53 protein-coding genes (1 of these 53 only partly in view) are annotated in these 56,692 nt (G+C 61.4%); 29 read left to right on the forward strand and 24 right to left on the reverse strand.

Features of this window, described 5'->3' with window-relative positions:
- Window positions 1-5: 5 nt before the first annotated feature.
- The 10 genes from M1D99_RS17125 to M1D99_RS17170 all read right to left on the reverse strand — a co-directional run bounded on the left by M1D99_RS17125 (window position 6) and on the right by M1D99_RS17170 (window position 14,026).
- On the reverse strand, window positions 6-1,697 hold the full coding sequence (locus M1D99_RS17125; RefSeq protein WP_458130487.1) for a putative porin: 1,692 nt from the start codon (window positions 1,695-1,697) through the stop codon (window positions 6-8).
- Window positions 1,698-1,738: 41 nt separating this feature from the next.
- Window positions 1,739-2,446 (reverse strand): TonB family protein, encoded by a 708-nt coding sequence (locus M1D99_RS17130; protein WP_458130488.1) that lies wholly within the window; start codon window positions 2,444-2,446, stop codon window positions 1,739-1,741.
- 2 nt (window positions 2,447-2,448) lie between these two features.
- Window positions 2,449-2,874 (reverse strand): ExbD/TolR family protein, encoded by a 426-nt coding sequence (locus tag M1D99_RS17135; RefSeq protein WP_003201710.1) that lies wholly within the window; start codon window positions 2,872-2,874, stop codon window positions 2,449-2,451.
- Between the two features lie 10 nt (window positions 2,875-2,884).
- Window positions 2,885-4,684, reverse strand: a complete 1,800-nt coding sequence (locus M1D99_RS17140) for a DUF2341 domain-containing protein (RefSeq protein ID WP_458130489.1) — start codon at window positions 4,682-4,684, stop codon at window positions 2,885-2,887.
- Between the two features lie 17 nt (window positions 4,685-4,701).
- Window positions 4,702-6,264 (reverse strand): ShlB/FhaC/HecB family hemolysin secretion/activation protein, encoded by a 1,563-nt coding sequence (locus M1D99_RS17145; RefSeq protein WP_434576521.1) that lies wholly within the window; start codon window positions 6,262-6,264, stop codon window positions 4,702-4,704.
- 68 nt (window positions 6,265-6,332) lie between these two features.
- Window positions 6,333-6,935: a transposase gene (locus tag M1D99_RS17150; RefSeq protein ID WP_411384592.1), complete on the reverse strand. Its 603-nt coding sequence runs from the start codon at window positions 6,933-6,935 to the stop codon at window positions 6,333-6,335.
- A gap of 1,952 nt (window positions 6,936-8,887) precedes the next feature.
- A complete protein-coding gene (locus M1D99_RS17155; protein ID WP_434570610.1) occupies window positions 8,888-9,685 on the reverse strand; it encodes a transglutaminase family protein in 798 nt (265 codons plus the stop codon).
- Complete coding sequence (locus M1D99_RS17160) at window positions 9,682-10,632, reverse strand: alpha-E domain-containing protein (RefSeq protein WP_003201699.1); 951 nt, start codon at window positions 10,630-10,632, stop codon at window positions 9,682-9,684. Before M1D99_RS17160 ends, M1D99_RS17155 begins: the two co-directional genes overlap by 4 nt.
- A gap of 3 nt (window positions 10,633-10,635) precedes the next feature.
- Window positions 10,636-12,045 (reverse strand): circularly permuted type 2 ATP-grasp protein, encoded by a 1,410-nt coding sequence (locus M1D99_RS17165; protein WP_186710447.1) that lies wholly within the window; start codon window positions 12,043-12,045, stop codon window positions 10,636-10,638.
- A gap of 493 nt (window positions 12,046-12,538) precedes the next feature.
- A complete protein-coding gene (locus tag M1D99_RS17170) occupies window positions 12,539-14,026 on the reverse strand; it encodes a hypothetical protein (RefSeq protein ID WP_458130490.1) in 1,488 nt (495 codons plus the stop codon).
- Window positions 14,027-14,228: 202 nt separating this feature from the next.
- On the opposite strand from M1D99_RS17170, the gene M1D99_RS17175 reads away from it, so the two are divergent.
- From M1D99_RS17175 to M1D99_RS17205, 7 genes are all read left to right on the forward strand, one after another.
- Window positions 14,229-14,819 carry an amino acid synthesis family protein gene (locus M1D99_RS17175; protein WP_434570613.1) on the forward strand — a complete coding sequence of 197 codons (591 nt, stop codon included), beginning with the start codon at window positions 14,229-14,231 and terminating at the stop codon, window positions 14,817-14,819.
- 45 nt (window positions 14,820-14,864) lie between these two features.
- Window positions 14,865-15,698: an alpha/beta fold hydrolase gene (locus M1D99_RS17180; protein WP_186710451.1), complete on the forward strand. Its 834-nt coding sequence runs from the start codon at window positions 14,865-14,867 to the stop codon at window positions 15,696-15,698.
- Window positions 15,695-17,176, forward strand: coding sequence for an aldehyde dehydrogenase (locus tag M1D99_RS17185; protein WP_411384589.1), 1,482 nt, complete (start codon window positions 15,695-15,697; stop codon window positions 17,174-17,176). The genes M1D99_RS17180 and M1D99_RS17185 overlap by 4 nt, the downstream gene beginning before the upstream one ends.
- 12 nt (window positions 17,177-17,188) lie before the next feature.
- On the forward strand, window positions 17,189-17,674 hold the full coding sequence (locus tag M1D99_RS17190; protein ID WP_186710455.1) for a flavin reductase family protein: 486 nt from the start codon (window positions 17,189-17,191) through the stop codon (window positions 17,672-17,674).
- A 136-nt stretch (window positions 17,675-17,810) separates the two neighbouring features.
- Window positions 17,811-18,215 carry a carboxymuconolactone decarboxylase family protein gene (locus tag M1D99_RS17195; protein WP_434570618.1) on the forward strand — a complete coding sequence of 135 codons (405 nt, stop codon included), beginning with the start codon at window positions 17,811-17,813 and terminating at the stop codon, window positions 18,213-18,215.
- 60 nt (window positions 18,216-18,275) lie between these two features.
- On the forward strand, window positions 18,276-19,028 hold the full coding sequence (locus tag M1D99_RS17200) for a GntR family transcriptional regulator (protein WP_458130491.1): 753 nt from the start codon (window positions 18,276-18,278) through the stop codon (window positions 19,026-19,028).
- Window positions 19,029-19,030: 2 nt separating this feature from the next.
- On the forward strand, window positions 19,031-19,594 hold the full coding sequence (locus M1D99_RS17205) for an NUDIX hydrolase (protein ID WP_053125541.1): 564 nt from the start codon (window positions 19,031-19,033) through the stop codon (window positions 19,592-19,594).
- A gap of 6 nt (window positions 19,595-19,600) precedes the next feature.
- On the opposite strand, the gene M1D99_RS17210 is transcribed toward M1D99_RS17205, so the two are convergent.
- Window positions 19,601-19,894 carry a DUF1330 domain-containing protein gene (locus tag M1D99_RS17210; RefSeq protein WP_434570620.1) on the reverse strand — a complete coding sequence of 98 codons (294 nt, stop codon included), beginning with the start codon at window positions 19,892-19,894 and terminating at the stop codon, window positions 19,601-19,603.
- Window positions 19,895-19,974: 80 nt separating this feature from the next.
- Between M1D99_RS17210 and ribBA the strand changes: the two genes are divergently transcribed.
- From ribBA to M1D99_RS17245, 7 genes are all read left to right on the forward strand, one after another.
- A complete protein-coding gene (gene ribBA / locus M1D99_RS17215) occupies window positions 19,975-21,084 on the forward strand; it encodes a bifunctional 3,4-dihydroxy-2-butanone-4-phosphate synthase/GTP cyclohydrolase II (protein ID WP_186710461.1) in 1,110 nt (369 codons plus the stop codon).
- A 229-nt stretch (window positions 21,085-21,313) separates the two neighbouring features.
- Window positions 21,314-22,339 carry an ABC transporter substrate-binding protein gene (locus M1D99_RS17220; RefSeq protein WP_434570622.1) on the forward strand — a complete coding sequence of 342 codons (1,026 nt, stop codon included), beginning with the start codon at window positions 21,314-21,316 and terminating at the stop codon, window positions 22,337-22,339.
- A gap of 2 nt (window positions 22,340-22,341) precedes the next feature.
- On the forward strand, window positions 22,342-23,268 hold the full coding sequence (locus tag M1D99_RS17225; RefSeq protein ID WP_189656379.1) for an ABC transporter permease: 927 nt from the start codon (window positions 22,342-22,344) through the stop codon (window positions 23,266-23,268).
- Between the two features lie 6 nt (window positions 23,269-23,274).
- Window positions 23,275-24,084, forward strand: coding sequence for an ABC transporter permease (locus M1D99_RS17230; RefSeq protein ID WP_053125546.1), 810 nt, complete (start codon window positions 23,275-23,277; stop codon window positions 24,082-24,084).
- Window positions 24,085-24,101: 17 nt separating this feature from the next.
- Complete coding sequence (locus M1D99_RS17235) at window positions 24,102-25,253, forward strand: ABC transporter ATP-binding protein (protein ID WP_434570625.1); 1,152 nt, start codon at window positions 24,102-24,104, stop codon at window positions 25,251-25,253.
- Between the two features lie 44 nt (window positions 25,254-25,297).
- Complete coding sequence (locus M1D99_RS17240) at window positions 25,298-25,783, forward strand: flavin reductase family protein (RefSeq protein WP_186710474.1); 486 nt, start codon at window positions 25,298-25,300, stop codon at window positions 25,781-25,783.
- Between the two features lie 30 nt (window positions 25,784-25,813).
- Window positions 25,814-26,857: an LLM class flavin-dependent oxidoreductase gene (locus M1D99_RS17245; protein ID WP_458130492.1), complete on the forward strand. Its 1,044-nt coding sequence runs from the start codon at window positions 25,814-25,816 to the stop codon at window positions 26,855-26,857.
- A gap of 180 nt (window positions 26,858-27,037) precedes the next feature.
- Here the strand turns inward: M1D99_RS17245 and M1D99_RS17250 are convergent, their stop codons facing one another.
- The 3 genes from M1D99_RS17250 to M1D99_RS17260 form a co-directional block, all read right to left on the reverse strand.
- Window positions 27,038-29,074 (reverse strand): TonB-dependent siderophore receptor, encoded by a 2,037-nt coding sequence (locus tag M1D99_RS17250; protein WP_458130493.1) that lies wholly within the window; start codon window positions 29,072-29,074, stop codon window positions 27,038-27,040.
- Between the two features lie 243 nt (window positions 29,075-29,317).
- Window positions 29,318-31,087, reverse strand: a complete 1,770-nt coding sequence (locus M1D99_RS17255; RefSeq protein WP_458130494.1) for a sodium:solute symporter family protein — start codon at window positions 31,085-31,087, stop codon at window positions 29,318-29,320.
- A gap of 11 nt (window positions 31,088-31,098) precedes the next feature.
- Entirely contained in the window at window positions 31,099-31,365 is a 267-nt protein-coding gene (locus M1D99_RS17260; protein WP_186710468.1) for a DUF4212 domain-containing protein, read from the reverse strand.
- Window positions 31,366-31,606: 241 nt separating this feature from the next.
- Here M1D99_RS17260 and M1D99_RS17265 point away from each other — a divergent pair, with 241 nt between their 5' ends.
- Together M1D99_RS17265 and M1D99_RS17270 are read left to right on the forward strand one after the other, a co-directional pair.
- Window positions 31,607-33,403, forward strand: coding sequence for a methyl-accepting chemotaxis protein (locus tag M1D99_RS17265; RefSeq protein ID WP_458130495.1), 1,797 nt, complete (start codon window positions 31,607-31,609; stop codon window positions 33,401-33,403).
- A 350-nt stretch (window positions 33,404-33,753) separates the two neighbouring features.
- Entirely contained in the window at window positions 33,754-34,947 is a 1,194-nt protein-coding gene (locus M1D99_RS17270) for an MFS transporter (RefSeq protein ID WP_458130496.1), read from the forward strand.
- A gap of 603 nt (window positions 34,948-35,550) precedes the next feature.
- Here M1D99_RS17270 and M1D99_RS17275 read toward each other — a convergent pair.
- The 3 genes from M1D99_RS17275 to M1D99_RS17285 form a co-directional block, all read right to left on the reverse strand.
- Window positions 35,551-35,715 carry a nucleoid-structuring protein H-NS gene (locus tag M1D99_RS17275; RefSeq protein ID WP_186729880.1) on the reverse strand — a complete coding sequence of 55 codons (165 nt, stop codon included), beginning with the start codon at window positions 35,713-35,715 and terminating at the stop codon, window positions 35,551-35,553.
- Between the two features lie 194 nt (window positions 35,716-35,909).
- A complete protein-coding gene (locus tag M1D99_RS17280) occupies window positions 35,910-36,947 on the reverse strand; it encodes an alpha/beta hydrolase family protein (RefSeq protein WP_186729863.1) in 1,038 nt (345 codons plus the stop codon).
- Between the two features lie 183 nt (window positions 36,948-37,130).
- A complete protein-coding gene (locus tag M1D99_RS17285; RefSeq protein WP_458130497.1) occupies window positions 37,131-37,739 on the reverse strand; it encodes an FMN-dependent NADH-azoreductase in 609 nt (202 codons plus the stop codon).
- A gap of 129 nt (window positions 37,740-37,868) precedes the next feature.
- Here M1D99_RS17285 and M1D99_RS17290 point away from each other — a divergent pair, with 129 nt between their 5' ends.
- Window positions 37,869-38,777: a LysR substrate-binding domain-containing protein gene (locus tag M1D99_RS17290; RefSeq protein WP_458130498.1), complete on the forward strand. Its 909-nt coding sequence runs from the start codon at window positions 37,869-37,871 to the stop codon at window positions 38,775-38,777.
- The gene (locus M1D99_RS17295; protein WP_186707667.1) at window positions 38,774-39,124 is read left to right on the forward strand and encodes an MmcQ/YjbR family DNA-binding protein; all 351 of its coding nucleotides are present in this window, start codon (window positions 38,774-38,776) and stop codon (window positions 39,122-39,124) included. The genes M1D99_RS17290 and M1D99_RS17295 overlap by 4 nt, the downstream gene beginning before the upstream one ends.
- A 4-nt stretch (window positions 39,125-39,128) precedes the next feature.
- Here M1D99_RS17295 and M1D99_RS17300 read toward each other — a convergent pair whose 3' ends face one another.
- Both M1D99_RS17300 and M1D99_RS17305 read right to left on the reverse strand, forming a co-directional pair.
- On the reverse strand, window positions 39,129-39,548 hold the full coding sequence (locus M1D99_RS17300; RefSeq protein WP_434570640.1) for a DUF1294 domain-containing protein: 420 nt from the start codon (window positions 39,546-39,548) through the stop codon (window positions 39,129-39,131).
- Complete coding sequence (locus M1D99_RS17305) at window positions 39,545-40,375, reverse strand: undecaprenyl-diphosphate phosphatase (protein ID WP_186729860.1); 831 nt, start codon at window positions 40,373-40,375, stop codon at window positions 39,545-39,547. The genes M1D99_RS17300 and M1D99_RS17305 overlap by 4 nt, the downstream gene beginning before the upstream one ends.
- Window positions 40,376-40,649: 274 nt before the next feature.
- Here M1D99_RS17305 and M1D99_RS17310 point away from each other — a divergent pair, with 274 nt between their 5' ends.
- The 9 genes from M1D99_RS17310 to M1D99_RS17350 all read left to right on the forward strand — a co-directional run bounded on the left by M1D99_RS17310 (window position 40,650) and on the right by M1D99_RS17350 (window position 49,069).
- Entirely contained in the window at window positions 40,650-42,284 is a 1,635-nt protein-coding gene (locus M1D99_RS17310; protein ID WP_434570644.1) for a methyl-accepting chemotaxis protein, read from the forward strand.
- 260 nt (window positions 42,285-42,544) lie between these two features.
- Window positions 42,545-43,108, forward strand: a complete 564-nt coding sequence (pnuC, locus tag M1D99_RS17315) for a nicotinamide riboside transporter PnuC (protein ID WP_458130499.1) — start codon at window positions 42,545-42,547, stop codon at window positions 43,106-43,108.
- Entirely contained in the window at window positions 43,105-43,629 is a 525-nt protein-coding gene (locus M1D99_RS17320; protein ID WP_458132148.1) for an AAA family ATPase, read from the forward strand. Before pnuC ends, M1D99_RS17320 begins: the two co-directional genes overlap by 4 nt.
- 310 nt (window positions 43,630-43,939) lie before the next feature.
- Window positions 43,940-44,386, forward strand: coding sequence for a hypothetical protein (locus tag M1D99_RS17325; protein WP_186707662.1), 447 nt, complete (start codon window positions 43,940-43,942; stop codon window positions 44,384-44,386).
- 1 nt (window position 44,387) lies between these two features.
- The gene (locus M1D99_RS17330; RefSeq protein ID WP_186707661.1) at window positions 44,388-44,981 is read left to right on the forward strand and encodes an adhesin; all 594 of its coding nucleotides are present in this window, start codon (window positions 44,388-44,390) and stop codon (window positions 44,979-44,981) included.
- A gap of 62 nt (window positions 44,982-45,043) precedes the next feature.
- Entirely contained in the window at window positions 45,044-46,021 is a 978-nt protein-coding gene (locus tag M1D99_RS17335; protein ID WP_207966555.1) for a heme utilization protein, read from the forward strand.
- A gap of 235 nt (window positions 46,022-46,256) precedes the next feature.
- Window positions 46,257-46,937: a C39 family peptidase gene (locus tag M1D99_RS17340; RefSeq protein WP_186707659.1), complete on the forward strand. Its 681-nt coding sequence runs from the start codon at window positions 46,257-46,259 to the stop codon at window positions 46,935-46,937.
- 58 nt (window positions 46,938-46,995) lie between these two features.
- Entirely contained in the window at window positions 46,996-47,742 is a 747-nt protein-coding gene (locus tag M1D99_RS17345) for a hypothetical protein (RefSeq protein ID WP_411384779.1), read from the forward strand.
- Window positions 47,743-47,788: 46 nt separating this feature from the next.
- Window positions 47,789-49,069 (forward strand): hypothetical protein, encoded by a 1,281-nt coding sequence (locus M1D99_RS17350; RefSeq protein WP_434570648.1) that lies wholly within the window; start codon window positions 47,789-47,791, stop codon window positions 49,067-49,069.
- 161 nt (window positions 49,070-49,230) lie between these two features.
- Here the strand turns inward: M1D99_RS17350 and M1D99_RS17355 are convergent, their stop codons facing one another.
- The gene (locus M1D99_RS17355) at window positions 49,231-50,556 is read right to left on the reverse strand and encodes a sigma-54 dependent transcriptional regulator (RefSeq protein WP_186707656.1); all 1,326 of its coding nucleotides are present in this window, start codon (window positions 50,554-50,556) and stop codon (window positions 49,231-49,233) included.
- 341 nt (window positions 50,557-50,897) lie between these two features.
- Between M1D99_RS17355 and M1D99_RS17360 the strand changes: the two genes are divergently transcribed.
- Together M1D99_RS17360 and M1D99_RS17365 are read left to right on the forward strand one after the other, a co-directional pair.
- Window positions 50,898-51,164 (forward strand): hypothetical protein, encoded by a 267-nt coding sequence (locus tag M1D99_RS17360; protein ID WP_013693488.1) that lies wholly within the window; start codon window positions 50,898-50,900, stop codon window positions 51,162-51,164.
- Window positions 51,165-51,347: 183 nt separating this feature from the next.
- Window positions 51,348-52,637 carry a hypothetical protein gene (locus M1D99_RS17365; protein ID WP_458130500.1) on the forward strand — a complete coding sequence of 430 codons (1,290 nt, stop codon included), beginning with the start codon at window positions 51,348-51,350 and terminating at the stop codon, window positions 52,635-52,637.
- A gap of 89 nt (window positions 52,638-52,726) precedes the next feature.
- Here M1D99_RS17365 and nhaA read toward each other — a convergent pair whose 3' ends face one another.
- The 4 genes from nhaA to gnd form a co-directional block, all read right to left on the reverse strand.
- A complete protein-coding gene (gene nhaA / locus M1D99_RS17370) occupies window positions 52,727-53,902 on the reverse strand; it encodes a Na+/H+ antiporter NhaA (RefSeq protein ID WP_458132149.1) in 1,176 nt (391 codons plus the stop codon).
- 169 nt (window positions 53,903-54,071) lie between these two features.
- Entirely contained in the window at window positions 54,072-54,893 is an 822-nt protein-coding gene (locus M1D99_RS17375; protein WP_458130501.1) for an HAD family hydrolase, read from the reverse strand.
- Window positions 54,890-56,410 carry a glucose-6-phosphate dehydrogenase gene (zwf, locus tag M1D99_RS17380; RefSeq protein WP_186707652.1) on the reverse strand — a complete coding sequence of 507 codons (1,521 nt, stop codon included), beginning with the start codon at window positions 56,408-56,410 and terminating at the stop codon, window positions 54,890-54,892. Before zwf ends, M1D99_RS17375 begins: the two co-directional genes overlap by 4 nt.
- Window positions 56,407-56,692, reverse strand: the end of a protein-coding gene (gnd, locus tag M1D99_RS17385) for a phosphogluconate dehydrogenase (NAD(+)-dependent, decarboxylating) (RefSeq protein WP_446533917.1). The gene runs 719 nt beyond the window's last position; the window shows 286 of its 1,005 coding nt (coding positions 720-1,005); its start codon lies off the right edge, out of view; it ends in the stop codon at window positions 56,407-56,409. Before gnd ends, zwf begins: the two co-directional genes overlap by 4 nt.

The raw sequence follows: 56,692 nt of genomic DNA on the forward strand, positions 1-56,692 counted from the left end.
AGCGCTTAGAAGCGCGTGTTGATTTCAAGCTGCAAGACATCGATGTCGTACGGCGCGCCGTACACCGCTTCGGAACTCAACCAGCGGCCGGTGGCAAAGACGTTGCTTGCCAGGCCATAGTTGCCGCCCAGGAAATACCCCTTGGCATTGGTGCCCCCCAGATGGAATGACGAATCGTTGAAGCCGTCCGGCAAGGCGTCCGGCTGGATGTACTTGTAGCCGGCGAACAGGTTCCAGTCGCCCTCGCGCTTGAGTTCCAGGGAGTTGCCAAGGGTGAACTGGAGCATCCAGGCGTTGGCGCCGCTTTCCACCTCGCCGTTTTCGTCCAGGTTGTTGGCGAACTGCCCTTCGGAGCGCTTGCGCATCTCGCCTTCGTCGTAGCCGAGGTTGTGGACGTAGTGGGCCTGGCTGCGCAGCTTGAGGTCTTCAGGCAAATCGGTGTCCCAGGCGACGTTCAGGTCCAGCAGGTTGAACTCCGAGGCAAGGCCGACGTATTGCGGCTGCGGCGTGGCAGACGGGTTGAGCGGATTGGGCGTGATGTCGCGTAGCAGGAACACGGTGTTGCCCTTCTGCATGAACGCCACCCGCGAACCGTCGCTGTCGCAGCCTGGATCACCGGCCCAGGGCTCGCACGGCGAGGAACGCTGGCCTTCGATGTCGTCGAAGCGGTAATAGGCCATGGCCCCCTTGATCCGGTTGCTGTCGTTGATGGCCCAGTTGGCCCCCAGTTGCGCACCGTACAGCCACTTGTTGTCGCTCTCTTCCTTGTCGCTGCCATTGCTGGTGCTGGTGTCGTTGGTGTACTCCACCGGGAACGCGCCGACAGTACCGAACACACCCCAATCCTGATTGAGCTTGTGGTTGAAATTCGCCGCCACGCCATCGAAGTTCAGGTCACCGGAATACAGCAGGTCGGTGGAGAAAAACGGGTTGGCGAAACGCCCGCCGGTCAGGGTCAGTTCGTCCGACGGTTTCCAGTTCAGGTAGCCCTGGTCGAGCCAGATGTCTTTTTTGCCAAAGCCGCCGCCCAGGGTCTGGGTGGTGGACACCGGGTTGTTGTCCGAGCCGGTGCCGATGCGGATGCCCGCCGTCCATTGCGGGGCAATCACGGCCTTCATGCCCAGGCGGGCGCGCAGGCGGAACAGGTTTTCCCGGTCTTCGCGGGTGTTGAGCAACGGCGGCAGGCTGGAGCTGCTGTTGGGATTGACGTCGTAAGGCCCTCTATCATTGAGTCGGGCGAAGTCGACGATCTCGTTGCTGTTGGTGCCCGAGTAATAGCGCGACTCATCCCGCAGGCGAATGTCGCCATCGAAACTGATGCGCGAGACCCAATCCGGGAAGGTGTTGGGCTGAGCCCAGTTTTCCTGCTTGGCGGTGGCCATGACTTCAGCCTTGACCTGATCGCGGATCTGCTCGCGGACGATGTTCGGCACGTATTGCACCCGCACGTCCCCCGGCGCACCGGCCGGCGCAGCGGCTACTGCCGTAGCCGCCTGGCGGGCCTGCACGGCTTCCCGTTCGGCCTGGGCGATCAAGCCATCGGCCTGGTCCTGCTTCAGCACGCCCTGCTGCACCAGCAGGCGGATCAGATTGATCGTGGCGTTTTCCGACGGCGGCGGGGCGGCGGCCGCGTGTCCGGCCAGGCTCAAGACCACCAGGCCGATCGCCCACGACAATCGATTCACATTGGAAATCATCTGCACACAACTCCTGTTGGCGAACTTTTCTGGATATTCGATTAGCCCGGACGCTTTCCTTTAAATGTCATGCGTACAGGTATTTTCAGGGAGGCCGGTGGCCGTTCATTCAAGTGCCGCGAAGCACGCAGCGAAGCGATGACTTTCTCGTCGGTCTGTGGGTTTCCGCTGGACTTCGCCAGTTCCACTCGAGTGATTTCACCCGAGGCACTGACCCAGACATCGGCCTGCAATGTGAACTCCAGCTTGCGAAGCTCTGGGTCATCGCGCAGCAGGCGCTGAAAGGCAACCGCCATCATCTGGCCGTAAGTGGCATTCCCCAGCCCGCCGCCACCGCCGGTACCAGACATGCCCCCTCCCTTACCCGCGCCAATGTTGAAAGCGTCGTTGCCGGACTGGGCATCACCGTCCATCTGCATTGGGTTCGCCAGGTCATCGACCGGCGACGGCGGCGCTTCTTCTTCGGGCTTGACCTCTTCGGGTTCCGGGGTCGGTTCGGGCTCGACCACCTTCTCCTCGACCTGGGGCTCCGGTTCCTTGGGTTTTTCCGGCGGCGGCGGTGGCGGCGGTGGCAGCGGGATGATGGTCGGCACCTTCGGTGCTTCGCGCCGCACGCCACTCATGTCGTTGGCCCACTGCCACAGCAGCCAGGCCGCCACGGCGCCCAACAGCAGGCCGGCGGCCCACTTGAGCAGGCGCAACGGCGCGGTCTTCACCGGGGGCGGATCGATGGGAAGTCTGGCGGTCATGATCAGCCCTGGCTCGGTTTGCCGGTCACGAGACCGACCTGGGACAGTTCCAGGCGCCGCAACAGGTCCAGTACTTCAATGACTTTCTGGTACTGCACCGTCGCGTCGCCGCGCACGATCACCGGGAAGTCCGGGCTCTGGGCTTTTTCGATGCGCAGGCGCTCTTCCAGCTCGGCCAGGGTCACCGGATAGGCATCGAGGAACACCTGGCCGCCATCGTTCACCGAAATCGCCTTGGTCTTGGCTTCGGACAACGACACCGAGGCGCTGGCCTTGGGCAGGTTGATCTGGATACCCGACACCTGGGCCGTGGCCGTAAGGATGAACATCACCAGCACCACCATGAGCACATCCACCAACGGTGTGATGTTGATGCTGTCGACGGCCGCATCATCGTCGTCATCGTGTGAAGCGTTTACGCTAGCCATGGCGATTTCCTCAGGCCGGTACGGACGATTGGACGTGATGGCCGCGGCGATGCGCCGCTTCACCCGACTGGCCTTCGCCGTGCATCTCCGCCAGGCGGGTGATGAACTCGTCGACGAAGACCCGCATGTCGGCGCTGACTTCCTTGTTGCGGGTGATCAGGCGGTTGTAGCCAAACAGAGCAGGGATCGCGACGAACAGGCCCATGGCGGTGGCGAGCAAGGCCGCAGCCATGCCCGGGGCGATGGCGTTGATGTTCACGTCACCGGCCATGGCCGTGCCGAGGAACACCACCATGATCCCCAGCACAGTGCCGAGCAGGCCAATGTACGGACCGCCGGCGATGGCGTTGGACAGGGTCGAGAGTTTCGAACTCAGCGCCTGGTTCTCCCGGGTGCGCACGCCGTCCATGGAGCAGCGGATCGCTTCGATGGTGGCCGCCGACACTGACGAGGTGTCAGCGCCCTGCTCGCGGCGGGTGCGGATTTCCTTGACCGCCACCAGGTACAAGCGCCACAGCGAAGAGTGTTGCAGGCGCTGGGCAAGGTCCTGGTCGTCGGCAAACATCTCCAGGCGTGTGCCGATCCGGGCGAACTGCTCGCGGAAGGCTTCGTTGGCGGCGCTGAGGCGGCTGACCATGCGATTCTTGCGGATCATGATGATCCACGACTGGAACATCATCAGCACCAGCACGCCGATGATCACCCACGCATCCAGCGGCACGGCGTTGAGCAGGAAACCCAGGCTGCCGAAACCGAAGCCGGACTGTTCCTCATCGACGCCGTAGGCCACCAGTTTCGACTCGGCGCCCTGGGCATTGGCGTCGGCCAACAGCAGCGGTGCCGGGCGGGCGACCTTGGACAGCCGCGCTTCGTCCATGGCACCGCTGAAAGGCGCGAAGGTGCCGGCGGAAACGTCAGCGCCCAAGGCCATCGGCGAATTCAATGCCGGCATCGCCACGGCGAGGCTCGCGGTTTCGCGCCCATTGACGTACAGCACGACGCGGTCGCCCGAGGCGGTCAACGCCAGGTGCTGCCACTGGCCGGGGTTCAGTGGTTGGGTCGAGACCGCGCGCTGGTCGTTGACCGCTACGAACGGCACACCCTGGTTGACACCCACCAATAGACTGGTGGCGGCTTCACGACGGGCCAGGATGATTTGCTCGCCACTGGCCTGGTCCTGGCGCAGCCAGGTGCTGAAGGTGAATGCCGCACCGGCGCTGTGTTGCAACGATGGGCTGGCGGGCAACAGCAACGGCTGGCCGTTGAACTGCAAGGCACGCCCGATCACCCCGTCGATGCTGACGCCAGCCGCGCCCTGGGCGTTGTTGCCGTAGGCCGTGGTATCCCGGGGCGGTACGCCAGTGGCGCCGTCGAAGTGGTACAGCGCGGTGTAGTCCGGGTCGAAAGTCAACTGGCCGCTGCCCGTGGCCGGCGCCTTCTGGTTGCCGTAGTACATCCACAGGTCCTGGCGTTGGCCACCCTCCACATTCGGCACGTCGACCCAGATCAGTGCCATGCCCATCAGCGGGTCGAAGCTTTCGATCTGGTGATTGAGCACGGTCTTGTCATCGGCGCTGACGAAACGCAGGTCCGAACCGTCGTCCTTGACGCCGTCGAAGGTGAAGTTGCCGGTGTGCAGGCGCACCAGCAACGCCGTGCGGCCCAAGGCCTGGGCGATGGCGGCGCCCTGGGGCGTGGTGTCCACGGAAATCTGTTTGCGATAGTGCCAATCGTCCTGCCACCAGGCATTGGCGGTCGCCGGAAGCACCAGCCCCAGGCAGATCAACAGGGATAACAATAAGCGTTGCATGGACATGACTCCTGGGTTCAAAACGTCGCTTGCAGGTTGAAGTGCAGGCGCGATTCCTGTTTCGAGGTGTTCGGCCCGTCGAGCAGCGGATAGCCCCAGTCGAGGCTGCCGGACAGCCATTTGCTCAGGCTCGCGCGGGTGCCGAGGCCGACGCTGGCGAGGCTGTAGTCGGCTTCCTGGTCGGGCAGTTCGTCGCGTAGATACAGCTGCGCGCCTTCGGCGAAGGCATAGAAGCGCCACTCCTGGACATAACTGCCGAGGAACTTGGCCAGGGACGGCGTGCGCAGCTCCTGGGACAGCAGGTAGCCGTCATCGCCGGTGCGCTCGGCGGCCAGGTAGCCGCGCACCGAGGTGGCGCCACCGGCGGAAAATTGTTCGTTGGAAACCAACGGCCCGGAGGCCAGTTGGAAGGCGGCCTTGGAGGCGGTCTGCCAGTCGTTGCCGAAGGTAAAGGTGTAATTGCCGTCGCCCTTGAGCACGGCGAAGCTGGGGCTGGCGCGATAGCGCTTGTAGTCGAACTCTTCGTCGGAACTGCCATAGCCCAGCAGGCTGCGGGTACCCGCCACCAGGCTCAAGCCGAGGCCCAACTGGCTGTGCTCGGTGTAGCGAAAGCCGTTGTAGGCGAAGGTGAACGGCGCGTACTTGAGCGGCGCCTTGTCGCTGGCGCCGCCGAGGTTGAGTTCCTCCTCGAAGTCCTTGAAATCCACCCCGACTGAAAAGCTGTTGGCCCATGCCCCCGTGGATGGCAGGCTGTAGATCGCCGACACCCCATAGGAATGGCCTTTGCCCAATACGTTGCTGCCGCCGACGGTGGCCACGTTGCTGTCGGATTGGTAACCGGAGAATTGCACACTCCAGCGTTCGCTCAGCGGCGCGGTGTAGGAACCCGACCAGACCTTGGCGTTTTCGGTGTCCTGGGGCGCGGTGAAGAACGTCAGGGAAACGCTGTGGCCCAGTTGCCAGAGGTTGTTGTAGCCCAGGCTCGCGACAGTGCGCAGCTTTTCGGTGTCGGCGCTGTAGTCGTTGTTCAGGCCCAGGCTGGCTTGCCAGGGGTTCTGGTCTTCGACCTGCAAATCCACGTCCATGGTGCCGGGGCGCTGGCCTTCGCGCACCAGCGGCATGACCTGGCGTCCCGGGGTTTTGTTCAACTGCGCCAGTTCGGTCTGAACCTGGGCAAAATCCGGCACCTCGCCTTCCTTGAGTGCCGGCACGTCCTCGCGGATTTCCACGGGAGAATAGTGCTTGGCTCCCACCACACGGACCCGGCCGACCTTGGTCTCGCTGACTTGCAGGTAGACGATGCCGTCGTCGACTTTCTGCTCCGGCAACTCGACGAAGACCGATTGATAACCACGTGCCTGATAGGCTTTCTGCAGCGCTTCCCGGGCGCCCTCGATGTCGCTCAAGGCCTTTTGCGGACCGAGGAACGGGTACACCGCTTCCTCGATGGCCCGGGCATCGAGCACCGTGTTGCCGCGCACGAAATACTCGTTCACGTCCACCAGGCGCGCCGGCGCTGCTTCGGCCTCCTGCCCTCCTTCGGCGGCGATTGCCGACGGCCCCCCGACCGCCAACAGCAGCCAGCCCCACAGCGCTGGCCGCGATTTGAAGAAATGCTCCACACCACCCCCTGAATTCAAAGTACGGCTCAATTGCTTGCGGTCGATGTCGTGGCGTGCCGGGCCAGCCAGGTGTGCAGTAGCGCGAAGTTCAAGGAGAACTCCGGCATTTGCAGCAAGGCGCCACAGAACACTTCACCGATGATTTTCTGGATGAGCCGCACCGCCTGCGCATCGCCCAGCAGCGTAGCGAGGTCCTTGCTCAGGACGTTGAAGCTCCAGACCTTCTGGTTCAGGTCCAGGCCGACAAACCAGCGGAACAGCAGGTTGTAATTGAGTTGTTCGTAGAGTTGCTGCTCGCTGGGCACCGAATAGAGCAGTTGCAGCAGGAGGATGTGCATGGCGGTTTGCGGTGCGATCAGCATCTGGGCGCGGGCATTGAGGCCCTGCAGCACATCGCGATGGTCGTCCAGCAGGTCGTCGATCTGCGGACGCAGCAAGACCAGTGAATGGCCTTGCGGAATGTAACTGGACACTTCCTTGAGCGCGCCCTGCCAGTCATCCTGGGAAACGATCCAGACCCACGGCGCGCCGTAGCGATACACCGAGACCGGCTGCTTGCGCGCCGCCTCGACGATCTTCGACAGCCGCTGGTCAAGCTCCTGCATGCCCACTTTCGAATAACGTTCCATAGTCCCCATCGCCTCACTCCCGGCTTCGCGCCCCGGCTCCAAACGACCTGAAAGGTCCCCTCGAACACGTCACACAGGCATGACGGGAATGGCGATGTGCTACCGAACTTTTGTCATGAAAGCTTCATTTGATAGGGTTTTGAGTGAGTGAGCTTTTTGTGGGAGCGAGCTTGCTCGCGATGGCGGTGGGTCAGTTGGCGCTGATGTCGGCTGGGCAACCGTCATCGCGAGCAAGCTCGGCTCCCACAGGGGACTTGGGTGTTTCCAGACCTGATGCCGAGCACTCAACCCCGTGGCGAGGGAGCTTGCTCCCGCTGGGCTGCGAAGCGGCCCCAATAAGCTGCATGCGATCTGCCTGGCGCCACGCGGTGCTTGGTTTTGGGGCTGCTGCGCAGCCCAGCGGGAGCAAGCTCCCTCGCCACAAAGGCGGTTTGGTTGAGGACAAAACCTATGGCCCTCCCACTGGGTTCTCGAGTGGCCACAAGGTTTTTGTCCACCGCCAATTTCAGTGTGCGAGCTTGCTCGCGATGGCGGTGGGTCAGTTGGCGCTGATGTCGGCTGGGCAACCGTCATCGCGAGCAAGCTCGGCTCCCACAGGGGACTTGGGTGTTTCCAGACCTGATGCCGAGCACTCAACCCCGTGGCGAGGGAGCTTGCTCCCGCTGGGCTGCGAAGCGGCCCCAATAAGCTGCATGCGATCTGCCTGGCGCCACGCGGTGCTTGGTTTTGGGGCTGCTGCGCAGCCCAGCGGGAGCAAGCTCCCTCGCCACAAAGGCGGTTTGGTTGAGGACAAAACCCTATGGCCCTCCCACTGGGTTCTCGGGTGGTCACAAGGTTTGTGTTCACCACCCACTCCAGTGTGCGAGCTTGCTCGCGATGGCGGTGGGTCAGTTGGCGCTGATGTCGGCTGGGCAACCGTCATCGCGAGCAAGCTCGGCTCCCACAGGGGACTTGGGTGTTTCCAGACCTGATGCCGAGCACTCAACCCCGTGGCGAGGGAGCTTGCTCCCGCTGGGCTGCGAAGCGGCCCCAATAAGCTGCATGCGATCTGCCTGGCGCCACGCGGTGCTTGGTTTTGGGGCTGCTGCGCAGCCCAGCGGGAGCAAGCTCCCTCGCCACAAAGGCGGTTTGGTTGAGGACAAAACCCTATGGCCCTCCCACTGGGTTCTCGGGTGGTCACAAGGTTTGTGTTCACCACCCACTCCAGTGTGCGAGCTTGCTCGCGATGGCGGTGGGTCAGTTGGCGCTGATGTCGGCTGGGCAACCGTCATCGCGAGCAAGCTCGGCTCCCACAGGGGACTTGGGTGTTTCCAGACCTGATGCCGAGCACTCAACCCCGTGGCGAGGGAGCTTGCTCCCGCTGGGCTGCGAAGCGGCCCCAATAAGCTGCATGCGATCTGCCTGGCGCCACGCGGTGCTTGGTTTTGGGGCTGCTGCGCAGCCCAGCGGGAGCAAGCTCCCTCGCCACAAAGGCGGTTTGGTTGAGGACAAAACCCTATGGCCCTCCCACTGGGTTCTCGAGTGGCCACAAGGTTTTTGTCCACCGCCAATTTCAGTGTGCGAGCTTGCTCGCGATGGCGGTGGGTCAGTTGGCGGTGATGTCGGCTGGGCAACCGTCATCGCGAGCAAGCTCGGCTCCCACAGGGGACTTGGGTGTTTCCAGACCTGATGCCGAGCACTCAACCCCGTGGCGAGGGAGCTTGCTCCCGCTGGGCTGCGAAGCGGCCCCAATAAGCTGCATGCGATCTGCCTGGCGCCACGCGGTGCTTGGTTTTGGGGCTGCTGCGCAGCCCAGCGGGAGCAAGCTCCCTCGCCACAAAGGCGGTTTGGTTGAGGACAAAACCCTATGGCCCTCCCACTGGGTTCTCGGGTGGTCACAAGGTTTGTGTTCACCACCCACTCCAGTGTGGGAGCGAGCTTGCTCGCGATGAGGCTTCAGCTTCGGCGTGCCTTTATTGGTGTTGCACCTGCACCATCGAGCTCACCTGCACCCGCGCCTGCATCTGTTCGGCCCCGCCACCCCGGCGCATGCCTCGGACCGGGCAGGCGTCGAGGTAGTCCAGGCCGACCGCCAGTTTCAGGTGGCGGTCTGGAAGGGTCAGGCGGTTGGTCACGTCGAAGCTGTACCAGCCGTCGTCGAGCCAGGCTTCCGCCCAGGCGTGGCTCGCCAGGTGGCTTTCATCCTCGGTGCACAAGTAGCCGGATACATAACGCGCGGGAACGCCCAGGCTGCGGGCGCAGGCCAGGAAGGCGTGGGTATGGTCCTGGCAAACCCCCGTTCCACCGGCAAACGCCTCGGCGGCAGTGCTGTTGACCGCCGTCGTGCCGGGGCTGTAGGGCATCCGCGCGGCCAGGCCATTCATCAGATCGGTCAAGGCCGAACGATCCCGTCGCCCTGCGCATTGCTCGACAGCGAAGGCGCTGAGGGTCTCATCCGCCTCGGTGAGACGGCTGGTGCGCAAGAACGGCAGCGGCGACTGGCCGTCCGGCTCCATCGCTATCGACTGATGGATTTCCACCTCGCCATAAGCCGTCAAGACCAAGGCACCGTGGGGCTCGTCCATGGTCATGACGTGAAGGATGTTGCCGTAAGGATCAAGCTGGCTGCGCACCAGTCGCGGTAGTTCCAAGTGCCACTCCAGGATGCGCTGGCGCTGGGTGTCCCGAGGCGTCAGGCGCAGGAACTGGATGCTGGTGCAGACTTCATCGGCGTAGCTGTAGGTGGTGTCGTGGCGTATGGACAGTTTCATACGACCTCCAGGTAAGACTCATGGACCGTCTGGCCCAAGTGGCGGATTTGCCCGATCAAATCCGTCAGCCATTGATGCAGGCCCGAGGCAAGGATCTCGTCGATTCCGGAATAACGCAGTCGCGCATTCAGCTCGGCGGCCAGGCGTTGTGCCGGCCGGCCGTTGTTGCCCGGCAAACTGGCGAGGATATGGTCCAGTTCCTCGATACAGGCATGCAGCGAACGCGGGACGTCGGCCCGCAACAGCAGCATCTCGGACACCTGCTCGGCATTGGGCGCGTTGCGATAGATCTCGTTGAACGCCTCGAACGAAGACAGCGCCCTCAGCAAGGCACTCCACTGGTAATAACCACGGGCCGAGTTGTCACTGACCTCCTCCGACTCCTCGCCGAACATCTCGTAGCGAGCATCCAGCAGGCGCAGGGTGTTGTCGGCCCGTTCGATAAAGGTCCCCAGGCGAATGAAGCAGTAGGCATCGTTGCGCATGATGGTGCCCGACGTCGCGCCCCGGAACAGGTGCGAACGCTCCTTGACCCACTCGCAGAAATGGCTGATGCCGTAGCGCCCCAGGCCATTGCTGGCGATGTTGCGCATTTCCAGCCAAGTGGCGTTGATGTTCTCCCACATATCGGCAGTGATGCGCCCGCGTACCGCATGGGCATTGGTCCGCGCGGCGCGCAGGCAGCTGTAGATACTGCCGGGGTTGGTTTCATCCAGGGCAAAGAAATGCAGCATGCGCTCGGTGTTGAGCGCGTCATAACGGGCGTTGTAATCATCCAGTGTACCGGCCGCCAGCAGTGACATCGCCAGCTCGGCATGGCCATCGCTGCGCCCGGCCTGGGGCATCAGCGACAGCGAATAGCTGACTTCGAGCATGCGCGCCAGGTTCTCGGCGCGCTCCAGGTAGCGGGACATCCAATAGAGGTCCGAAGCAGTTCTTGAAAGCATGTCTTAGTCCTCCACTACCCAAGTGTCTTTGGTGCCGCCGCCCTGGGACGAGTTCACCACCAGCGAGCCCTCGCGCAGCGCCACACGGGTCAGCCCGCCGGGCACCAGGCGCGTTTCCTTGCCCGACAGCACGAACGGACGCAAGTCGATGTGGCGCGGCGCAATGCCGCTCTCGACAAAGGTCGGACACGTGGACAGGCTCAAGGTCGGCTGGGCGATGTAGGCTTCGGGCCGGGCCTTGAGACGCGCGCGGAAATCCTCGATTTCCGCGGCAGTGGCGGCCGGCCCGACCAGCATGCCGTAGCCGCCGGAGCCCTGGGTTTCCTTGACCACCAGATCCGGCAGGTTGGCCAGCACATGGGACAGGTCCTGAGGCTTGCGGCATTGCCAGGTGGGCACGTTCTTCAGGATCGGCTCTTCGGTGAGGTAGAAACGGATCATTTCGTCGACGTAGGGGTAGATCGACTTGTCATCGGCCACGCCCGTGCCGACCGCATTCGCCAGTACCACGTTACCCGCACGGTAAACAGCGATCAGCCCGGGCACGCCCAGCATCGAATCGGGGTTGAACGACAGTGGGTCGAGGTAGGCATCGTCGAGGCGACGGTAAATCACGTCCACCTGCCGGGGGCCAGCGGTGGTGCGCATGTACACGTGGTCGTCGCGCACGAACAGGTCGGCCCCCTCCACCAGCTCCACGCCCATTTCACGGGCCAGGAACGCGTGCTCGAAATAGGCGCTGTTGAAGCGTCCCGGGGTCAACACCACGGCGGTAGGGTTTTCCAGTGGGCTTGAGGTCTTGAGGGTATCGAGCAGCAGGTTCGGGTAATGATCGATGGGCGCCACGCGCTGGGCGGCGAAGAGTTCGGGGAACAGGCGCATCATCATCTTGCGGTCTTCGAGCATGTAGCTCACGCCGCTGGGGGTGCGCAGGTTGTCTTCCAGCACGTAGTAGCTGCCGTCACCGTCGCGAACCAGGTCGACACCGGCGATATGGGCATAGATGCCCCGATGCAGGTCCAGGCCCTGCATCGCGATCTGGTAACCCTCGTTGGCGAGCACTTGCTCGGCCGGAATGATGCCTTCCTTGAGGATGTGTTGACCATGGTAGATGTCGGCCAGGAACATGTTCAGGGCCTGGACCCGCTGGATGCAGCCACGCTCGACCATTTGCCATTCACTGGCCTTGATGCTGCGCGGGATGATGTCGAACGGAATCAACCGTTCAGTGCCCTGCTCGTCGCCATAGAGGGTGAAAGTGATACCGGCGCGATGGAACAGCAGGTCGGCTTCGCGGCGGCGTTGCTCCAACAGCTCCAGCGGCGTGTCCGCCAGCCAGCGCGAGAAGGCTTGGTAGTGCGGGCGGCAGTCACCCTGGGCGTCATACATTTCATTAAAAAAAGCGTGGGGCATAGCCAACTCCCTGCCGCGTTCTACACGGCATTTCTTATCACTTCGTCATTCCGACGGTTCGGCCTTGCCTTGCTTTGAGCCCTGCTTTATCGAGTGCGGTCCTGGGATTCCCCTCTGTTTCTTCATGGATGGCGTGTCCTGGCCTGGGAGGCCGGCTTTTCAATGCTTAGCAAAGGGTGTGCCTAAGCGTCACGGCGTCAGGCTCTAGATAGAAAAAGTATTGCAAAACCACTAAAAGGCGAAATTATTTTTCGATCTGGCGACATCAATGACCATAAATGCTGGCACCCTTTCTCTCGAACGCGGCTTGAACGGCTCTTGAGCGGGTAGAATGGGACAGCCGTGCCCCACAAGGGGGGAAGTTTTTACTCATTCATCCATGGCCAACCGCGCTCATCTCCAGACGACGAAAACCTGAGCGCACTGCAACGTTGCAGGAAAATGCACGGATTCATACCCCTCGCCCCACCTTGAAGCAGCACGGCCGTTCACCTCAAGTAAACGCAGCCTCGACGCTGGCGACGATCATCGCCAGATCAGTGGGCAGGTAACCTCGCTTGACCGCCAGGTTTTCCTCATGGCCTCGCGCGCTCCAGGTAGGCAATTCGGCCACCGGGATACGCTGGTAGAGACGGTTGGTATTGGTCGCCCCGGTCCATTTGGTCGTTCGCGCGATCTGCTGGTTGCCGGCGTCTTCGATGAATCGAGTGCGCATCCCCAGCAAGGCCGCGGCATCCATCGCACCGCTGCGCATGCCCAGGTGCACCAATTTGCAGTTCCATTCGGCACTTTTCATGCGCAGGAAAATGGCATATTCGGCAGCACGGTTGGGCCCGATTATCTTCTGGTTGGGGTTGCCGTTGTCCAGCTTCCAATACTCACCCCAGACCTGAAGATTGTCCCGGGACACCGCCCCCGCATCCTGGTCGAGTTTATTCAGGTGGGTCGTCAGCTTCGCGTTGAGGTCCCGGTTGGTCCTCGGGCGTCCGACCACGATGACGTTCCGCCCTTTTTTCAACAACTGGTGACACACCTGCCCCAACCCCGTCCAACTGTCGTCCAGCTCCGGATGGGCACCCCCGTCCTTGCCGCTGAAGCGGGTCCAGACAATGACGTAGCTCTGGCCCTTGACCACCCCTTTGAGCCCCAGGAACTTGTCGAGGCGATACGCCCAGTAGCGATTGGCATTGGGATCGACATTGTCCCACTGGGCGATGCTGCCCTTGCCGTCGCCATTGAGCACTGACGCAGCCACATCGGTGGTGGCGCCACCCACCGGGCACAGTTTTGCACCCTTGGCGACGCCGGCCAGGAATGCCAGTGCCGCATCGGTGAAGGGCGGCAGTGCACTTTTATTGATCCTGGCGTCGACCACCAGGCGACAGATTTCGCAGGCAGCCTTGGCATCGGTGACCAACACCGGCAGCAACCGAGCGGCCTTTACCCCACAGGAAGTGCCATAGAACTTGACCAACCGCTTGGCCGCCGTCTCGTCAGCGGCCGCGTAGAACAGGATCAGCTGTGAGGTGAGGTCATGGCGCAACGCCGCGCCGACAGCGAACTGATCACCCGACATGTACGCGCCCTGGTAGTAATAGGTGCACTTCTGGGCGACGAATTGCGCCGGTGTGTTGTTCCGCGCATCGGTGAACAGCGAGTCACCCTTGGTATTCGCCTCGTCCAGCATGTCGTGGTATTTGCGTTTGTCCTGACCCCGTAAATAAAGCGCCAGGGCCTCCAGACACTGGTTGATGCTTTGATTGGCCTGGGCCGGTGGAGTAGCCCCCACCCGCCACTCGAGGGGAAAGGCTTGATCGGGCTGGGCCAGCGCCTGGACGGCCGCCTGGGTTGTCAGAAAGCGAACCTTCAGGTCGTTACCCAGGAAACGCTTGATGAGGGCTTCGTGGGGTTTGAGCGTCACGTAGGTTGGGCTCAACAATGACCAGACGGTAATTGAAACATCGGCGATTTCGAAGGGCATCCTTCCTCCCCCGGACACGTTGCAGGGCTATCCAAAAACATTCGAGTGTCCGCGCACAAAGCGTAGACCAATTCTTTCGGGGTCGCGGGCGAGCTGCCTTCGGTCGCCTCCCGAACACAAACCTGTTGTAGGGATTTGCGCACTCAGTATTATGGTATACCATCATACGCACACACTTGATCACCCAATGACGGAGCAGCCCATGAGTTTCGAAATTCGCAAGATCGTCAGCTATGTCGAAGAGACATTCATCGAAGGCGGCAAAGCCACCGACAAACCGGTGACCATGGTCGGGCTGGCGGTCGTCATGAAGAATCCTTGGCTGGGCCGCGGTTTCGTCGAAGACCTGAAACCGGAGATCCGCGCCAACTGCTCCGATCTCGGTGCACTGATGGTCGAGCGCCTGGTGGACATCATCGGCGGCGCCGAGAAAATCGAAGCGTATGGCAAGGCCGCGGTGGTCGGTGCCGACGGCGAAATCGAGCACGCCTCCGCCGTGATCCACACCCTGCGCTTCGGCAACCACTACCGCGAAGCGGTCAAGGCCAAGAGCTACCTGAGCTTCACCAACAAGCGCGGCGGCCCTGGCACCTCGATCCAGATCCCGATGATGCACAAGGACGACGAAGGCCTGCGCTCGCACTACATCACCCTGGAAATGCAAATTGAAGACGCCCCGCGCGCCGACGAAATCGTCGTGGTGCTGGGCTGCGCCGATGGCGGCCGCCTGCACCCGCGCATCGGTAACCGTTACATCGACCTGGAAGAACTGGCCGCCGAGAATGCGCAGTGATCCAGCTTGGGCAACCACAATAAAAAAGCCATGCAGGAGCGCTCCATGATTCGGCTCACCGCTGAACTCACCCCGGCCGGCACCAGCTACCTGGCCACCGGCCAAGGCCAACCCGTGGTCTTGATCCATGGCGTGGGCCTGAACAAAGAAATGTGGGGCGGCCAAGTCGTTGGCCTGGCCACGCAATACCAAGTGATTGCCTACGACATGCTCGGCCATGGCGCCAGCCCGCGCCCCCCCAGCGGTACCGCGTTGCTGGGCTACGCCGACCAGTTGCTGGAGCTGCTCGATCACTTGCAACTGCCCCAGGCGACGGTGATCGGTTTTTCCATGGGTGGCTTGGTGGCCCGGGCGTTTGCCTTGCATTACCCGCAGCGCCTGCAAGGCCTGGTGGTACTCAACAGCGTGTTCAACCGCAGCGCCGAACAGCGCGCCGGCGTCATCGCCCGCACCGCCCAGGCCGCCGAGCATGGGCCGGACGCCAATGCCGAGGCGGCGCTGTCGCGCTGGTTCAGCCGTGAATACCAGGCCGCCAACCCGGCGCAGATCGCCGCGCTGCGCCAGACCCTGGCAGGGAATGACCCGCAGGGTTACCTGACCACCTATGAGCTGTTCGCCACCCAGGACATGTACCGCGCCGATGATCTGGGCAATATCCAGGTTCCAACGCTGATCGCCACCGGTGAACTGGACCCCGGCTCGACGCCGGAAATGGCCCGGCAGCTGGCCGAGCGCATTCCCGGCGCCAGTGTTGCGGTGCTCGCCGAACAGCGGCATATGATGCCGGTAGAGTCACCGCGCCTGGTCAACCAGTTGTTGCTGGAATTCCTCGACACGGCAAGCGCCCGACAAAACCAAATAAAGGGGATCGTTGCATGACACTCGCACGTTTTTCGATGTGCATCGGCGGTGAATGGGTCGATGCCTTGTCCGGCAAGACCTTCGAAAGCCTGAACCCGGCCCTGGCCCAACCCTGGGCCGAGTTGCCTGACGCCGGCGAAGCCGATGTGGACCGAGCCGTCCAGGCAGCACAAAGCGCTTTCGACAGCCCGGCCTGGCGCGGGCTGACCGCCACCGCCCGTGGCAAATTGCTGCGTCGTCTCGGTGACCTGATCGCCGAAAACAAAGAACAATTGGCCCAGTTGGAAAGCCGCGACAACGGCAAACTGATTCGCGAAACCCGCGGCCAGGTCGGCTATCTGCCGGAGTTCTTCCACTACACCGCAGGCCTGGCCGACAAGCTCGAAGGCGGCACCCTGCCCCTCGATAAGCCGGACATGTTTGCCTATACGGTGCACGAAGCCATGGGCGTGGTGGCGGCGATCATTCCCTGGAACAGCCCGCTGTACCTCACCGCAATCAAACTGGCGCCGGCCCTCGCGGCAGGCAATACCATTGTGATCAAACCGTCCGAGCACGCCTCGGCAACCATTCTTGAGCTGGCTCGCCTGGCCCTGGAAGCCGGGATCCCGCCGGGCGTAGTCAACGTCATCACCGGCTACGGCCCGAGCACCGGCGCCGCCCTCACCCGCCATCCGCTGGTGCGCAAGATCGCCTTCACCGGCGGCGCGGCCACGGCCCGCCATGTGGTGCGCAGCAGCGCCGAGAACTTCGCCAAGCTTTCCCTGGAGCTGGGCGGCAAATCACCGAATATCATTTTCGCCGACGCCGACCTGGACAGTGCAATCAACGGGGCAATCGCCGGGATTTATGCGGCATCCGGTCAGAGCTGCGTCTCTGGCTCACGGTTGCTGGTGCAGGACGAGATCTACGATGAGTTCGTCTCGCGGCTGGTCGAGCGCGCCCAGCGCATCCGCATCGGTAATCCTCAGGAAGACGCCAGTGAAATGGGCCCCATGGCCACCGCGCAGCAACTGGCCGTAGTCGAGGGCCTGGTGGCCGACGCGATTGCCGAAGGTGCGCGCCTGCGCTTGGGCGGCAAGCGTCCGCCGAACCTGGGCGACGGTTGGTTCTATGAGCCGACGCTGTTCGAATGCGACCGCAACTCGATGAAGATCATGCAGGAAGAAGTCTTCGGCCCGGTGGCCTCGGTGATTCGTTTCAAGGACGAAGCCGAGGCCCTGGCGATTGCCAATGACTCGCAGTTCGGCCTCGCGGCCGGCATCTGGACCCGCGACCTGGGCCGCGCCCATCGCCTGGCCCGGGATGTGCGTTCCGGGATCATCTGGGTCAACACTTACCGTGCGGTGTCGGCCATGGCGCCCATCGGTGGTTTCAAGAACAGCGGCTATGGACGCGAGAGCGGCATCGATTCGGTGCTGGCCTATACCGAACTGAAAACGGTGTGGATCAACCTGTCCCAGGCGCCCATGCCTGATCCGTTCGTGATGCGCTAGGAGTCCTGAGAAATGATCGAACCCGGCATTTACAAAGAAGTCATGAGCTCCTTCCCGTCCGGCGTCACGGTGGTCACCACCCTGGACCCTGAGGGCAATATCGTCGGCATCACCGCCAGCGCGTTCAGCGCGCTGTCGATCGACCCAGCGCTGGTGTTGTTCTGCCCCAACTATGCGTCTGACACCTACCCGGTGCTGCGCGACAGCAAGCAGTTCGCGATCCACCTGCTGTCCGCCGACCAGACCGCCGAAGCCTACGCCTTTGCCGGTAAAGGCAAGGACAAGGCCAAGGGCATCGATTGGCACCTGAGCGAGCTGGGCAATCCGTTGCTGGGCAAAGCCACGGCCATCATCGAATGCGAGCTGTGGCGCGAATACGATGGCGGCGACCACGCGATCATCGTCGGCGCGGTGAAGAACCTGATCCTGCCCGCGCAGCCGGTGACGCCGATGATCTACCACAAGGGCAAGCTGGGGCCACTGCCCGCGCTGGCCTGATGACCATACACATCCCCCTTGTGGGAGCGAGCCTGCTCGCGATAGCGGTGCGACAGTCGAAATTGATCTGCCTGACACACCGCTATCGCGAGCAGGCTCGCTCCCACAGGTTCAGCACTTTTTTCAGGGAGCCCGCATGAGCAATGACAAATACGAACAAGGCCTGAAGATCCGCACCCAGGTGCTGGGCCAGGACTACGTCAACCGTTCCATCGAGAACGCCGATGATTTCACCCGGCCGCTGCAGGAAATGGTCACCGAGTATTGCTGGGGTCATGTCTGGGGTCGCGAGGGTTTATCGCTCAAGGAGCGCAGCATGATCAACCTGGCGATGATCTCCGCCCTCAATCGCCCACACGAACTCAAGCTGCATGTGCGTGGCGCCTTGCGTAACGGCTTGAGTCGTGAGCAAATACGCGAAATTCTGCTTCAGGTCGGTATCTATTGCGGCGTTCCCGCTGCCGTGGACAGTTTCCGGCTTGCCCGTGAAGCCTTCGCTGAAGCCGATGCCGAGGCCTCCAGTCAACCCTTGGCTGTTTGATCTGAACGTGCACGGATGTTGCCCGTTTGGCATGGACAGCCATATTACAGAGCGGACCCCATGAAACGCCTGCCACTCGACGACAGCTTCAAGGTCAATCGCAACCCCGTTACCCTGCGCGAGATCGTGCTGGATAAATTGCGAAGCGCCATCATGAACTTCCAGCTCCTGCCGGGCGACCGCCTGGTCGAACGGGATCTGTGCGATCGCCTGGGCGTGAGCCGCACGTCGGTGCGTGAAGCCTTGCGCCACCTGGAATCCGAAGGTCTGGTGGAGTTTGCCGATGCCAAGGGCCCACGGGTCGCCATCATCACGTTGGCCGATGCCGTGGATATCTATGAACTGCGTTGCGTGCTCGAAGGCCTGATCGTCCAACTGTTCACCCTGCGCGCCAAGGCCAAGGACATCAAGGCCCTGGAGAAAGCCCTCGAGGAAAACCGCAAGGCCCTCAAGGAAGGCGAGCTGCAACAGGTCATCGATTCGGTGCAAGGCTTCTACGACGTGCTGCTCGAAGGCTCCGGCAACCATGTCGCCGCCACCCAGTTGCGCCAGTTGCAGGCGCGCATCAGCTATCTGCGGGCGACCTCGGTGTCCCAGGAAAACCGTCGCGGCAGCAGTAACCAGGAAATGGAACGGATGGTCGAGGCGATCAAGAGCGGCGACCCCCTGGCCGCCCACCAGGCCTGCGTCGACCACGTGCGCGCCGCTGCCAAGGTCGCCCTGGATTACCTCAAGCGCCAACAGGAAGAGACCGGTGAAACCCCCGAAATCATCCCGCCCATCGCCCTCAAAGAACCGCGCATAGGTCGCTAGCCATGTTCAGCCCGAGCTTTTGTCCAAAGTGCGGCGGCAGTGACCTCGATCACCGCCTGCCAGCGGGCGATACCCATGAGCGACTGATGTGTGGTGGTTGCGGCTACATCCACTACGTCAACCCGAAGATCATTGCCGGCTGCATCATCGAGCAGGACGGCAAGTACCTGCTGTGCCAGCGCGCCATCCCGCCGCGCCCGGGCACCTGGACGCTGCCGGCCGGCTTCATGGAAGGCAACGAGACCACTGAACAGGCCGCGCTGCGGGAAGTCTGGGAAGAAACCGGCGTACGCGCTGAAATCGTCTCGCCCTACTCGATCTTCAGCGTGCCGAAGATCAGCGAGGTGTACATCATCTTCCGCGCCATCGCGCTGGAGATCACCGGCCAGTTCGGCCCGGAAACCCTCGCGTGCCAGTTCTTCGCCCCTGAAGACATTCCCTGGGACAGCATCTATTACCCGGCCATCCGGCAGATCCTCGAACGTTATATCGAGGAACGCCAGGCCGGGGTCTATGGCATCTACATGGGCAACGACGACAGCGGCAAGATTCATTTCATCCGCTGACGAATCTCAGGGTGCCACACCCTCGACAATGATCACCTCGGCCCGGGCCACGCCTTCACGGTGCGTCTTGGCCTCCTGATACTGCGCCGAGTGATAGCAGGCCAGCGCCTGTTCGTAGGAATCGAACTCGATCACCACACTGCGCTGCGGCGTGGCCCTGCCCTCCATCGCTTCGCTGCGCCCGCCCCGGGCCAACATCCGACCGCCATACAAGGCGAACGCCGCCGGCGCCCGTTGGGTGTATTGGCTGTATTGATCGGGGTCGGTGACATCCACATGAGCAATCCAGTACGCCTTCATAGTGACCTCTCGGTTTGTTTTGTATTATGGTATACCACGACATCGTTCCAGCAAGCCCCTCAAAACAAAGAGAGCCCGACATGGCCTTTAACAACATTCAGGAAATCATCGAAGACTACCGCCTGGGCAAGATGGTGTTGTTGGTGGATGACGAAGATCGGGAAAACGAAGGTGACCTGCTGCTGGCCGCCGACTGTTGCAATGCCCAGGCCATCAGCTTCATGGCGCGCGAAGCCCGGGGGCTGATCTGCCTGACGTTGACCGATGAGCACTGCCAGCGCCTGGGACTTGAGCAAATGGTACCGAGCAACGGCAGTGTGTTCAGCACCGCGTTTACGGTGTCCATCGAGGCTGCCAGCGGCGTGACCACTGGCATTTCCGCTGCCGACCGGGCGCGCACCGTCGCCGCCGCCGTGGCCGTCGATGCGGGGCCCAACGACATTGTGCAGCCGGGGCATATCTTCCCGCTGCGGGCCAAGGAAGGCGGCGTGCTCACCCGGGCCGGGCACACCGAAGCCGGTTGCGACCTGGCGCGTCTTGCGGGTTTCACCCCGGCCTCGGTGATCGTCGAGGTGATGAATGATGACGGCACCATGGCCCGCCGCCCGGACCTGGAGATTTTCGCTCGCAAGCACGGCATCAAGATCGGCACCATCGCCGACCTGATCCACTACCGCCTGAGCACCGAGCACACGGTGGTGCGCATCGGTGAACGGGAACTGCCGACGGTGCATGGCACCTTCCGCTTGTTCACCTTCGAAGACCGCATCGAAGGCGGCGTGCACATGGCGATGGTCATGGGCGATATCCGTCGGGAAGAACCGGCCCTGGTGCGGGTGCATGTGATCGATCCACTGCGGGACCTGGTGGGTGCCGAATACAACGGCCCGTCCAATTGGACGTTGTGGGCGGCCCTGCAGCGGGTGGCGGAGGAAGGTTGCGGCGTGGTGGTCGTGCTGGCCAATCACGAGTCGTCCCAGGCGCTGCTTGAGCGCGTACCGCAACTGACCCAGCCACCACGACAGTTCAGTCGGTCGCAATCGCGCATCTATTCTGAAGTGGGCACCGGCGCGCAAATTCTCCAGGATCTGGGCGTCGGTAAATTGCGGCACCTGGGACCACCGCTCAAGTATGCGGGGTTGACCGGCTATGACTTGGAAGTGGTGGAAAGTATCCCCTTCGAGGGATAACCCGAGGTTGAACAAAATCCCACAAAAGATCACGAAAAACCTAGGCAGACAGATAGCCGGTACAGCAAAACCCTTGCAGAAAGTTTGGAATACCATAATATGATATTCCATAGACCGAGTGCTTCAGCCAACCGTTGGCACGGTCCCCCGCAAGGCCAGTTGGACCAATGCTCCCGATAAGTGGGCGAACAAAAGCCCGCTCAATAAACACAACAATGAGGGCGTGAAAATGGTGTTGAAGAAACGTGCAGCCGCAATTTTTTTTGCTGGCCTACTGAGTATCACCAGCCAGGCGACGATGGCCGCTGAAAGCGTCAACTTCGTCAGTTGGGGCGGCAGCACCCAGGACGCGCAGAAGCAGGCCTGGGCCGACCCATTCAGCAAGGCCAGCGGCATCACCGTGGTCCAGGATGGCCCCACCGACTACGGCAAGCTCAAGGCCATGGTCGAAAGCGGCAACGTGCAGTGGGACGTGGTCGACGTCGAGGCGGACTTCGCCTTGCGCGCCGCAGCCGAAGGCCTGCTCGAACCCCTCGATTTCTCGGTCATCCAACGCGACAAGATCGACCCGCGTTTCGTCTCCGACCACGGTGTCGGCTCGTTCTACTTCTCGTTCGTGCTCGGCTACAACGAAGGCAAGCTCGGCGCGGGCAAGCCAACGGATTGGTCGGCGCTGTTCGACACCAAAACCTACCCTGGCAAACGCGCCCTCTATAAATGGCCGAGCCCCGGCGTGCTTGAGTTGGCCCTGCTGGCCGATGGCGTGTCTCAGGACAAGCTCTATCCGTTGGACCTGGACCGTGCTTTCAAGAAACTCGACACCATCAAGAAAGACATCGTCTGGTGGGGCGGCGGCGCCCAGTCCCAGCAACTGCTCGCGTCCGGCGAAGCCAGCATCGGCCAATTCTGGAACGGCCGTATCTATGCCCTGCAACAAGACGGCGCTCCGGTCGGCGTGAGCTGGAAGCAGAACCTGGTCATGGCCGACATCCTGGTCATTCCAAAGGGCTCGAAAAACAAGGCTGCCGCCATGAAGTTCCTGGCCAACGCCAGCAGCGCCAAGGGCCAGGCCGATTTCTCCAACCTGACCGCCTACGCGCCGGTCAACGTCGACAGCGTCGCACGCCTGGATTCGGTGCTCGCCCCCAACTTGCCGACTGCCTACGCCAAGGATCAGATCACGCTTGATTTCGCGTACTGGGCCAAGAACGGTCAGGACATCGCGACACGGTGGAACGAATGGCTGGTCAAATAAAAATGTCGGCATCGGCAACCCAGCACACCGGGGGCGCCGCTGGCGCTGCCGGTGTGGCAACCGTCCCGGCCATTGCACCGCAAGCGCCGTCGCGGCTGCAGCGCTGGCGCGGGGCCGGTAACCTGCTCCCCGCCCTGCTGTTCCTCGGCCTGTTCTTCCTGGCGCCGCTGATCGGCCTGCTGCTGCGCGGTGTGCTGGAGCCGGTGCCCGGGTTGGGCAACTACGAGCAATTGTTCGCCAACTCGGCCTATGCCCGAGTGCTATTCAACACCTTTTCGGTGGCCGGGCTGGTGACGCTGTTCAGCCTGCTGCTGGGTTTCCCCCTGGCCTGGGCCATCACCCTGGTGCCCCGTGGCTGGGGGCGCTGGATGCTGAACATCGTGCTGCTGTCGATGTGGACCAGCCTGCTGGCCCGCACCTATTCCTGGCTGGTGCTGTTGCAGGCCTCCGGGGTAGTGAACAAGGCATTGATGGCCCTGGGCATCATCGACCAGCCGCTGGAGATGGTGCACAACCTCACCGGCGTGGTGATCGGCATGAGCTACATCATGATCCCGTTCATCGTCCTGCCGTTGCAGGCGACCATGCAGGCCATCGACCCGATGATCCTGCAGGCCGGCTCGATTTGCGGCGCCAGCCCGTGGACCAACTTCTTCCGGGTGTTCCTGCCGCTGTGCCGGCCGGGGCTGTTCTCGGGCGGGCTGATGGTGTTCGTGATGTCCCTCGGTTACTACGTGACCCCGGCACTGCTGGGCGGCGCGCAGAACATGATGCTGCCGGAATTCATCATCCAGCAGGTGCAGTCGTTCCTCAACTGGGGCCTGGCCAGTGCCGGCGCGGCCCTGTTGGTGGCGATCACCCTGGTGTTGTTCTACTTCTACCTGAAGCTCCAACCGGAATCCCCGGTGGGTGCCAGCAACGCGAGGTAAGCCGCCATGCTCCTGACTCCCAATGCCATGAGCCGGCGCATGCGGTTCGGCCTGTATTTCACCACCGGGCTGATCGCGCTGTTCCTGCTGTTGCCCATCGTATTCATCGTGCTGCTGTCGTTCGGTTCGTCCCAATGGCTGGTCTTCCCGCCACCGGGCTGGACGCTCAAATGGTACGGCCAGTTCTTTTCCAATCCCGACTGGATGAGCGCGGCGCTGACCAGCCTCAAGGTTGCGGTGCTGACCACCGTCTGCGCCGTAGCCCTGGGCTTGCCCACCGCGTTTGCCCTGGTGCGCGGGCGTTTTCCGGGCCGGGAAATGCTCTACGGCCTGTTCACCCTGCCGATGATCGTGCCGCTGGTGATTATCGCCGTGGCGGTGTACGCACTGTTCCTCAAGCTCGGCTACACCGGGACGATGTTCGCCTTTGTGGTCAGCCACGTCATTGTCGCGCTGCCGTTCACCATCATCTCGATCATCAACTCGCTCAAGCTGTTCGACCAATCCATCGAGGATGCGGCAGTGATCTGCGGTGCCTCGCGCCTGCAAGCGGTGTTCAAGGTGACATTCCCGGCGATTCGCCCGGGCATGGTCGCCGGTGCGCTGTTCGCGTTCCTGGTGTCGTGGGACGAGGTGGTGTTGAGCGTGATGATGGCCAGCCCGACCTTGCAAACCCTGCCCGTAAAGATGTGGACCACCCTGCGCCAGGACCTGACGCCTGTGATCGCCGTCGCTTCGACGCTGCTGATCGGCCTCTCGGTATTGGTGATGGTGATCGCCGCCGCCCTGCGCCGGCGCAACGAAATCAGCGCCTGAGCGCCTAGGAGAACACGATGAGTGCCGTCAAAGACCCCGCACAACAGCACAACAAGACCCTGGTCAGCCTGCGCAACCTGAACAAGCACTACGGCGACTTTGCCGCCGTGGACGATATTTCCCTGGAGATCCAGGACGGCGAATTCCTGACTTTCCTCGGCTCCAGCGGCTCGGGCAAGAGCACCACCCTGTCGATGCTGGCCGGGTTCGAAACCCCCAGCAGCGGCGAGATCCTGGTGGGCGGCAAATCCCTGGTCAACGTACCGCCGCACAAACGTGACATCGGCATGGTGTTCCAGCGCTACTCACTGTTCCCGCACCTGTCGGTGCGCGACAACATTGCCTTTCCCCTGGCGATTCGCAAACTGGCCAGCGCCGAGCGCGAACGCCGGGTCGACGCCATGCTCAAGCTGGTGCAGCTGGGAGAGTTCGCCCATCGTCGCCCTTCGCAACTGTCCGGCGGCCAGCAACAGCGCGTGGCGATTGCCCGGGCACTGGTCTATGAACCGCGCATCCTGCTGATGGATGAGCCTCTTGGGGCCTTGGATAAAAAGCTCCGTGAAGACTTGCAGGACGAACTGCGCCAGTTGCACCGCCGGCTGGGCATCACCATCGTCTACGTCACCCATGACCAGGAAGAAGCCATGCGCCTGTCCCAGCGCATCGCCATTTTCAGCCACGGCAAAATCGTCGGCCTGGGCAGCGGCTATGACCTCTATCAGAACCCGCCGAACGCCTTTGTCGCGTCATTCCTGGGCAATTCCAACTTCCTCAAGCTCAAGGCCCAGGGCAATGCCGTGGCGAGTTTCGAAGGCCAATCGCTGTCGATCCGCCTGACCGCCGGCTTGCAAGCGGACCAGGACGTGCTGCTGATGGTGCGCCCGGAAAAAGCCCTCGCCCTGAGCGTCGAGCAAGCGGCCCAGGAACCCTTGGCGGCCGGTTGGAATGAAGTCTCGGCCAAGGTCGTCGAAGTGCTGTTCCTCGGTGAAAGCCAGACCTGCAGCGTGGTGACGTCCGGCGGCACGGCCATGACCGTCAAGGCGCTGTCCGCCGCCGGCATGCCACTCAAGGCTGGCGACCCGGTGTGCGTGCGCTGGGCAACCGCCGATGCGTGCGTCTACACCCAATGGGCCGAGAGCGACCTGAACAAAGCCGCGGGTGCCCATTGATGAACATCGCGCACCCACAACCGCTACAGCCCGAGGATGGTCCGATGATCGATGCCAGCGTCTACAAACAAGTCATGGGCTCGTTCCCGTCCGGGGTGACGGTGATCACCACCCTCGATGACGACGGCCAGGTCGTCGGCCTCACCGCCAGTGCCTTCAGCTCATTGTCGATGGAACCGGCGCTGGTGTTGTTCTGCCCCAACTACAGCTCCGATTCCTACCCGGTGCTGATCAAGAACAAGCGCTTCGCCATCCATGTCCTTTCCGGCGGCCAACAGGACGAAGCCTATGCCTTCGCCCGCAAAGGCAAGGACAAGGCCCAGGGCATCGAATGGACCTTAAGCGAACTGGGTAACCCGCTGCTGAGCAACGCCACCGCCATCATCGAGTGTGAACTGTGGCGCGAATACGAAGGCGGCGACCACGCCATCATGGTCGGCGCCGTGAAGAACCTGATCGTGCCGCAGCACACACCGGGACCGCTGGTTTATTGCCACGGCAAGATGGGCGCCCTGCCCGTCCTCGCCTGAACCGATCGTCAACAAATAAGAGAAAGCGCCATGAAATTTTCCCTGTTCATACACATGGAGCGCTGGGACGAAAGCGTCAGCCATCGCCAGCTGTTCGAAGACCTGAGCGAGTTGACCCTGTTGGCCGAGGCCGGCGGTTTCAGCACCGTCTGGATCGGCGAACATCACGCCATGGAATACACCATCTCGCCAAGCCCGATGCCGCTGCTGGCGTACCTGGCCGGCAAGACCACCACCATTCACCTGGGCGCTGGCACCATCATTGCGCCGTTCTGGCACCCGCTGCGAGTGGCCGGCGAATGCGCGCTGCTGGATGTCATCAGCAATGGCCGCATGGAAGTCGGCCTGGCCCGGGGCGCCTACCAGGTGGAGTTCGACCGCATGGCCGGCGGCATGCCGGCTTCCTCCGGCGGCCAGGCCCTGCGGGAAATGGTCCCGGTGGTGCGCGCCCTGTGGCAAGGCGACTACGCCCATGATGGCGAGATCTGGAAATTCCCCACCTCCACCTGCGTGCCCAAGCCAATCCGCAAGCCTCACCCGCCGATGTGGATCGCCGCCCGCGACCCGGACTCCCACAATTTCGCTGTCGCCAACGGCTGCAATGTGATGGTCACGCCATTGATGAAGGGCGACGAGGAAGTCCTGGACCTGAAGAACAAGTTCCAGGCCGCCCTGGACAACAACCCCGACGTGCCACGTCCACAATTGATGGTGCTGCGCCATACCCACGTACACGCAGTGGACAATCCCGAAGGCTGGAAAATCGGTGCCCAGGCGATTTCGAAGTTCTACCGCACCTTTGATGCCTGGTTCGGCAACAAGCAGGTGCCGGTCAACGGCTTCCTCGCGCCGAGCCCGGAAGAAAAATTCGCCGAGCGTCCGGAATTCCAGCTGGAGAACATCCGCAAGAACACCATGATCGGCACGCCGCAGCAAATCATCGAGCGGATCAAGTATTACCAGGAACTGGGAGTGGATGAGTTCAGCTTCTGGTGCGACAACAGCCTGCCCCATGCCGAGAAGAAAAAATCCCTGGAGCTGTTCATCCAGCAGGTGGTGCCGGCGTTTCGGTGATCCTGTGAGAGCGGGCTTGCTCGCGATGGCGTCGGGTCAGTCAAATCATCGTTAACTGACACTCCGCTTTCGCGAGCAGGCTCGCTCCCACAAAAGGGATCGGTGGTTACGCAAGTCTTGAGACCACCCAAAAACAAGTGTGGGAGCGAGCCTGCTCGCGAAGGCGGCCTGAAACTGGAATCAGAACGTCACGCTGGCGCTCAGCCTGGCGGTACGCGGCTCGCCGACATTGACCTGCACCTGGCTGCCGGTGGAGGACGGGTAGTATTGCTTGTCGAACAGGTTGTCGACGTTCAGTTGCAACGACGTCTTGTGCCCGAACACTGGCGACTCCCAGCGCAGGAAGGCGTCGGCGACGGTGTAGCTGCTGAGCCAGAACTCGTTGGCTTTATTGGCCGCACGTTCGCCGACGTAGCGGGCACCGGCGCCGGCGTGCCAGGCACCGAATTCGGCAGGCACGTTCAGGTGGTGGCTCAGGTACAGGCTGGCGGTGTGTTTTGGCGCATCGGGAAGGCGATGGCCCTCGTCCTTGGGATCATCCAGTATTTCGGTGTGGGTGTAGGCATAGGTGCCGATCAAATCCCAACGGTCGGCCAGGCGACCGGTGATGTCCAGCTCCAGACCTTGGGAACCGACCTTGCCGGCGGCTTCCGAGACTTCGTCAACGGTGGTGACTACGTTCTTTTTGACGATGTCGAACAAAGCGAGGTTGATGTTCAGCCCCGGCAGCGGATCGTACTTGGCGCCGATTTCGTAGCTGCGACCCTCCTCTGGTTGGAAGGTACGACGATCCTTGTCGACTACATCATTGGGCTTGAACGACCGGCTGTAGTTACCGTACAGCGAAAGGGTATCGGTGGCTTTATAGACCAGCCCCAGGAACGGCACGAAGGCGTCGCCATTGTCGTCGCGAACCGGCGCACCCTGGACGATCCCTTGAGTGGTGAATTGATCGTAATGCTGGTAACGCCCACCGAAGACCAGGATCCAGCGATCATCCAGGTGCCAGTTGTCCTTGAGATAAATGGAGCTGGAGGTCAGCTGGTTACTCAGGTTGCTCTGTTTTGCGTTCAGCTTGCTAGGTTCTGCCAACCCACCATAAACCGGCGCTGTAATGTCAAACCCTCCTTGCGCATCCCCACGATAGGTCTTGCCACGAAACTGATCCGATACTTGATTATCGACGCCAACCAGTAAGTCGTGACGCTGACCAAACAACTCCTGTTTACCGATGAAATCCCAACTGGCATAACGAGTTTCATCATCATAATGAGCGCCGTTGGCGGCTCGCTGGAAAACACCGGTTTTTGACAGGCTCGGCTGCGCAATCGAAAGGCTATACCGGTCATTGTTCCAGCCATAAGTCACCCGCGTTTTCCACGCCTCACTCAACTCATACTCGAACCGCGCCGTCGCCGTTTCGCGAATACCGACACTCTTGGCCCAAGGCTCATCCAGGCGTTTGTCATAGTCGATATCGGCCGGATGCCCATTGGTAAACACCGTACCCCGATCAAACGGATTGGAATATTCGTTGTACTCATAACTCAGGTTCAACGACGCCCGCTCACCCGTCCACGCCAGGGACGGCGCCACCAGGGTGCTTTCGTTGACGCCGTAGTTGCGCCAGTAATCCTCATGCCCGCGCTCGGCGATCAGGCGATAAGCCAACCCGGTGTCACCCAACGGCCCGGTGGTGTCCAGGGCCATGGTGCCGCCGCCTTCGCTGTAGGCCGAACCGCTCAGCGTGGTGCTTTGGGTGTATTCCGGCTTCTTGCTGATGACGTTGATCAACCCGCCAGGCTCCAGTGCGCCATACAGCATCGAGGCCGGGCCCTTGAGCACTTCGACGCGGTCGGTGGTGGCGCTGAAGTTGTGCCCCAGGTTCGAACGCACGCCGTCGCGCAGGATCGAGCCGTCGTCGTTGGTGCCGAACCCGCGCTTGACCAGCGAGTCCCGCGAGCCGCCCAACGTGTTGCCCTGGCTGACGCCGCTGACGAACTTCATCGCGTCGTCCAGCGAGCGCACCTGATAGTCCGCCAGGGTCTGCCGGGTCACCACGTTGATCGATTGCGCCTCTTCCTTGATCGGTACATCGCTCTTGCTCGCCGTGCTGGCTTGCGACGTCGTGTAGCCTTCGTCCTGAATGATCCGACTGCCTTGCACGTTGGTGGTGGGCAGCTCCAGAGTGTCTTGTGCCCTCAGGGGGCTTGCCATGAAACAGCAGGACAGCGCGGGTAAAACACATTTGACGAGAGCGTTGCGGTAAGCGAGAGGGGTGGAACGATTCAAGACGCGCACTCACAGAGGGATAGGAATGAGAGCGAATATACTTTGAGAATGATTCCCAGTAAATCTTTCTAACATCTTCCTGCTTGACTCTGTGCACAAAAAAAGGCGCCGGATGATGAGTCCGGCGCCCTTGATGGTTGCCCTCTTCCAGTCTCGGGCAGGTTCTGGTCAGTGGTCGACGGCGGTTCCGGCTCCTCTCGGTACGCGAATGTCTTCGACCAGGTGCTGGATATGCTCCGGTGGCGGCGCGGTAAAGCGTGACACCACCACGGCAGCCAGGAAGTTGAAGAGCATCCCCAACGTGCCGATGCCTTCAGGGGAAACACCCAGCCACCAATGTTCAGCCGTGTTCATCGACGGGTTGATGAATTTGAAGTAGACGATGTAGGTGAACGTGAAGGTCAGCCCGACGATCATCCCGGCGATCGCGCCTTCGCGGTTCATGCGCTTGGAGAAGATCCCCATGACAATCACCGGGAAGAACGAAGACGCCGCCAACCCGAAGGCGAACGCCACCACCTGGGCGACGAATGCGGGTGGGTAGATGCCAAACAATCCGGCAATCAGCACCGCCACACCGGCGGCAATGCGTGCCGCGAGCAGCTCCTGCTTTTCGTTGATCGTGGGCATGATGTTGCTTTTGAGCAGGTCATGGGAAATCGAGGTGGAGATCACCAGCAGCAGCCCCGCTGCGGTCGAAAGCGCCGCCGCCAGGCCACCGGCGGCGATCAAGGCGATCACCCATCCCGGCAGGCCGGCGATCTCGGGATTGGCCAAGACCATGATGTCGTTGTCGACATAGAGTTCATTGGGCACTGGCGAGAGCTGGTTCTTGAGCAACCGCTGCTCATGCGCCCCGCGCTCGCCGGTAAAACTCGGCGTCCCGACCAGCGCCGCGCCCGGGCTGTACTGGATGATGCCGTCGTTGTTCTTGTCCGCCCAGGCAATCAGTCCGGAGTTCTCCCAGGCCTTGAACCAGGTCGGCGCGGTGCTGTAACTGATATTGGGAATGGAGGTCAGCAGGTTGGTGCGTGCGAAGGCCGCCACGGCCGGCGCGGTGGTGTAGAGAATGGCGATGAACAGCAATGCGTAGCCTGCCGACTTGCGTGCATCCCGGACGGTGGGCGTGGTAAAGAACCGCACGATCACGTGGGGCAGGCCCGCAGTGCCGACCATCAGCGCCATGGTGATGAAAAACACGTCCATGGTCGACTTGGTGCCATTGGTATAGGCAGAAAAGCCTAATTCGGCGCCCAAGCCGTTGAGCCGCTCGATCACGCTCTGCCCCGAACCGGCGGCCTCACTGATAAAGCCCAACTGCGGGATCGGATTGCCAGTGATCATCATCGAGATGAAGATCGCAGGCACCATGTAGGCAAAGATCATCACGCAGTACTGCGCTACCTGGGTGTAGGTAATGCCCTTCATGCCGCCCAGCACCGAATAGAAGAACACGATGGCCATGCCGATCATGACGCCGGTGTTGATGTCCACTTCCAGGTAACGGGAAAAGACGATCCCGACGCCGCGCATCTGCCCCGCGACGTAAGTGAAGGAAATGAAGATCACGCAGATCACCGCCACCACCCGCGCCGTCTGCGAGTAATAACGCGCCCCGACGAACTCGGGCACGGTGAACTTGCCGAATTTTCGCAGGTATGGCGCCAGGCACATCGCCAACAGCACGTAGCCACCGGTCCAGCCCATCAGGTAGACCGAGCCGTCGTACCCGGCGAAGGCGATGATCCCGGCCATGGAAATGAACGACGCCGCCGACATCCAGTCCGCACCGGTGGCCATGCCGTTGAGTACCGGGTGCACGCCCTTGCTGGCGACGTAGTATTCGCTGGTGGAGCCGGCACGCGTCCAGATCGCAATCGCGATGTACAACGCGAAGGTGGCGCCTACGACCAGGTAAATCAGGGTTTTTGTGTCCATTCGGGCCGCCCTCAGTCTTCGTGGACATCATATTTGCGATCGAGCTGATTCATCTTCCAGACATAGAAGAAGATCTCGAGCACAAAGACGTAGATGGAACCCTGCTGGGCGAACCAGAACCCCAGGGGTGTGCCGAAGAAGCTGATGGTATTGAGTGAGTCGACCAGCAAGATGCCAAAACCGAACGACACCACGAACCAGATGGCCAGTAAGACCAGCATCCAGCGTAGGTTTTCCTTCCAGTAGTCACGCGCAGCCTGTTGCTTTTCAGTGGACATGGAGACGCCCTCTATTTGTTTTTATTGTTTTGCACTTCAAACCGTAGCAGTCGTCGGGCAACGCGCTAGTACGACTTTCGTCTAATTCGTAACAGCAGGTATTGACAGTCTGTTTCACCGCAGAAACAGGGTTAACGCGCGCCAGCATCGCAAGGTGATATCAAATCGCCCAAATCCGCTAAAGCTTTGCCGCTATCGGTCGAATGTATGCCATCGAATCTTTTTTTTCCCTGGAGCCGTGATGCAGACGTTAAAGGCCTTGTATGAGTCTATCGAGATGCAGTTTTTCGATACCCTCACCAAAAAGCTGTCGAGCCTTTTCCTGTTGGTGCTGGTCAGTGGCTTGCTTTATTGGGTAGCCCTCAGTGCCCGCGCCGAGATCATGCTGTTGTTGCGTAACGCGCAGTTGGACGGCACGTTGCTGGGACAGATCGAGGGCCGGCTCGACAGCCTCACCCATGCCCTGCTCTTCGGCGCAGTCCTGACCCTGGGCATGATCAGCTTCATGGTCTGGTATTTCCGCCACCTCATCGTGCGCCCCGTCACCACCATGACCAAGGCCCTGGAAGAGATCGCCAACGGCGAAGGCGACCTGTCCAAGGATTTGCCGCTGGTGACCCACGACGAGATCCGCACACTCGCCGCCACCTGCAACCGCTTCTTGGCCAAGCAGCGGGAGATCATCAGCAATGTCCAGGCGCTGACCGTGCACATTGCGGTCGAGTCGGCCCGTTCGCTGAAGAACATCAGCGACTCCAGCGACAGCGCCACCCACCAGGCGCGCTTCGCCAAGGAAGTGATGGACCAGAGCAATACCGCCGTGGGCCGCATCGAAGAGGTTTCGCGCCAGACCCAGGGCATCTCCAGCACCACCGCGCAGAACCTGAGCATGGCCCGCGATTCCTATGCCGAGCTGTTGGAAGTGACTGGCAACATCAGCGAAATCTCCAGCAGCCTTGGTGAGTTCGCCACCCTGGTGAGCGCCTTGAACCAGCGTTCGTCGAGCATCAAGTCGATTGTCGGGTTGATCCAGCAGATCTCGGCCCAGACCAACCTGCTGGCCCTCAATGCCGCCATCGAAGCCGCCCGGGCCGGCGAAAGCGGCCGTGGCTTCGCGGTGGTGGCCGATGAAGTGCGGACCCTGGCACAAAACGTCAGCCGGGCCACCGACGATATCTCGCGCAACATCGACGCCATGCTCGACGAGGTCAGTTCGACCCATGAACAGACGACCCAGATCAGCCACAGCGCCCGGGAAACCCAGAAAGTGGTGGAGCGCGCCTCAGGCCATTTCGAAAGCATGATCGTCGACTTCGAATCCACCAACGGCAAGCTGGCGGACATCGCGACCCATATCCAACAGTTCGCCGACAGCAACACCGGGATCAACGACCGGGTCACCCAGATTCACGCCGATAGCCAACTGATCGACCAGCGCATGCAGCATTCGGCCACGGCCACCCGCGACCTGTCTGGCGTGGCCGAGAAGGTCCAGGCGTTGCTGGGTCGTTTCGTGCTTGGACACGGCAAGCTGGATGCCGCCATCACCCGCGCCAGCGAGTGCCGCGATACGCTGCAAGTACGCCTGGAAGCGCTGCAACGGGAAGGTCTGAACCTGTTCGATCAGAATTACCAGCTGGTGCCCGGCACCGATCCCAAGCAGTACATGACCTGCTACACCGAACGCTTTGCCCAGGTCTGCCAGGAGGAATGCGACAAGCTCACCCGCAGCACACCGGGTGGCAAGGTGTCGTTCATGGTCGACAGCAAGGGCTATTGCCCGGTGAACAACAGTTGGGTCTCCAAGCCGCCGACCGGCGACCGGGCAGTGGATTTGCCGGTGTGCCGCAACAAGCGCATCTTCAACGACCCGATCGGCCTGCGCGCGGCGGGCAACGTCCAGCGCTTCCTGCTGCAGACCTACCTGCGCGATACCGGGGAAATCATGACCGAGATCGACGTACCGCTCTTCTTCGGCGGCCGTCATTGGGGCAACTTGCGGGTGGGCTTCGATGCGGCGGTGTTGTTGGCGGACTGATGATGCCTGAGATCCCCCAAAACAATGTGGGAGCGAGCCTGCTCGCGAAGGCGTCGGGTCAGTCGGCATCATCGCTGACTGACACTCCGCTATCGCGAGCAGGCTCGCTCCCACAGGGGATCTGTGGAATGTGCAAATCCTGAGCCCCCCACAAAAGGGTCTGTGGAGTATGCAAATCCTTTGACCATCCCAAAACAACTGTGGGAGCTTGCTCGCGATGGAGGCGGCACACACAGCATCCATCCAGCCTGAACACCCCGTCCTCCCAATACATTTAGTTAGCCTGCTTTCTTTTATCCCCACCTCGCGCCATGATGAGGCTCTCTTACCGCTGCCCGCGAACGAGCCCCATGCCCACGCCCTCCTCTGCCCCCAATTCCTTGTCGATCACGCTGCAGATCGTCTCCATCGTTTTCTACACCTTCATCGCCTTCCTCTGCATAGGCCTGCCCATTGCCGTGTTGCCCGGGTATGTCCACGAACAGTTGGGCTTCAGCGCGGTGGTGGCCGGGTTGACCATCGGTTCACAGTACCTGGCAACGCTGCTCAGCCGGCCCATGGCCGGGCGGTTGTCGGACAGCGTCGGTACCAAGCGGGCGATTGTCTACGGGTTGTCGGGGATTGTGCTCAGTGGCGTGCTGACGCTGATTTCGACCTTGCTGCAAAGCTTTCCCCTGACCAGCCTGCTGATTCTGATTGCTGGCCGCTTGTTGCTCGGCGTGGCCCAGGGGCTGATTGGCGTGGGCACCATCAGTTGGTGCATGGGCCAGGTGGGGGTGGAGCACACGGCCCGCTCGATTTCCTGGAACGGCATCGCCTCGTATGGGGCCATCGCTATTGGAGCACCGCTGGGGGTGGTGATGGTGGGTGAGCTGGGGTTTGCCAGCCTGGGCATTGCGCTGTCGCTGCTGGCGGGTGCTGCGCTGTTGATGATTCGCAACAAGCCGTCGGTGCCGGTCATTCGCGGCGAGCGCCTGCCTTTCTGGGCAGTATTTGCACGGATTGCACCTTACGGCGCGGGCCTGAGCCTGGCGTCGATCGGCTACGGCACGCTCACCACGTTCATTACGCTGTTTTATGTCAGTCGCGGCTGGACTGGCGCGGCCTGGTGCCTGACAGTCTTTGGCATCTGCTTCATCCTCGCGCGGCTGTTGTTCATTTCCAGCATCGCCCGCTTCGGTGGCTTCAACTCGGCCATCGCTTGCATGAGCATCGAAACCCTTGGGCTGGTACTGCTATGGCTGGCGCCGTCCACTCCGTTCGCTCTGGTTGGCGCTGGGTTGGCCGGCTTCGGGTTGTCGCTGGTGTACCCGGCGCTGGGGGTGGAGGCCATCAAGCAAGTGCCGAACACCAGCCGTGGCGCGGGTTTGAGTGCTTATGCAGTGTTTTTTGACCTGGCGCTGGCGATTGCCGGGCCGCTGATGGGGGCGGTGGCGTTGAACCTGGGTTATTCGTCGATTTTCTTCTGTGCTGCGTTGTTGTCGGTTAGCGGGCTGGGGCTGACGTTGCTGCTGCGGCGTCGGGCCATGAATGCGCCTTTGTAATATTGTTCACTGTCGTTTTTTGGCTTTTTTAGACTGTTCGGTGTTTAGTTGCTCTGGTGTGTATATCCATTTCTGCGGTAACGGCTACTGGCGGTTCCGCTCTTACAGCGGGTCACTTTTGGAAGAGCGCCAAAAGTAACCAAAAACGCTTTGCCCCACCACTCGGTGCCTCGCCTAGGCTCGGTGTGCCCTCACTCCGGCATTGCTCCGTGGGCCGCCGCGAAGGGCCATCCATGGCCCAGCGCGGCTACCTCGGCATCCATGCCGAGGTGCCCACTCCACAATGCCTGCGTTCGGCCAGCGTGGTTTAACGGGGCGTCCAGATCAAGATCAAGATCCAAAAGCAAAGCAAAGCAAAGCAAAGCAAGAGCCGTGTATCCAGTATCTATGTGACTGAACCAACGCTATCGCGAGCAAGCTCGCTCCCACATTGGATCTTCAGCAGACACAAGATTCATGTGCGCCACAAAACCTGTGGGAGCGAGCTTGCTCGCGATGGGGTCGGCACATCCAACATCTTCATTGGCTGAACCACCGATATCGCGAGCAAGCTTTGCTCCCACAGATCTGATGGGTGTACGACCGGAAGAGCCAGGTCGGCTCTCAGGCCGCCTCGGGGAGGACGTTGATCTCGGGCGCCCCGTTAACCACGATGGCCGAACGCAGGTATTGTGGAGTGGGCATCCCGGCATGGATGCCGGGATAGCCGCGCTGGGCCATGGATGGCCCTTCGCGGCGGCCCACGGAGCAATGCCGGAGTGAGGGCATGCCGAGCCCTAGCGAGGCACCGAGTGGTGGGGCAAAAGCGTTTTGGTTACTTTTGCGCTCTTCAAAAGTGACCCGCTGTAAAAGCGGAACCGCCAGCAGCCGTTACCGAAGAAACGGATATACACACAAAAAAAACATGCCTCTCGGATCGGAAGATCAGCCGGAACGCTAAACGCTAAGTGAACAGCATGACCTTATTGATCAGCCGTCTTCATCCCCGCCCGGGTCGCCTTACCCAAGGCCTCGCCGAAAAAGCGGCTGGCCTCGGTAATCATGGTGCGGTGAATGTCCTTGCGATCGACGCCATCGGCATCCGTGCAGAGCGCCGGCATCGCAGCGATCTGCTCGTCGGTGCACGGCGCCAGGAAGACAAAATGCCCCGCGCCGGCCAGGGTCTTGAAATCTGGAGCGGTGGGCAGCTTGCGGGCCAAGGCAGCGGCGTTCTTGTCGAAAGCCACGAGATTGTCACCATCGCCACTGTACAGCAGCACCGGCACATGGACATCGGCCAAAGTATGACGGCCGAACTTCAGGCTCAACGGCGCCATCAGCAACAATGCCCGGACCCTGGGGTCGGCCACGGGTTGCAGGTCATCGCGGTCGGCGATCAACTCGCCCTGGGTGTTGCAGGCGTCACGATCCTCTGGCCGCTCCTTGCAATAGCGGCGCAAGCGATTGAGGTCCGGCGTCGCACCGGACAGGATCAGCGCAGTTTCGCCACCCGCCGAATAACCGATCACCCCAACCTGCCCGGCGTTGACGAACGGCGAGAGCATCGGGTCATTGAGCGTCGCGGTGATGGCTTCGGAAATCTGGATCGGCCGCCCGTACAGGTTGCTCAGGGTGCCAAGCCGGCTGTGGTCCTGGACATTGTCGCCGGGATGAATCACGGCCACCACGACGAACCCCTTGCGCGCCAACGAGGTGGCGAGGTCATGCAGGGCCAATGGGGTGCCGGTATTGCCATGGGACAGCATTAACAGTGGAAAACGGCCGATGGCGATCTGAGCCTCCGGCGCGGCATCGATCTGGTAGCCGCCGAGCAGGCTGGATTGTTCGCGGTCGGTGGACGGATAAAAGGCGATGGCGTGCATCGGCTGCTGATCCAGCGGATCAAGAAAATTCAGCTCATGGAAACCGGCGCTCCAATGCGGATGCGGCCCCGGCGCGGCCTGCACTGAAGCGAAACTGGCAAACAAGCAAAGCAGCAACGCTGCACCAAAACGTGCCATCGAATTTTCCCACCCTCACCAGCGCACGGGAAGGCCCCGTCGCTCGCAGTCTTGGCCTGCATAACCTGCGCCAGATCCCCGGCGCCGAATGCAGCAAAACCCTGCATCCCGGCCATCCAATGACGACGAGAATACAGGGTTTTGCGAAGGTTGCCTGAAGCGCTTGCTGCCTTTACGCAGGATTTACGCAGCGGCGAACTGCTGGCCGATCTGCAACGTGGCTTCGCTCAGGGCTTTGGTACGCATGTCGTCACCGTAGGCCAGGCCTTCGGCACGGACGAATTCGATATCAGTGATGCCGAGGAAACCGAACACCAACTTGATATAGTCTTCGTGACCCACGCCGCTCGGTTGGCCGGCATGCAAACCACCCGAGGTGGAAACGATCACCAGTTTCTTGCCACCGCACAGCCCTTCAGGGCCGGCTTCGGTGTAGCGGAACGTCTGGCCGGCCACGGCAATGCGGTCGATCCAGGCCTTGAGTTGGGTCGGAATGCTGAAGTTGTACATCGGCGCGGCGATGACAACCGCGTCAGCCGCCAGGAACTCGGCCATTGCCGACGCGCTGAGATCGGCTTCATGCTTCAGCGCAGCGTCGCGCAATTCAGCGCTGGTACCGGCGGCAACCAGCGTCTGCGCGGAAAAATGGCTGATGGCGTCGGCGGCCAGGTCACGGTAGGTGACGGCGATGCCTGGCTCGGCAGCTTTCCAGGCTTCAACCACTTCGCGGCTCAATTGGCGGGAAGCGGAGTGGTCGCCGAGGATGCTCGAATCGATGTGCAGCAGTTTCATATCAGTGCTCTCCAAATGAGGACCGCTACCAGGCGATCAATTGGCGACAATCCTATCGATGAAGCGAATGATCGATAAGTCAGCAAAAATGCGATAGTTTGTCCTACTGACAGGACAATAGAGCTCGACATGCAAGACCTCAATGACTTGTACTACTTCGCCAAAGTCGTCGAAGCCGATGGTTTCGCGGCCGCCGGACGCTTACTGGGTATTCCCAAGTCCCGGCTGTCGCGGCGCATCGCCGAACTGGAAGAACGCCTCGGTGCTCGCCTGCTCCAGCGCACCACCCGCCAGTTGAAACTGACGGCGGTCGGCGAACGCTATCTGCGCCATTGCCAGGCCATGTTGTTGGAGGCCGAGATGGCCGACGAAGCGGTGGCGAGCATGTCCAGCGAGCCGCGTGGCCGATTGCGGGTGTCGAGCCCGGTGGGCCTGGCCCATCAGTTCCTGCCGGTGGTGATCGAAACCTTCCTGGCGAAATACCCCTTGGTGCAACTGGAAATGACCCTGCTCAACCGGCGGGTGGACCTGATCGGCGAAGGCATCGACGTGGCGTTGCGCGTGCGCGACCTGGGGGACGAAGACCCGCTGTTGATGACCCGGCGTTTGCGTCGGGCACGGCTGATGCTGGTGGCCAGCCCGGCCTTCGTCGAAGGGCGGCGGATCGAAACCCCGGACGATCTCAAGCCGCTGCCGGTACTGGGGGCGCTGGAAGCCGATCGCCTGGTGCATCTGCGCCTGGCCAACGCCGATGGGCAGCAGGCCGAACTGAGCCTGGAAGCCCGCCTGGGCATTGACGACTTCATCGTGCGCCGGGCCTGCACCCTCGCCGGCCTGGGTTTCACGTTATTGCCAAGCATGTATTGCGAGCAGGAATTGCGTGACGGCACACTGGTGGAACTGCTACCTGGATGGTCGTTGCCCGATGGCTGGCTACAAGCCGTCTACCCGCATCGACGCGGCATGCTGCCGGCGGTGCGTGCATGGATCGATCATTTGGTGGAAGTCTTCGAGGGCTGTGGAGAAAAAACACTATGAATTTGAGCGAAGAGGATGTCGCGCGGTTTTGCCTGGGCTTGCCCGGTGCCAGGGAGGATTACAAATGGGGGGGCGTGCGGGTGTTTTCCATTGCCGGGAACAAGATGTTCGCCCTCCAGGGCCTGCGGGGCGATTCGTTGGCGTTCAAGGTCGACAAGGACCTGTTCCTGGGGCACTGCGACCGGCCGGGCATTCACCCCGCGCCTTATTTGGCGCGGGCCCAGTGGGTCATCATGCAGGTGCCCTACCCGCTCGGGGCCGAAGAATTGCGTGGCCTGCTGCAACGCTCACATCAATTGGTCGTGAGCAAATTGCCCAAGCGCACGCAGGTGGGCTTGTTGCTCTAGCCATTCAAAATAGAGAGCTGCCCAGGAACAACTGGTCGATCCAGAACACCTGGTGCAACAGCACGATGAACCAGAACACCACTTGAAACGATACTTTGCGGGTCTTGTGGCGAAACAACTGCTGGGCCAGCAAGGCCCCGGGCCAACCGCCAGCCAGCTCCAGCGCATGCAGCACGTTCTCCGGGGTACGCCAGGCGTCGGCGCGGGCCTTGCGCTTGTCGCTCCAGTACAGCAGGAACGCCACCAGGCTGACGACACCATAGGCCGCCATAGGCACCCACGACACGCCCCGCAGGCCGAACAGCAGCGAGCCGAACAGCGGCAAGGCGCAGACCAGGGCAAACACCATCAATTTGAGCCGCAGGTTTTGCACGCCGCCGCCGGCATTGCGCCCAGCGCGTTGGCGGGTGCCCGAGTTGTTCATGGCTTGGCAGCGGTCCAGTCAACCCAACCGAACTGCCAGGTGGCCAGGATCAGCAGGCCGAACGCAATCCGATACCAGGCGAACACGGCGTAGCTGTGACTGGCGATGAACCGCAGCAGGCCCTTGACCGCGATCATGGCGAAGATGAACGCCGTGACGAAACCGATGGCGAACACCGGGAAATCCGCCGGCACGAACAGCTCACGGTACTTGTAGCCCGAGTACACGGCCGCACCGACCATGGTCGGCATCGCCAGGAAGAACGAAAACTCGGTGGCGGTCTTGCGTGACAGCCCGAAGAGCAAGCCCCCGATGATGGTCGCACCGGAACGGGATGTACCCGGGATCATTGCAATGCACTGGGCCAGACCGACCTTCAACGCATCCTTCCAGGAAATATCGTCCACCGTTTCAGCATGTACCTGGTGCTGGCGCTTTTCGGCCCAGAGCATCACCAGGCCGCCCACCACCAGAGCGGCGGCCACGGTGACCGGGTTGAACAGGTAATGGTGGATCCAGTCGGCAAACAACACGCCCAATATCACGGCGGGAAAGAAGGCAATCAGCAGGTTGGCGGTAAACCGGCGGGCGCTGGGTTGCGTCGGCAGGCCCAGCACCACGTCGAAGATCTTGCGCCGGAACTCCCAGACCACCGCGAGGATCGCGCCGAGCTGGATGATGATGTTGAATGCCATTGCACGTTCGCCACCGAACTCGAGCAAGTCGGCGACGATGATCTGGTGCCCCGTGCTGGAAATCGGCAGAAACTCCGTCAAACCCTCTACTACGCCAAGAATCAATGCCGAAAAGGCCGTCCACAAATCCATTCATCCCCCAAAAAAGACCCTGCTCATGCGGGTCTTATCGCTATTCAAGTGTCATACAGGTCCACGCAGCGGCTGCACGATAGCTGCGATCATCCAAAAAAAACCAATGAAAAAATCAGAACAGGCTCAGGTTTTGCGCCGCGGGGCCGAAATCCTATCAGACAAGCCCTGATAACGCTGCCGCGTTATGACCCAGGTCAATCATCAATAGCCGCCAGGCGCTAAAGTGCCGCCCGTCGTTAATGACAAGAATAAGAAACCGGAGTGACAGCGTATGAATAGCTTGCGCAGTGTGTCGATCAGCCGACGCTTGTGGCTCATCCTGGTGGTGGCCATCGTGATGTTGTTCACGCTCGGCGCCTTTATGCTCAAGCAGATCCACACGGATCTGTATCAGGCCAAGGTGCAGAAAACCCAGCATGTGGTGCAGACCGCCAGCGGCGTATTGAGCTACTACCATGGGCTGGAAACCGCCGGCACCCTGACCCGCGAGGCGGCGCAGAAGCAAGCCCTCAGCGCGGTGCGAGGCCTGCGCTATGACCAGAGTGACTACTTCTGGATCAACGACCTGACGCCAGTCATGGTCATGCACCCGACCAACCCGAAGCTTGAAGGCCAGAACCTCTCGGCGATCCGCGACCCGAACGGCTACGCGTTGTTCAACGAGATGGTCGCCATCGCCAAGGCCAAGGGCGCCGGCATGATCAACTACCTCTGGCCCAAGCCAGGGGCCGAAGCACCGGTCGGCAAGACTTCCTACGTCAAGTTGTTCGAACCGTGGGGCTGGATCATCGGTTCCGGCGTGTACGTGGATGACGTCCAGGCAGAATTCCAATCCCAGGTGATCAAGGCTTCGTTGATTGGCCTGGCCATCACACTGGTCATGGGCCTCCTGCTGACCTTGATCGTACGGAGCATCGTCCGCCCGCTCCAAGAGACCGTCAACGCCATGGCCAACATCGCCAGCGGCGAGAGCGACCTGACCCGCACCCTCGACACCCACGGCCAGGACGAAGTCACCCAACTGGCCCGGCATTTCAACGCCTTTACCGCCAAACTGCGCCAAGTGGTGAGCCAATTGCAGGCTTCTGCCAGTGAGCTGGGGCAATCTTCCAACGAATTGGGCAACGACGCGGCTCAAGCCCAGGAACGCAGCCAGCAGCAATCGCAACAAATGGAACTGGTAGCCACCGCGATCAATGAAGTGACGTATGGCGTGCAGGACGTGGCCAAGAACGCCGAGCACGCCGCCAGCGAGATGCGCGACGCCGAATCCCAGGCCCAGCAAGGCCAGGTCAACATCGACGGCAGCTTGCAGCAGATCGATCGCCTGTCCCAGACCATCGACCAGGCGGTGGAAGTGATTCGCACCCTGGCCAGTGAAAGTACCCAGATTGGCAGCGTGCTGGAGGTGATCCGCTCCATCGCCGAGCAGACCAACCTGCTGGCCCTCAACGCTGCGATCGAAGCCGCCCGCGCTGGCGAACAAGGCCGGGGCTTTGCGGTGGTCGCCGATGAAGTGCGGCTGCTGGCCCAGCGTACGCAGAAGTCCACCGCTGAGATCCAGTCGATGATCGAGCGCCTGCAAACCCATTCCGAAGCCGCCGTGAAAGTCATCGGCGACAGCAGCCGTGCCTCGCAACTGACCATAGAACAGGCGGGCCTGGCCGGTGCCAGCCTCAACGCCATCGGCCAGGCCCTGCGCAACCTCAACAGCCTGAACGCCTCCATTGCCAGCGCCACCCTGCAACAGGCCCATGTGGTAGAAGACATCAACCAGAACGTCACCCAGGCCGCCGGACTGTCCCACAGCACCGCCATGGCCGCCGAACAGTCCAGCCAGGCAAGCAGCCGCCTGAAGGCGCTGAGTGAACAGCTTAACGGGTTGCTCAAGCAGTTCCGGGTCTAAGGATTGATGAAGCCCTTGTGGGAGCGGGCTTGCTCGCGAATGCGGTGTAACAGTCAGCAAATGCATGACTGAAGCACAGCATTCGCGAGCAAGCCCGCTCCCACATTGGTTCTGTGTGGGTCTTTTCAGGTTGGGTGTTCACCACAGAGCCCAGCGGGAGCAAGCTCCCTCGCCACAGGCTCAACCAACAATGGTATTGGAGCTCTCCACGCCATAGCGTTTACAATCGCCGCCCTCTCCTCTTTCCCCAAGGAACCGCCATGTCCGGGCTTGAACTGTTTGCCGCAGCCCTCGGCGTGATCGCTGTCTGGTTGACCGTCAAGCAGAACCCCTGGTGCTGGCCGATCGGCCTGGTCATGGTGTTGCTGTACAGCTGGATTTTTTTCGAAGTGAAGTTGTACTCGGACATGCTGCTGCAGGTGGTCTACGCAGTGTTGCAACTCTACGGCTGGTGGCAATGGACCCGTGCCGGGCACAATCATGATGGGCGTCAGGTCAGCCATCTCGGTGGGCCGTCGGTGCTGCTCGGCCTGGCCATCGGCGCGGCGGGCAGCCTGCTGTTGGGCGCCGCCATGGCCCACTGGACCGACGCCGCCCAGCCCTGGCTCGATGCCGCGCTCACCGGTTTCAGCCTCGTCGCTCAATGGTGGATGGCGCAAAAACGCGTGCAATGCTGGCCGTTGTGGATCGTCCTGGACGTGATCTTCGTCGGCCTGTTCATCTACAAGGGCTTGCACCTGACCGCCGCGCTCTACGCCCTCTTCACGTTGCTGGCCGTGCAAGGCTGGCGGGAATGGCGCGCCGACCTGGCCCTGCGCGCATGAAGGTGGTGGTCCTGACCGGCCCGGAATCCAGCGGCAAGAGCTGGCTGGCGGCGCAACTCCAGGCACATTTTGGTGGCGTGCGGGTGGACGAGTACGTGCGCCATTTCATGGAACAGACCCAGCGCGATACGTGCCTGGCGGACATCACCGGCATCGCCTCCGGCCAGTTGGCCTGGGAAGACGAGGCACGTGCCCGCCGACCCTCGCTATTGATCCTCGACACCCACCTGTTGAGCAACATCCTCTGGAGCCAGACCCTTTTTGGTGACTGCCCGGACTGGCTCGAACCGGCGTTGCTGGCCCGTCATTACGACTTGCACTTGCTGTTGAGCCCCGAGCAGGTCGAATGGACTGGTGACGGTTTGCGTTGCCAACCCGAGCTGGCAGAACGACTGGCTTTTTTCGACGCCATCGAGGCGTGGCTGAGTCGACATCGGCAACCGTTCCAGATCATTCGGGGCAACTGGGCGCAACGCCAGCGGCAAGTGTTCGCGGCCGTCGCCCAACTGACCGCAGGATGATTTGTCTCACGCTTGAAACATCACGCTCGCGGCAAACCCGGATCCAACATCGTTTCAGATGATTGTCATCAAGACTGTCAAGTCACTGAAACACCCACCCAAAAACCTGGATCCAGAGCCCTGGAACAGCGTGCAGCCGGTTGGCCATCCTGTGCGTTGTCTCAGCGCTGAAACAGGTTTCTTCCCCCGCTGCGCGCGCCTGAACTCAACTCATTGAATTCACAGGTAATTCAAAACCCGGCACAACACCTGCTCTTCCCCACTTCGCAACGCTGACTAGGGCCAGCGTACCGAAGAAGGAATCGATGCCATGGGGATGTTCGACAGGGGTATGACCTGCCTGCTATTCATCGGCTGCGCCGCCGGCGCAACGTTCAGCCTGCCCGCGCAGGCCGAGGGCAACGGCGTCATCGTACTCAACCGTGACGTGCAACCCATCGCAATCGGTCGCAACGGTGGCAAAGACCCCTACCCGACCACCGTCAATGCCAATCCCTCCGAACGCATCAACCAGGCGACCAATAGCACCGAACTGAGCGATGGCGAATTTGCCAGCGTGGCCAGCGGTTCGTCGATCCGCAACATCGTCACCCCCAATACCGGCGTGCAGGGCCTGAACGTGGTCACCAACCCCAACGGCATGCCGGGCATGAATGCCGGCCACGGTGGCGGCAGCGGCGGAGCGATCTCTGGCACCATCAACCGCTCGCTGAGTTCCGGCCTGGCCCCGCTGGGTCGGTTGGCGGGAGGTCAGTGACATGAAACCCGTCCTGTTTCTACTCGCCCTGGTCATGCTGTCCCTGCTCAGTTCTTTCACGGTATTTGCCGATTCGGGCGTGGCGGTGGTCAGCAACGCCAACCTGCAGGATTCCGGCAGCCAGTACACCGGCAACTTCAACGTCAACCAGGCGGCCGGCGACCAGATCCAGCAAACCAACACCCGGGCCATTGCCATTGGCAGCCACGCCCAGGCCAGCACCCGCGTACAGCAAAGCGTCGACACCCAGGCCAACCCCTCCATGAACGCCACCGCCCGTATCGGTGGCCACTCCTTTACCAACGGCAACGGCGTGCTGGGCGTGAACCAGTCCGCCGGGGCCAACAACCAGATGGCCAATGTCATGCGGGTGGGCATCAGTGCCCATCCGCAGAGCATTGACGACAGCGCCCTGTCCCAACAGAACGTGGCGTTGCTACCGAACTCAGGCGCAACTGGCGCCCCAACCGGCAGTCGCCAGGTCGTTACCAGCGACCAGGCCTTCACCGGCAGCCGAGGGGTGATTCAGGTGAACCAGAGTGCCGGGGTGGGGAACCGCATGGCTAACACCCTGAGCATCCGGGTCGCTGACTGATCCGGCGCAGTGGGCATAAGAAAGTACCAACACTTAACCAACGACACGCAAGGAGAAACACCATGAAACCTACAATGGCACTCAAACCATTGGTTTTCGCTCTCGCCGCTGTCATGGCAATGGCTGCACAGGCCGATGGACGGGGCAACGGTAACGGCCACGGTAACGGCCACGGCAATCAAGGCCCAAGAGGTCCCTCGTTCGAACAGTTGCTCTCGATCACGGCCGGGGCTGGCGCCACCGTACTGGATGTGCAGAACAGCGATGGCAACACCGTGACCAACCAGGCCACCCGCAACACCGCTGAAGCCACTGATTCGCTCAATGGCAGCAACGGCAACATGGGCGCCAACATCGCGGGCGGCGACGGTAACCAGCAAGACAACGCCGCCGCGCTGGCCACTGCTGACGAAAGCTTCATCTTCGGTTCGGCTGTTGCTGTTTCCAGCGCCACGCAAGTCAATAGCAACAACTATGTCAAAAACAACTCGACTCAAAACAATGCCTCGCTCACCAATGCCGGCAACGATGGCTCCGGTAATATCGGCATCAACGTGACCGCCGGCAACTTCAACCAACAGAAAAACAACCTGGCCATTGCCGTATCGGGTGGCCGTGTCGCAGAAGCTGCCGCTTCGGCCGATCAGTCCTCCAGCGGCCTTGTGGTGGACAACAAAGGCGTGCGGACCTACAAGACCGATACCCTGACCAGCACCTCCAGCGCCTCCGGCACGTTCAAGGCCAAAGGCACCGGTACCGTCGAAGACGACGGCGGCTGGGGCAACAAAGGTGGCTACGGCGGCGGCCACGATGACGACAAGTTCAAGTTCTCCGCCGTGGGGACTTTCGAACTGGCCGGCAGCAACACCCAGCAGGTGCTGACCCGCGACGGTTGGAAAAACCCTGTGATCAACAACGCCACCATGACCAACTCCATGAACGGCTTCTCCGGTAACGGCGGCGCCAACGTGTCGGCGGGCGTGGGCAACCAGCAAAGCAACTCGCTGTCCATCGCGGCTGGCTGCAAGGCTTGCATGTAAGCGCGGGTGAAACGGAGCCCCGGCAACAGCAATGCTGTTCCCCTAGGGTTTGGATGAATCTTGTGGCGAGGGAGCTTGCTCCCGCTCGGTTGCGCAGCAACCGCAAAAACTTGGGGCCGCTCCGCAGCCCAGCGGGAGCAAGCTCCCTCGCCACGGACTCATTTCAATGCTCTAGACGAACGGTGCCGCTGGGAAACGGGGCTTTTTTCCCGGATGTCCACCAGGCGTATTGATCATGCGTGTCACTGCCGTTTCCCTGTTGCTCTGCCTGGCCTGTATGGCCGAAGCGGCGCAGATGCCGGTCGCCGCCCTGCCTGGCGGCATGCTGGTCTACAAACCGGTGCAAAGCGTACGCGAGCGCAAGTTCAGCGACATCGTCGAACAGAAAACCGACTTCAGTTGCGGCGCCGCCGCCCTGGCGACGGTGCTACGCCAAGCCTATTGGCTCGACGTCGATGAAGAGCACGTCATCAAAGGCATGCTGGTCAATGCCGACCATGACCTGGTTCGCACCCAGGGCTTTTCCATGCTGGACATGAAGCGCTACGTGGAAACCATCGGCATGCGTGCCCGAGGCTACCGGATACCGCCGGAGAAACTCGAAGCGGTGACGATCCCGGTGGTGGTCCTGATGGAAATACGCGGCTACAAGCACTTCGTGGTATTGCAGCGAGCCGACAAGCAATGGGTCTACATCGGCGACCCGGTGCTGGGGCACAAACGCTATTCCCACGATGAGTTCGTCAAAGGCTGGAACGGCATCGTCTTCGCGATCGTCGGCCCGGGCTATGACAAGACCAATGCCCTACGCAGCCCTCCTCAACCCCTGACAGCCCGTAACAAGCTGGACGGTTTCAACCCGGTCAGGGATGCGGAACTGATGGATTTCGGCTTCATACAGAGCGACTTTTTCTAATCGCCGACCACTGCCAACAATAAGTACAAAAAGGAGCAGGACGCTCCGGGAGCAGCACATGAAAACTTCACACTGGCTGTCGCTGGCCTGCCTGCTCGCGACCGCCTCGGGCTATGCCCATGCCGGTTTCAAACCCATCGAGGTCAAGGACCAGGAGCTCGCCGAGCTGCGCGGTCGTTATGTCATGCCCGGCCGCGTCATCAGCTTCGGCATCGTCATGAGCAGTACCTGGCGCAACGCCAGCGGCGACCTGATCGGCGCCAGCAGCACCATGCAAATCCAAGCCGCCACCGTGAAACCCGAGTTCTATGTCTCCACCATCAAGCAAACCGGTAACGGCAGCGTCCCGGAACAGGGCAGCGGCAACATTACCGGTGGCGCCGGCCTTGGCACGAGCCAGGGCGTGACCCAGAGCGTGCGTGCCGCCGGCGACGGCAACACGGCCTACAACAACGTCAACATCAATGTGAAGGAGAGCAACCAGGCGCCCGCGCTTGTCCCCTCCCAAGGCCAACTGTTGACCAAGGGCCAGACCATCAGCGGCAGCAATGCCGCCGGCAGCGTCGCGGTCACTGCCACCGGCAACGGCGTGCAGATGGCGATCCAGGCCAGCCACAACCAGGGCGGCACCTTGCAACAAGTGGCCCAGGGCGGCTTGCTGCAAAACACCCGCTTGTTGGGCAACAGCAACCTGGTCAACAACATGACGCAGCTCAACGTGGTGCTGAACAACAACGGCCCCAGTGCCGGCGCATTGGACTGCAACCTGACCCAACTGCGCGGCCTGCGTAACCTCGGTTATTGAACTACGCTGGTTTCCGATCATTGGGCAAATAGGGACGGCATATTTCATGTATCGATCCGTATCGTTGCGCGCTGTGATGTGTTTAAGCACGTTATTCCCGGCGGCCGTGTTACAGGCGGCCCCGGATGCCGAAATAGAAGCCCTGAAGCAGCAGCTTCTAGAGCTAAAGCAACGATACGAGGTCCAGCAAAAGGCCCTGGCGGTGCTCGAGCAGCGGGTTCGCCAAGTAGAGGACCAACCCGCCGCGCCACAACCCAAGCGCCTGGCCAAATCCCCGGCCGACATGAAAGGCAACCAGACCGCCGGCGGTGCTGCGACAACAGCGGGCGGCAGCGGCTATGGGCAATCCCTGGCCGACGATTCCCAGCCGGCCCAAAGTGTCTCCAACCTCTATGACGAGGCCAGCGGCTTCTTCGGCGGCGGCAAGTTCAGTTTCGAGACCGGCGTGACCTATTCGCGCTATGACACGCGGCAACTGATCCTCAACGGCTTCCTGGCCCTGGATTCGATTTTCCTGGGCAACATCAACCTCGACCGAATCAAGGCCGACACCTGGACGCTGGACCTTACCGGTCGCTACAACTTCGACAATCGCTGGCAGTTCGACCTCAATGTGCCGGTGGTCTACCGCGAATCCACCTACCAGTCAGGCGGCGCGAACAACGGTGCGGCCGGGGTCACCAGCGAAGAAACCGTGACCCGCGACCCGACCATCGGCGACGTCAATTTCGGCATCGCCTACAAGTTCATGGATGAGTCGATCAACTCTCCGGACGCGGTGGTCACCCTGCGGGTCAAGGCCCCCACCGGCAAGGATCCGTTTGGTATCAAGCTGCGCCAATCCCAGGCCAACACCAACCTTTTCGTGCCTGACGACTTGCCCACCGGCAACGGCGTCTGGTCGATCACGCCCGGGCTCTCGCTGGTCAAGACCTTCGACCCAGCCGTCCTGTTCGGCAGCCTTTCCTACACCCATAACCTCGAAGAGTCATTCGACGACATCAGCTCCACGGTCAACCAGAAGACCCCGGGCAAGGTGCGGATCGGCGACAGCTTCCAGATCGGCGCGGGCGTTGCCTTTGCGTTGAACGAGAAGATGAGCATGTCGTTCTCGGTCTCCGACCTGATCCAGAAGAAAAGCAAGCTCAAGCAGGACGGCGGCGACTGGGAGTCGGTGACCTCCAGCGACGCCAATGCCGGCTACTTCAATATAGGCATGACCGTCGCCGCGTCCGACAACCTGACCATCGTGCCCAACCTGTCCATCGGGCTGACCGACGATGCGCCGGACTTCACCTTTAGCCTGAAGTTGCCGTATTACTTCTGATGTCCTGAGGGATATGTGATCGGCACATAGCCCAAAGACACTGCAAAACCACTGTGGGAGCGGGCTTGCTCGCGAAGGCGGAGTGTCAGGTTAATCAATATCACTGACACACCGCCTTCGCGAGCAAGCCCGCTCCCACAATGAGTTGTGTGTAGGCAGTTCTAGCGAATCTGGTGTTTGTGCAGCAGACGATAGAACGTCGGCCGGGACACGCCCAATACCCGCGCCGCCACGCTCAAGTTGTCGCTGTGACGGTTGAGCACATCGCTCAGGGCCTGGCGCTCGGCGCGGGTCTTGTAATCCTCCAGCGTACCCATCGGCGCCGCGATGCCCTGCTGGCTGGCCAGGCCGAGGTCCCGGGCTTCGATCTGGCGCCCTTCGGCCAGCACCAACCCGCGACGGACGCGATTGGCCAACTCCCGCACGTTGCCGGGCCAGTCGTGCATGCCCATCGCCACCAGGGCATCGTCACTGAAGCTGCGGGGACGACGGCCGGTTTCCCGGCTGTAGAAATGGGAAAAGTGACTGGCCAACATCGCCAGGTCGCCATGGCGTTCGCGCAAGGGTGCCATGACCACTTGCAACACATTCAAGCGGTAATACAAGTCCTCGCGAAATCGCTTGTGCTCGATGGCCGCCTCAAGGTCCACGTGGGTGGCCGCCAAGACCCGCACATCGACGGCGATCGGCTGGCTGCCGCCAACCCGCTCAATGTGTTTTTCCTGGAGGAAACGCAGCAAGTTGGCCTGCAACTCCAACGGCAGGTCGCCAATCTCATCGAGAAACAACGTACCCCCGTGGGCCGCCTCGATCCGTCCGATCTTGCGTTGGTGAGCGCCGGTAAATGCGCCCTTCTCATGACCGAACAATTCGGACTGGATCAAGTGCTCCGGAATGGCGCCGCAGTTGATGGCGATGAACGGCTTGTTGCGCCGATGCGACTGGCAATGCAGGGTGCGCGCCACCAGTTCCTTGCCGGTGCCGCTCTCACCGCGAATCAACACGGGCGACTCGGCCGGCGCCAACTTGCTCAACAACTTGCGCAGTTCGCGAATCGGCTTGCTGTCGCCCAGCAGTTCATGTTCGGGCTGGTCGATGTGAATCGAGCCCTGGCCCCGCAGGCGCGCCATGCCAAACGCCCGGCCCAGGGTCACCTGGACCCTGGACACGTCAAAGGGCAAGGTATGGAAGTCAAAAAACCATTCGCAGACAAAATCACCGACGTTTTGCAGGCGCAAGACTTCCTGGCTGAGCACGGCGATCCACTCCGTGCCGCTACGGCTGATCAACTCCTTGACCGCTTCCGGGCGCTCCAGGTGAAACGGTTGCAAGCGCAGCAGACCGACGTCACAGGTCCGATCGCCGGCGTGTTCAAGGGCGCAACTGTCCACATCCCACCCAATGCTGCGCAGCCCCGGCAACAGGCGATGACAATCGTCGCAGGGATCAACCACGAGCAGACGACGTGACGTACTGGCTTCGATCATGACTGATCCTTGGCGCCAAAATAAGGAAATATGATTAGAAACAGTCGTTTGGCAAACCTGCATGTAACAGTAGCAAGAAGTTGACGCGCCCTTGTATCAATTGATTATCGAGATCACGTTAAAGTGGTTATAAGCGAGCGTTTCGTTAGTTGTCACAGGCGTTTTTCTTTCAGGGTGCTTTCAAACAAAAGAGCAAAAGCCTGGTCTGAAAGAAAATCGAAATTTATTTAACTAATGTGTGACCCGCCTACGGGTTCGGGACATCAGTACAAGTAACCAGCCGCACGGTACGCCCAACCGACGGCACATCATTTGTTTGGGCACACTGAAGAGAAAACGCCATGAACGCCCCGCTCCGTATCAACGAAGCTCTTTTGATTGCCGACCGCGCATTCCGTCCATTCCAATGCGTGGCCTGGGCTCCACAAGACGGTAACGGTGAACTTAGCCTGACCGTCATCGACCGCACCAATACCCATATTGGCCGCACTCAGATTCCAAGCAGCGCCTATACCGACCCGGTCCAACTGGCCGATCTGTTGAAACAGGCCCGTGCCGAATTAAGCCAGGAAGGCTACACCTTGCAATCCTGGTCGATGCCGGAATAAACCTCGATACAGCCTGCTATCGATTGCAGGCTTGGCATTGGGTTGTAAAGCCAGTGTTATGGCACGCATCGCCCCTGTAACTGTAGAACCTGACAGTTGTGCATTGGCCCGTTCAGGGATTGAATGTTGCCCTCATGCAGTCATCGCCCTTTCGGGCCGGTCGACACGCAAGGAGAGGCAGGCATGCTCAACCAGTTCGCGTTCGTGCTCCCCAAGGCCATGGCCCACCCCGGGCAACTTGATCCAGGCTTTGCCGTCAACGGCAAAGCCTGGGTTCATTTCGAAGACAGCACCTCGAGCCTGATCACCGGATTGACCCTCGACCGAGCCGGACGAATCCTGGTGGCAGCCAGGATCGAGACGGCCCACGGCAGCCGATTCGGGCTGGCGCGACTCAACCCTGACGGTTCGACCGACCCGGTTTTCGGCACCCGCGGCTGCGTGATCGACGCGTTTGACCACGGCTTCGAAGCGACGGCAGGCAAAGTGATCGAGCTGCCCGACGGGCATATCCTGCTGTCGGGCCTGCACTACGAAAACAACGAGCACACCCTGCCCGCCCTGGCGCTGTTCGATCCGCAAGGCCGTGCTGTCCAGAGCTTCGGCAACGCCGGCCGGCACATCATCCGGCTCTGCGGCAATCTCTCCCAAGGCCTGCGCGATCCCTGGCTGCCGCCCGGCGTGCCAGGTCTCGAGGCCTGCGACATGCAAGTGCAGGCCGATGACCGGATCCTTTTGCTCGCCAACCATCATTACCAATTGTCCGACCATGTCGGCGTACTGATCCGACTCCTGCCGGACGGGGCCCTGGACACCTCATTCAACGGTCGCGGTTTCGTGATGGTCCGACGCTTGTTGAAAAACACCTGGCTCGGCTGCCTGACACTCCAGGCTGACGGCCATATTGTCGTCGGTGGCGCCATCGACCTGCCCCAGCAGGGCTTGATAGCCCGCTATGACAGCAGCGGCAGGCTCGATGACAGCTTCGGCGAAAATGGCTTCCTGTCCATCCTGGCCCAAGGTCACAGCGCGATGGTCAGCCAGATCGTTGAGGATGGGAATGGTGATCTGCAGGCGTTCGGCAGCAGCCGCGATCCGATGCATTGCCTGTCTCTGAAAGTTCGCCCGGACGGCAAGCCGGACCGTCAGTGCAATCAAGGCCAGTGCCAGCTCATGGCGATCGGGCGCAATGCCAGCCAGTGGACCGCCGCCCAGCTTCAAGCGGACGGCAAGCTGTTGACCGCCGGCGCCACCATCGGCGGAATCGAAGCCGATTTCGTGCTCGCCCGGCATTTGCCGGACGCCAGCCTCGACCCGGATTTCGGCCAGGGCAAAGGCTGGGTACGCACGCGACTCGGCTACAGCCTGGACACCGCCACCGCCCTGGCGGTGCAGGCTGATGGCAGAATCCTGGTAGGCGGGTACTCGCTCCAGGGGCATTATCGAGCGGTGGTTGCGCGGTATTGGGCCTGAGCAGTATCCCCTGGTTTGGCACTAGTGGTCGGCGTATGCCGCCATTGAAGCTTGCCTAACTGAAAAGCCCGCCATCAGGCGGGCTTCATTCATGCCTTCGAAGAGGCGCAGAACCGCAACACCAAGATACCCGCGAGTGCGGCCAAGGTAGAACCAGCCAATACGCCAACTTTCACTTCATCGATCAACAACTGGGCACCGGGGAATGCCAGATTGCCGATGAACAAGCTCATCGTGAAGCCAATGCCACACAGTAACGCCACCCCATACACTTGCCGCCACGAGCTATGGGTCGGCATTTGCGCCAGTCCTAACTTGATCGCTACCAGCGCGAAGGTGAAGACACCTATCTGTTTACCCAGCAACAATCCGGCAGCAACGCCCAGAGGCACAGGATCAAGCAAGTTGCTCAGGGACACCCCTGCCAGAGAAACACCGGCGTTGGCGAAACCAAAAATGGGCATGACGACGAAAGCAACCCACGGCGACAACCGCTGCTCAAGCCTGAGCAGTGGAGACTCCGCTTCGGCGAGGTCTTTGTTCAACGGGATACAAAACGCAAGCGCGACACCCGCCAAGGTCGCATGCACGCCTGACTTGAGAACCAGCACCCAGAGCACCACGCCCAGGACCAGATAAGGCAACAACCGGGCGACTCCTGCCCTGTTCATGATGAGCATCACAGCGATCACTGCGGCGGAGGCGGCGAGCATCACCACATCCAGGCCGGAGGTATAGAACACGGCGATGATAGCGACCGCGCCCAAGTCATCCAGTATGGCAAGCGCAGAAAGGAAAACCTTCAGGGACATAGGAACCCTGTTGCCCAGCAGCGAGAGCACGCCCAGCGCAAACGCGATGTCGGTGGCGGCAGGAATGGCCCAACCCGCCAATGTTTCAGAAGAGCTTCTGTTAACCCAGGCATAAATGAGCGCGGGTACAATCATGCCCCCCAGCGCAGCGAAACCCGGCAGCGCCCTCTGGCTCCATTTGGCCAGTTCGCCAACCTGCATTTCTCGCTTGATTTCGAGTCCGACCAACAAGAAGAACACGGCCATTAACGCATCATTGACCCAGTGTTCGAGTGACATTCCCAAAAAGGACGAATGCAGCACACCGGTATAGACCGGCAACAATGGGCTGTTAGCAACGATCAGCGCGGCGAGCGCCGAGAGTATGAGCACGATGCCGCCCGAGGTCTCCGCCTGCATGAAGCGCTCCAATGGCGTGGCCTTACGATTGCCCTGAGTTGAAGTGTTCCCCATCATTCCCTCCCATAATCCGATCAAGCAGGGATTCTACCCAATACTTGGACGAACTGTGGCAGTTGTCTTACAACCAGTTCAGAGCAAGGAAGTCTAAGGGCATGGATCCAATTCCATTGCGCAAGCCCCATAGCGGGCAGGTAAGCCAGGCGCATGGCTTGCAAGTGCATTATCGCGGCAGGATGTAGCGCTCGATCGCCAAGGCCGCGCCGTCTTCGGTCACGGCGGCGGTCACGACATCGGCCTGACGCTTGATAGCCTCTTCCGCCTGCCCCATCGCAATGGACAATCCCGCCCGGTGAAACATCGCCGGGTCATTGCCGCCGTCCCCCATCGCTGCGGTCTGCTCCAGCGGCACCCCCAGGAACTCGGCCAGCGTCGACAATGCCTCGCCCTTGTTCGCCTTCATCGCCGTCACGTCGAGGTAGATCGGTTGCGAACGCGACACCTGGGCCTGGCCCTTGAGCAGCGGGTGCAGCCGAGCCTCCAGTTCCACCAGCAGGTCGGTGTTGGCGCTGGTGGCGACGATCTTGTCGATCCGCTCCAGATACGGCTCGAAACTCTCGACTTCTACCGGCGGATAGCCCAGGCCGCGGGTCTCCACCGGCACCATCGGGCCGTTGGCGTCGCGCACCAGCCAATCGCCATTGGCGAAAACCCAGACCTCGATGCCAGGCTGATCGGCGTACAGCGCCAGCGTGGCCAGCGCAGCCTCGGGCGGCAGGTAATGGACCGCAAGGAAGCTGCCGTCGGGATGAACCAGCGTGCCGCCATTGAACGCCGCCGTAGGCAGGTCGACGCCCAGGGCCTCGATCTGCTGCAACATGGCCCGCGGCGGTCGCCCGGTGGCGAGGCTGAACAGCACACCGGCCTCACGCAACGAGCGAACCGCTTCAATGGTGCGCTGGTTGAGACTGTGATCAGGCAGCAGCAGCGTGCCGTCCATGTCGCTGAGTAAAAATCGGATGGGATGCTTCACCAGATCACTCATCCGAGGCCATGCCAGACGCGACTGTCGCGGGTCAGCAAATCATCGGCGGCCGCCGGGCCATCTTCCCCGGCCTTGTAGGGCTGGACCGTCGCGTCCTGCTGCCAGGCATCGAGGAACGGCTGCACGGCGCGCCAGCCGTTCTCGATGTTGTCGGCGCGCTGGAACAGGGTCTGGTCGCCAGTCAGGCAATCGTAGATCAGGGTCTCATAACCCGTGGATGGCTGCATTTCGAAGAAATCCTTGTAGGCAAAGCCCAATTCGATATTGGCCATGTCGAGGGCCGGCCCCGGCCGCTTGGCCAGCAGGTCGAACCACATGCCTTCATTGGGCTGAATCTGGATTCTCAAGTACGTCGGTTGCAGTTCGTCGACTTCGGTGTCGCGAAACTGCGCGTAAGGCGCCGGCTTGAAGCAGATGACGATCTCCGTGTCCCGCACGCTCATGCGCTTGCCGGTGCGCAGGTAAAACGGCACGCCCACCCAGCGCCAATTATCGATCATGACCTTGAGGGCGACGTAGGTCTCGGTGTTGCTGTCGGCAGCGACGTTGGCTTCCTGGCGATAACCGGTCACAGCCTTGCCGCCGATTTCACCAGCGGTGTACTGGCCGCGGATCGAGTTGGCGCGGGCCTGTTCCACCGACCAGGGCCGGATCGCCCCGACGACCTTGGCCTTTTCCCCACGTACCGCGTCAGCACCAAACGCCGCTGGCGGCTCCATGGCCACCATCGCCAGCAATTGGAAAAGATGGTTCGGCACCATGTCCCGCAGGGCGCCGGTGTGTTCATAAAAACTGCCACGGGTTTCCACGCCGACGGTTTCGGCGGCGGTGATTTGTACGTGGTCAATGTAGTGATTGTTCCAGAACGCCTCGAACAGGCTGTTGGAAAAGCGGCTGACCAGAATGTTCTGCACCGTCTCCTTGCCCAGGTAATGGTCGATGCGATAGATCTGTTTCTCGCTCATGACCTTGAGCAGGCAGGCGTTCAGCGCTTCGGCCGTTTGCAAGTCGGAACCGAAGGGTTTTTCGATCACCACCCGCCGGAAAGCCCCCTCCTGCTCCTGAAGCAGCCCGGCCGCACCGAGGCGGCTGACCACTTCACTGAAAAAGCGCGGCGCGGTCGCCAGGTAGAAGACCGCGTTGCCGGTACCGCTGGCGGCGATTTTTGCCGCCAGCGCCTGGTAGGTACCGTCATCGAGGAAATCACCCTGGACGTAGCTGATGCCCTGGGCCAACTTGGCCCACAGCACCGGGTCGAGCGCGCGGGCGGCATCACCGCCCTTGCTCGCCGCTTCGTTGCGGATGAAATCCTCGAGTTTCTTGGCAAAATCCACATCGCTGATGGCGTTGTGGTCAACCCCGATGATGCGCAGCCCATCGCCCAGCAGACCGTCGCGACTGAGGTGGTAGAGCGCCGGCATCAGCAGGCGCTTGACCAGATCACCATGGGCGCCGAACAAAAACAACGTGGTCGGCGGCGCGGGTTCTGCCTTGGATTTGCTGGCGATCGAGGTCATTTTTTCGGCGTCTCCACGTGGCCGCCAAAGCCGAAGCGCATCGCCGAGAGCATTTTGTCGCCGTAGGTGCTTTGCTGGCGCGAGCGGAAACGGGCGAACAGCGAACTGGACAGGACCGGCACCGGCACCGCTTGCTCGATGGCGGCCTCGATGGTCCACCGCCCTTCACCGCTGTCGGCGACTTCACCGGAAAAACCCTCCAGTTTCGGATCGCTGGCCAAGGCGTCGGCGGTCAAGTCCAGCAGCCAGGACGAGACCACGCTGCCACGGCGCCAGACTTCG

It is taken from the genome of Pseudomonas sp. R3-41, from assembly GCF_054161485.1.

Excerpts from the sequence above, each read along its gene's own strand:
- M1D99_RS17125 (WP_458130487.1), bottom strand. The coding sequence starts at position 1,697 with ATGATTTCCAATGTGAATCGATTGTCGTGGGCGATCGGCCTGGTGGTC.
- M1D99_RS17130 (WP_458130488.1), bottom strand. The coding sequence starts at position 2,446 with ATGACCGCCAGACTTCCCATCGATCCGCCCCCGGTGAAGACCGCGCCG.
- M1D99_RS17135 (WP_003201710.1), bottom strand. The coding sequence starts at position 2,874 with ATGGCTAGCGTAAACGCTTCACACGATGACGACGATGATGCGGCCGTC.
- M1D99_RS17140 (WP_458130489.1), bottom strand. The coding sequence starts at position 4,684 with ATGCAACGCTTATTGTTATCCCTGTTGATCTGCCTGGGGCTGGTGCTT.
- M1D99_RS17150 (WP_411384592.1), bottom strand. The coding sequence starts at position 6,935 with ATGGAACGTTATTCGAAAGTGGGCATGCAGGAGCTTGACCAGCGGCTG.
- M1D99_RS17155 (WP_434570610.1), bottom strand. The coding sequence starts at position 9,685 with ATGAAACTGTCCATACGCCACGACACCACCTACAGCTACGCCGATGAA.
- M1D99_RS17160 (WP_003201699.1), bottom strand. The coding sequence starts at position 10,632 with ATGCTTTCAAGAACTGCTTCGGACCTCTATTGGATGTCCCGCTACCTG.
- M1D99_RS17165 (WP_186710447.1), bottom strand. The coding sequence starts at position 12,045 with ATGCCCCACGCTTTTTTTAATGAAATGTATGACGCCCAGGGTGACTGC.
- M1D99_RS17170 (WP_458130490.1), bottom strand. The coding sequence starts at position 14,026 with ATGCCCTTCGAAATCGCCGATGTTTCAATTACCGTCTGGTCATTGTTG.
- M1D99_RS17175 (WP_434570613.1), top strand. The coding sequence starts at position 14,229 with ATGAGTTTCGAAATTCGCAAGATCGTCAGCTATGTCGAAGAGACATTC.
- M1D99_RS17180 (WP_186710451.1), top strand. The coding sequence starts at position 14,865 with ATGATTCGGCTCACCGCTGAACTCACCCCGGCCGGCACCAGCTACCTG.
- M1D99_RS17185 (WP_411384589.1), top strand. The coding sequence starts at position 15,695 with ATGACACTCGCACGTTTTTCGATGTGCATCGGCGGTGAATGGGTCGAT.
- M1D99_RS17190 (WP_186710455.1), top strand. The coding sequence starts at position 17,189 with ATGATCGAACCCGGCATTTACAAAGAAGTCATGAGCTCCTTCCCGTCC.
- M1D99_RS17195 (WP_434570618.1), top strand. The coding sequence starts at position 17,811 with ATGAGCAATGACAAATACGAACAAGGCCTGAAGATCCGCACCCAGGTG.
- M1D99_RS17200 (WP_458130491.1), top strand. The coding sequence starts at position 18,276 with ATGAAACGCCTGCCACTCGACGACAGCTTCAAGGTCAATCGCAACCCC.
- M1D99_RS17205 (WP_053125541.1), top strand. The coding sequence starts at position 19,031 with ATGTTCAGCCCGAGCTTTTGTCCAAAGTGCGGCGGCAGTGACCTCGAT.
- M1D99_RS17210 (WP_434570620.1), bottom strand. The coding sequence starts at position 19,894 with ATGAAGGCGTACTGGATTGCTCATGTGGATGTCACCGACCCCGATCAA.
- ribBA (WP_186710461.1), top strand. The coding sequence starts at position 19,975 with ATGGCCTTTAACAACATTCAGGAAATCATCGAAGACTACCGCCTGGGC.
- M1D99_RS17220 (WP_434570622.1), top strand. The coding sequence starts at position 21,314 with ATGGTGTTGAAGAAACGTGCAGCCGCAATTTTTTTTGCTGGCCTACTG.
- M1D99_RS17225 (WP_189656379.1), top strand. The coding sequence starts at position 22,342 with ATGTCGGCATCGGCAACCCAGCACACCGGGGGCGCCGCTGGCGCTGCC.
- M1D99_RS17230 (WP_053125546.1), top strand. The coding sequence starts at position 23,275 with ATGCTCCTGACTCCCAATGCCATGAGCCGGCGCATGCGGTTCGGCCTG.
- M1D99_RS17235 (WP_434570625.1), top strand. The coding sequence starts at position 24,102 with ATGAGTGCCGTCAAAGACCCCGCACAACAGCACAACAAGACCCTGGTC.
- M1D99_RS17240 (WP_186710474.1), top strand. The coding sequence starts at position 25,298 with ATGATCGATGCCAGCGTCTACAAACAAGTCATGGGCTCGTTCCCGTCC.
- M1D99_RS17245 (WP_458130492.1), top strand. The coding sequence starts at position 25,814 with ATGAAATTTTCCCTGTTCATACACATGGAGCGCTGGGACGAAAGCGTC.
- M1D99_RS17250 (WP_458130493.1), bottom strand. The coding sequence starts at position 29,074 with ATGGCAAGCCCCCTGAGGGCACAAGACACTCTGGAGCTGCCCACCACC.
- M1D99_RS17255 (WP_458130494.1), bottom strand. The coding sequence starts at position 31,087 with ATGGACACAAAAACCCTGATTTACCTGGTCGTAGGCGCCACCTTCGCG.
- M1D99_RS17260 (WP_186710468.1), bottom strand. The coding sequence starts at position 31,365 with ATGTCCACTGAAAAGCAACAGGCTGCGCGTGACTACTGGAAGGAAAAC.
- M1D99_RS17265 (WP_458130495.1), top strand. The coding sequence starts at position 31,607 with ATGCAGACGTTAAAGGCCTTGTATGAGTCTATCGAGATGCAGTTTTTC.
- M1D99_RS17270 (WP_458130496.1), top strand. The coding sequence starts at position 33,754 with ATGCCCACGCCCTCCTCTGCCCCCAATTCCTTGTCGATCACGCTGCAG.
- M1D99_RS17275 (WP_186729880.1), bottom strand. The coding sequence starts at position 35,715 with ATGCCCTCACTCCGGCATTGCTCCGTGGGCCGCCGCGAAGGGCCATCC.
- M1D99_RS17280 (WP_186729863.1), bottom strand. The coding sequence starts at position 36,947 with ATGGCACGTTTTGGTGCAGCGTTGCTGCTTTGCTTGTTTGCCAGTTTC.
- M1D99_RS17285 (WP_458130497.1), bottom strand. The coding sequence starts at position 37,739 with ATGAAACTGCTGCACATCGATTCGAGCATCCTCGGCGACCACTCCGCT.
- M1D99_RS17290 (WP_458130498.1), top strand. The coding sequence starts at position 37,869 with ATGCAAGACCTCAATGACTTGTACTACTTCGCCAAAGTCGTCGAAGCC.
- M1D99_RS17295 (WP_186707667.1), top strand. The coding sequence starts at position 38,774 with ATGAATTTGAGCGAAGAGGATGTCGCGCGGTTTTGCCTGGGCTTGCCC.
- M1D99_RS17300 (WP_434570640.1), bottom strand. The coding sequence starts at position 39,548 with ATGAACAACTCGGGCACCCGCCAACGCGCTGGGCGCAATGCCGGCGGC.
- M1D99_RS17305 (WP_186729860.1), bottom strand. The coding sequence starts at position 40,375 with ATGGATTTGTGGACGGCCTTTTCGGCATTGATTCTTGGCGTAGTAGAG.
- M1D99_RS17310 (WP_434570644.1), top strand. The coding sequence starts at position 40,650 with ATGAATAGCTTGCGCAGTGTGTCGATCAGCCGACGCTTGTGGCTCATC.
- pnuC (WP_458130499.1), top strand. The coding sequence starts at position 42,545 with ATGTCCGGGCTTGAACTGTTTGCCGCAGCCCTCGGCGTGATCGCTGTC.
- M1D99_RS17320 (WP_458132148.1), top strand. The coding sequence starts at position 43,105 with ATGAAGGTGGTGGTCCTGACCGGCCCGGAATCCAGCGGCAAGAGCTGG.
- M1D99_RS17325 (WP_186707662.1), top strand. The coding sequence starts at position 43,940 with ATGGGGATGTTCGACAGGGGTATGACCTGCCTGCTATTCATCGGCTGC.
- M1D99_RS17330 (WP_186707661.1), top strand. The coding sequence starts at position 44,388 with ATGAAACCCGTCCTGTTTCTACTCGCCCTGGTCATGCTGTCCCTGCTC.
- M1D99_RS17335 (WP_207966555.1), top strand. The coding sequence starts at position 45,044 with ATGAAACCTACAATGGCACTCAAACCATTGGTTTTCGCTCTCGCCGCT.
- M1D99_RS17340 (WP_186707659.1), top strand. The coding sequence starts at position 46,257 with ATGCGTGTCACTGCCGTTTCCCTGTTGCTCTGCCTGGCCTGTATGGCC.
- M1D99_RS17345 (WP_411384779.1), top strand. The coding sequence starts at position 46,996 with ATGAAAACTTCACACTGGCTGTCGCTGGCCTGCCTGCTCGCGACCGCC.
- M1D99_RS17350 (WP_434570648.1), top strand. The coding sequence starts at position 47,789 with ATGTATCGATCCGTATCGTTGCGCGCTGTGATGTGTTTAAGCACGTTA.
- M1D99_RS17355 (WP_186707656.1), bottom strand. The coding sequence starts at position 50,556 with ATGATCGAAGCCAGTACGTCACGTCGTCTGCTCGTGGTTGATCCCTGC.
- M1D99_RS17360 (WP_013693488.1), top strand. The coding sequence starts at position 50,898 with ATGAACGCCCCGCTCCGTATCAACGAAGCTCTTTTGATTGCCGACCGC.
- M1D99_RS17365 (WP_458130500.1), top strand. The coding sequence starts at position 51,348 with ATGCTCAACCAGTTCGCGTTCGTGCTCCCCAAGGCCATGGCCCACCCC.
- nhaA (WP_458132149.1), bottom strand. The coding sequence starts at position 53,902 with ATGGGGAACACTTCAACTCAGGGCAATCGTAAGGCCACGCCATTGGAG.
- M1D99_RS17375 (WP_458130501.1), bottom strand. The coding sequence starts at position 54,893 with ATGAGTGATCTGGTGAAGCATCCCATCCGATTTTTACTCAGCGACATG.
- zwf (WP_186707652.1), bottom strand. The coding sequence starts at position 56,410 with ATGACCTCGATCGCCAGCAAATCCAAGGCAGAACCCGCGCCGCCGACC.